Below are 55,070 nucleotides of genomic sequence, written 5' to 3'. Positions count from 1 at the left end.
GTATGTCGTGCACAACGGCGGGCCAGGCATCGGCTCTCCGGTCCCCGGCTTTCATCTGGGCAAGCGCTCGACCGACCTGCCCGGGTTCTCGACGCGGGTGTCCTTCCAGCACAAGGACATTCCCTCCCAGGGCTATGTGCAGCTGTTCAACACCAACGAACTGGAAGCCGGCCCGCAGCGGACGGTGTTGATGGACGTGTTCGAGGTGCATCTGATTCCGCCGGGCACCTATCTGCTGAACGGTGCGGAGAACTACCGCCTGAACACCCGCGTGGCCAAGCTGAAGCCGCTGGGGACTACGGACGAAGTATCGAAGGACATCGGCGCCACCCGCCTGGCCGACGTCGATTACCGTTTCTATTCCTGGAAGAAGGTCTGGGTACCACCCGGCGTCCTGACCGATCAGCACTCCCAGCAGGTCTGCATCTCGGTGCATGTGGCCTCCGGCAACTGCGTGGCATGGGGCACCCAGAACTACGAAACCTCGCGCCCGACCGAAGGCTACTGGGATGACAGGATCGTCCCTGAAGACATCCCTGCCGTACGCATCCAGGCGGTCATTGCCAAGGCCCACGCGCCACTGGCCTTCACTGCCCGCGAAGGGCAGATCCTGCTCAGCCCCTTCATTGTTGCCGCCGACGGCGATATCGATTTCAACGCGAACGACTGCGCACCGGTCGACAAGCTGACGGGATGCGCCCTGCGCCGCTTCACGGTGCACTACCAACCCGCGCCGCTGGACGCTGCACGCAAGCACATCGCAATCACCTCGCGCGGCCTCAACGGCAAGCAGCGCAAGGTACTGGAGCGGATGGAGGCGATGCAGCTGCAGGTGCTGGGCCCCAGTGCGCCGTCCGATGCAGCGCTGGGCAAGGGCGTCAGCGCCACGCCGTGAGCACGGATGATGCCGAGCAACGAAAAACGGCGCTCGATGAGCGCCGTTTCCGTTACACGACGGGGTAAGCCTTACCAGTTCATGTTCAACGAGACACCGACGGTGCGCGGTTCGTTGTAGACCGCGGCCATGTAGTTCTCGATCACACCCTTGAGGTTCTTCTCGTTGGTGATGTTGCGCGCGAACAGCGCCACTTCATAGGCACCGTAGTTGCCCGAGTAGCCGATCTTCAGGCCGCCCTCGAAATCACCCTTGGAGTTGAACTCCTTGCTGTCGTACAGCACGAAGCTGGTGTAGCCCTGCTTGTTCCAGTCGGTGGACACGAACATGGTGCCCGCGTCGCTGACCGGGAAGTCGTAGCGGGCGGCCAGGTTGACGTTGTACTTCGGCGCGTTCGGCAGCGGGTTGCCGTCGATCTGCGCGAAGGTGTTGGCACCGACCTTGATGGTCGGGTCATTCACCGTGCACACCACCTTGCCGTTGAGGCCGCAGACCTGCGCGTAGACGCGCTTGTCCTTGATCTCGCTGTGCAGCAGGCTGACGCCGGCGCTCAGGGTCAGGTTCGGGATCGGGCGCAGCTCCATGTCCGCTTCGAAACCGTAGGCCTTGGCCTTGTCGGCATTGAACAGCACGCCGTTGCCGTCCGAATCGTTGCCGTTGAGCTGGATGTCATTGACGGTGTAGGTGAACGCGGTGGCGTTCAGGCGCAGGCGGTTGTCCCACAGGCTGCTCTTCACGCCGGCTTCCCAGGACAGGATGGTCTCGGAATCGGCGGTGGTGAAGTCGGCATTGAACACCGCCGAACGGCCCTGGATGGTCGGGCCGCGGAAGCCGCGTGCGACCTTCGCATAGACGCTCACGTCCGGCGTGATCTGGTACATCGCGCTCAGATCCCAGCTCGGGGTGGTGTCGGACATCTTGACGTCGGTGCGGCCCTTGTAGGTCACCACGCCGGCGGCGGTGTCAGCGGTCTTCAGCAGGCGGGTGTGCTTCTCGTCCTTGGTCTGGCGCAGGCCGGCCGTGACGGTGAACTTGTCGGTGAAGGCGTAGCTCAGCTGGCCGAAACCGGCCCACGAGGTGTTCTTGTTGCGCAGGCGCACCCAGTTGTTCGGGTTGCGGGCCGCGCCCTGCAGGAACCATGCACGCTGGTAGAAGTCGGTGGTGTCGCTGCCGTTGAAATAGAACGCACCGGCCTGCCACTGCAGGGCGCTGTCGTCATGGCTGGCCAGGCGGAATTCCTGGGTCCACTGGTCCAGGTCGCGGATGCGGCCCATCGACTGGCCGTAGCCGTTCGGCACACCGTTCACCGGGAAGTTCACCGCCGCGCCGCCGTCGGTGTCGCCACGGCTGTAGCCGGAGGTGGTTTCGTAGGCGGTGATCGAGGTGAAGTCGATCGCGCCGAAGTCGTAACGCGCCTTCACCGAGCCACCGTAGGTCTTGTAGGCCTGCGGGTTGTTGTCGGCTTCGTCGTAGGCGACCTGGTCGCGCGGCACGTCGGTCTTGTTCGAGCCCTTGGTCAGCGCACCACGCAGGAACAGGGTCGAGGTGCCTTCGTAATCACGGGCGTGGGCCGAGGCCAGGATCGAGAACTGGTCGCTCGGGGTCAGCAGCAGCTGCGCGCGCACGTTGCGGTCATCGAAGCCGCCCATGGCGTTCTTCTTCGGGCTGACCGTGCCGTCAGCGCTCGGGCCCCTGTAGGTGTTGTCGACGTAGTCGTCGCGGTGCTGGTACAGCGCCGACACGCGGAACGAGGCGATGTCGTTGATCGGGCCGCCAAAGCCGCCGTCGATCGACACGCTGTTGTAGGTCGCATAGCTGGCGCTGACGCGGCCGGTGTAGTCCTGGGTCGGCTTCAGCGTGTCGAACTTGATGATGCCGGCGGTGGTGTTGCGGCCGAACAGCGAGCCCTGCGGGCCGCGCAGCACTTCCACCTGGTCCACGTCATAGACCGGGTTGGACTTCAGCACCACGTGCTCCAGCACCACATCGTCCTGGATGATCGACACCGGCTGCGAGGCACCCAGGTAGAAGTCGATGTTGCCCAGGCCGCGGATATAGAAGCGCGGGAAGATGCGGCCGGTGGTGGTTTCCGCATACAGGCTCGGCACGCGGCCGGACAGCGCCAGCAGGGTGTCGTCGCCGCCGGCGGTGAAGTCGCGCATGCGCTCGCCCTGCACCACGCCCACCGAGACCGGCACTTCCTGCAGGTTCTGCTCGCGGTGCTCGGCGGTCACGGTGATCGTGTCCAGGCCCGTCGGGGTCGGCGCGCTGTCCTGCGCGGCGGCACCAAAGCTGCCGACCAGGGCCAGGCCGGCACAGGCCAGGGCCAGCGGATGGCGGCGGAAGGAAACGAAGGAAGACGACATACCCGACAGGCGGCGGGAATCGGAATGGGAGGGCATGGAATGCTCTGAGGAGGCGTCCGTGCGGCCTGCGCGAGCCGGGCGGCAAAAAGGAGGAGAACTGCGCAAGCCGCCATTATCCCCCAAATTGTTACGATTTCGTTGCGCGGCATCCGGGCCCGACAAACCGGACGGTTTCGGCACAGTGCACGCCTTCATGCCACGCCGTCCGGCACATCCCGGATCGGCTTGGCAAGGCGCAGCCAGTTGGATACACTGAAGCCCTGCCGTGGGGCCATAGCTCAGCTGGGAGAGCGCGTCGTTCGCAATGACGAGGTCAGGAGTTCGATCCTCCTTGGCTCCACCACTCATTAAGAAGACCCGCCGATCGTCGCGATCTGCGGGTTTTTTCTTGCATCGATCACGAGTCAGGCAGGTTCCTGATCCCCGTCCTTGCGGCGTGGACCACGCGAATGCGTATCACGCACCTGCTGATCGCGCTGCCCCGGCCGCTGCTTTGCCACGTCCTCCTGCGCCCTGTCCTGACGGCTTTCCTGTACGCCCTGTTTCGGATCGCCAGGGTCTTTGTCGCGCTCGCTCATCGAAGTCTCCTGTGCCGGCGAAGGCCGATCAGGACTTCACGCTAGAGGCTGCGCAGTGATCCGCAGGTCAGGCCCGCGCGAACAGCGTGTGCAGTTCCGCTTGCCGCCGCAGCTCACGGCTCTGCAGAATCCGGACCAACATGCCCAGCCAGTCCGCGATGTCACCTCCCGCCCAGCACGCCGCGCGTACGCTGCCAATGCGCCTCGATCCAGCGGACGGCAGCATCCAGCTCGGCCACCTGACGACGTTGATCTGCCCCACCCTGTCACTGGAGGAGGCGCGCATCGCCTTCGCCACGCTGATGCATGGCGAGCGCGATGCCGGCACCGGCTATCACTGGCTCAGCCTGCACCGGGTCAGTCTGGGCGGTGCGCCCGCCGGCATCAGCCTGTGCTTCCACGGGCAACAGCTGGACATGGTGAAGATCAGCGTCGACCTGCCGGGTGCGACACTGGAAGACGGCTGGCCGACCCAGGTCGCGATCGATGCCGAAGTCGCTTTCATGCGTCGCACCTTGGCCACGGCTCTGGGGCGCAAACTGGCAGGTGGCCGCGCCCGGTTCGAGTGGGGCGAGGCATGGGCCCGGTTCGACCCGAAAGGCTTCATGGCCAGCAGCGGTATCCACTACACGCCGCGCTCATGACGCCGCTCAGGTACGGGTGATCGACACTCCACCTTCAACACGCATCGCGGTACCGGTAACGAAACTGCTTTCATCGCTGGCCAGGAACAGCGCCGCGTTGGCGATCTCCTCCGGCTCGGCCATGCGCTTGAGTGCGTGCAGCGAGCGCACGAAGTCGCGGGCATCGCCGGTGGGTGCGGCCTGCCGGCCCATCTCGGTATCGGTACCGCCAGGCAGCAGCACGTTGCTGCGTACGCCACGCGCGCCGTACTCGGCGGCGATCACCTGGCTCAGGCCGATCAGTCCGGCCTTGCTCGACGCGTAGGCGGCCATGCCCGGGAAGCCCACGGTATGGCCGACAAAGGTACCGACAAACACCAGCGAGCCACCCCCGCGTGCCAGCAATGCCGGCAACTGCGCGCGTGCGGCATGGAAGGCGGCGTCGAGATTGGTGGCCATCACCTCGCGCCACGCATCCGCCGGGAACTCTGCTGCCGGCACGCCGGGGCCGAGCATGCCGGCATTGTTGAGCGCGATGTCCAGGCCTCCGAATGACTGTTGGGCCAGATCCACCAGCGCCTGCGCCGTGCCCGGATCAGCCACATCGGCGGCATGCATCACCACCTCGCCGCCGGCGCCACGGATCTGCTCGGCCAGTGCGTGCAGCGGTTGCGGCCGCCGCGCATTGAGCACCAGTTTTGCCCCTTCGGCAGCAAAGCGCAGGGCGCTGGCACGACCAATGCCAGCGCTGGCACCGGTGATGAGGGCGATCTTGTTGTTCAGGCGCATGAGGGTGGTACCGGTTGTGGAGTGGCCGCCACGATGCCGCGCCTCCGGCCCACCAACACTCCGTTTCCGGGCCTCGCGGCCAGGTGCAGGAAACGGAGTTTCCGCAGAACCGGCACGTGCCAGAATCCGCCCATGGACAGCACCGCCACCACCGCCCTCGACGCCCGCGTCGAACGGGTCTGCCGCCATCTGCAGGCCAGCCTCGACGAGCCCTCGCTGCAGGAGCTGGCCGACATCGCCGGCTGCAGCCCGACGCGCCTGCATCGCCTGTTCAAACAGGCCACCGGGCTGACCCCCAAGCAGTACGCTGCCGCGCTGCGCGCCGACCGCCTGCGCACCGGGCTCGAACAGCAGGAGCGCATCACCGATGCCTTCCACGATGCCGGCTTCGGCTCCAGCGGGCGCTTCTACGAGAACGCACCGAAGTTGCTGGGCATGACTCCCAAGCAATGGCGCGCAGGTGGTCGCGGCGAAGTCATCCACTTCGCGCTTGCCGAAAGCTCACTGGGCAGCGTGCTGGTGGCCAGCAGCGCCACCGGCGTGGTCGCGATCCTGCTCGGCGACGATCCGGAGGCGCTGCTGCAGTCACTGCAGCAACGCTTCCGCCAGGCCGAACTGGTCGGTGCCGACCACGGCTATGAGCAACTGGTGGCACAGGTGGTGGGCCTGGTCGAGGATCCCTCGCGAGGCGCCACACTGCCGCTGGATATCCGCGGCACCGCCTTCCAGCAGCGGGTATGGCAGGCACTGCAGCAGATTCCGCGCGGCCAGACCGCGTCGTATGCGGATATTGCCGCGCATATCGGTGCACCACGCTCGAGTCGTGCGGTGGCACGTGCCTGCGCGAGCAATCCATTGGCGGTAGCCGTGCCCTGCCACCGCGTGGTGCGCCGCGACGGTGACCTGTCCGGCTATGCCTGGGGCGTTGCGCGCAAGCGCGAACTGCTGCGCCGGGAAAAGGTCGCCAACGGCTGACGCCACCCGATAGCCGCCGACCTTGGTCGGCACGCCCAGCTTCCCGTAGGTGCCGACCTTGGTCGGCACGCCCAGCTTCCCGTAGGTGCCGACCTTGGTCGGCACACCCACCAAGCACTCAATCCAGCTTCACCACCAGCTTGCCGAAGTTGCGCCCCTGCAACAGCCCGAAGAACGCCTCCGGCGCCTTCTCCAGACCTTCCACCACATCCTCGCGGTACTGGATGCGGCCCTCGCGCAGCCACTGCAGCATCTCGCGTTCGAAGTCCGGCCACAGGTGGTTGAAGTCGTGCACGATGAAACCACGCACGGTCAGGCGCTGGCGCAGGATCTGGCTGAACAGTGACGGCAGCCGATCCGGGCCAGGCTGCTCGACGCCCCGCTCGTTGTAGGTAGCGATGGTGCCGCAGACCGGAATGCGGGCGAAGTCGTTGAGCAGCGGCAGCACCGCATCCAGCACATGGCCGCCGACATTCTCGAAGTACACGTCGATGCCCGCAGGCACTGCCGCGCGCAGCTGGTCCGCAAAATCAGCCACGCGATGATCCAGCGCCACGTCCACGCCCAGCGTCTGCAGATAGGCACGCTTGGCCTCGCCACCGGCGATGGCGACCACGCGCGCGCCCTGCAGCTTGGCCAGCTGCGCCACGGTCGCGCCCACCGGCCCGGTCGCGGCGGCTACCACCAACGTCTCGCCCGGCTTCAGACGGGCGATTTCATGCAGGCTGGAATAGGCGGTGAAGCCGGGCATGCCATATACCCCCAGCGCCGTACTGAGCGGCAGCCCGGCCGGATCCAGACGACGCCCCAGCGCCTTGGCCGGCAGCACCGCGTGGGTCTGCCAGCCACCCGGCGCCAGCACCAGCTCGCCTGCGGTTACGCCCTCGGCCTTGGATTGCAGCACCTCGGCCACGGTCTGGCCTTCCATCACCGCCCCTACCGCCACCGGCGCGGCATACGACGGGCCCTCGTCCATGCGTCCTCGCATGTACGGGTCCAACGAGAGGTAGCGGTTGCGCAGCAGCACTTCGCCATCGGCCAGTGCCGGCAGCGCAACCTGTTCCAGGCGGAAATTGGCTGCACTTGGCGCCCCCTGCGGACGCGAGGCAAGCACGATGCGGGACGCGGTGGAGGAATCGGACATGGCCAGGTCTCTGCTGTTGCCAGCATCGGGAAAGGACTGCCGACACTACGCTGCGGCGATCCCCGATGGCGGCCACGAAAACAGCGTTCCACTGCCCGGACCCGCGCGGGTCCGGCGCACCCCTTGCCCTTGCAGCTTTGGCGAACGCGGCGACCTGCAGATTTCCACCGCAGACGACAATCGATGGGCCACGCCCCGCTCCACAACGGAGGATCAAGCACTTGCGAGCGCGCAGAGGGCAATGTGAAGAAATCTTGGCAAAACGCTTGCCGAAGGCAGCCGACCTCCGTAATATACGCGTCCTTGGCAGCGACCTCGCTGCAACGAAACATGTGGCCGAGTAGCTCAGTTGGTAGAGCAGGGGATTGAAAATCCCCGTGTCGGCGGTTCGATTCCGTCTTCGGCCACCACTTTCGAAGGCCTGCAGAAATGCGGGTCTTTTTTTTCCGGAAACCGCACTCACCGGGGTAGCCACACAATTTGGCCGAGTAGCTCAGTTGGTAGAGCAGGGGATTGAAAATCCCCGTGTCGGCGGTTCGATTCCGTCTTCGGCCACCATCTTCAGAGACCTGCAGAAATGCAGGTCTCTTTTTATTCGCGCTTCGCGCAAGCGGCGACCACCGTGGCTCGGTTGACGAAACATTTACACCGGCACGGGCCGCGGCACCTACGCTCCAGACTCCTGCCTGGAGCCTGCCGATGCATCTGCGCCCCGCCCTGCTCGCCTGCCTGCTGCTGGCCGCCTTCCCGGTGATCGCCACTGAACCGGTGCGCGCTGTCGAGCACCTGGACATTGATCGCTACGCGGGCCAATGGCACGAGATCGCGCATCTTCCAGTCTCGTTCCAGAAGCAGTGCGTGGGCGACATCACCGCCAACTATGGCCTGCGCCGCGACGGCCGCATCAGCGTCACCAATGCCTGCCGCAAGGGTGACGGCGAGCGCGTGGTCGCCGAAGGCGTGGCACGCCCGGTGGCCGGCCATCCCGGGCAACTGCAGGTGCGCTTCGTCCCCGACTGGCTGAGCTGGGCGCCCCTGGTCTGGGCCGACTACTGGGTGCTGGCGCTGGACCCGGACTATCAATGGGCCCTGGTCGGCGAACCCGGCCGCAAGTATCTGTGGATCCTCTCGCGCCTGCCGGAGATGGAGCGCGATCGGTTCGAACAGTTGAAAGCCAAGGCCGAGTCGATGGGGTACGACCTCGGGCCACTGCGCCTGATGGCCCCGCTGCGCGATCCCGCGGCCGACTGAACCGCTTCGCATCCGGCGCATCGTGCGCGCGCCATCCGGCGTTGTGCATGCCCGACCGCCATCTTCACGCGCTACCCTCTGCGGACGGGTCGCCCCGGGCGATCCATAAAACCATACGCCGTAGTATGCTTACCCCAACGCACCCCCTCCAGAGGACTTGCGCCCATGCTCCACCGCTTCCGTACCGCCTTGATCGTCCTGTGCACCCTCGCCCTTGTTGCCTGCAGCAACGGCATCGTCAAGCGTGTTTCGGAACCGGCGGCCAGCCTGCAGCAGCTGACCGTGCGTGCCGACGGCAACTGGACCGTGGCCCTGCGCCTGCAGAACTTCAGCTCGATGCCGATGACCTTCGATGATGTCTCACTGGCGCTGACCGTCGGCGACAGCGATGCCGGCACCCTGCAGGTCAAGCCCGGCATCTCCATCGGCGGCACCTCCGCCGACGTCATCAATGTCGACCTCGTGCCCAGCTCGACCGCGCGCCTGGTGGTGGCCGACGCGCTGGCCAGCAACCGCACCCTGGCCTACGCCCTGAAGGGAACGGTGGCGGCCACGCCGCAGGAAAAGAAGCAGCGCAGCTTCGACATCAGCAGCCGCAGCACCCTCAACCAGGCCCCCGGCCTGCCCGGCGTGCTGCGCTGAACCCGCCTTTCGTCGCGGCGCCCGGCGCCGCTCCCCTCTGCCCTGATCAAATCGAGACGTACCGATGAGCAGCTACACCGCCCCGCTTTCCGACCTCCGTTTCGCCCTGCACGACGTGCTCAAGGTCGAACCCCTGTTCGCCCGCCTGGGCTTCACCGACGCCACCGCCGACGTGGTCGATGCCGTGCTGGAGGAAGCCGGCCGCTTCAGCGCCACCGTGCTGGCCCCGCTCAACAGCGTCGGCGACGAGATCGGCTGCGTACTCGACCAGGCCACCGGTGAAGTGACCACCCCGCCCGGCTTCAAGCAGGCCTACGACCAGTTCGTCGATGGCGGCTGGACCGGCCTGACCGCCTCGCCGGAGCTGGGCGGCCAGGGCCTGCCGCACACCCTGGGGGTGCCGCTCAACGAAATGATCAACGCCGCCAACCTGGCGTGGGGCAACTTCCCGCTGCTCTCGCACGGCGCCATTGAAGCGCTGAAGCAGCACGGCGAGGCGTGGCAGCACGACGCCTTCCTCAAGCCGCTGATCGAAGGCCGCTGGACCGGCACGATGTGCCTGACCGAGCCGCACTGCGGCACCGACCTGGGCCTGCTCAAGACCAAGGCCGAGCCGAACGCCGACGGCAGCTACTCGATCACCGGCACCAAGATCTTCATCACCGCCGGCGAGCACGACCTGACCGGGAACATCGTGCACCTGGTGCTGGCCAAGCTGCCCGACGCCCCTCCGGGCGCCAAGGGCATCTCGCTGTTCGTCACCCCGAAGTTCAAGGTCGACCGCGATGGCAACGTCGGCGAGCGCAATGCACTGCGCTGTGGCTCGATCGAACACAAGATGGGCATCAAGGGGTCGGTCACCTGCGTGATGAACTTCAATGGTGCGCAGGGTTACCTGGTCGGCCAGCCGCACAAGGGCCTGCAGGCCATGTTCACCATGATGAACACCGCGCGCCTAGGCGTCGGCCTGCAGGGCATCGGCCTGTCCGAGCGCGCCTACCAGAACGCACTGAAGTACAGCCGTGAGCGCCTGCAATCGCGCGCCCTGAGCGGCGCCAGGTTCCCGGACAAGCCGGCCGACCCGATCCTGGTCCACCCGGACGTGCGTCGCATGCTGCTGACCGTGAAGTCGCTGGTCGAAGGCAGCCGCCTGCTGGCACTGCACGCCGCCACCCTGATCGACATCGCCCACCACGCCGAGGATGCCGCCGAGCGCGAGCGCGCCGACACCCTGGTGAGCTTCCTGACCCCGATCTCCAAGGCCTGCCAGACCGAATGGGGCATCGAGAACACCTACAACGCCCTGCAGTGCTTCGGTGGCCACGGCTACATCCGCGAGCACGGCATGGAGCAGCTGGCCCGCGATGCACGCATCACCACGCTGTATGAAGGCACTACCGGCATCCAGGCGCTGGACCTGATCGGCCGCAAGACCGCATCCAGCCAGGGCGCCGGCCTGAAGCTGATGCTGGCCGAGATCGAAGCCTTCGCCAAGGAACACGAGGGCAACGAAGCGCTGGCCGAGTTCATCGGCCCGCTGCGCGCCAAGGCCGCCGAATGGGGCAAGCTGACGATGGACGTGCTGCAGCGCGCGGCCGCCAATCCCGACGAACTGGGCGCGGCCAGCTACGACTACCTGTTCTATTCGGGTTACGTGGTGCTGGCCTACTGGTGGGCCCGCAGCGTGGCCGCCGCCGATGCCAGCGCGCACGGCGCCGCCTTCGCCCAGGGCAAGCGCGAGACCGCACGGTTCTACTTCGCCCGCGTGCTGCCGCGCACCCTCAGCCACGCCGCCGCGATCCAGGCCGGCGCCGCGCCGCTGATGGCCATGGACGACGAGCGCTTCGGCGCCTGAGCCGGGCTTCGCCCGGCACCCGCGGTAGTGCCGGCCGCTGGCCGGCAACCGCAATAGCAACAGCTGGATCCCGGTGGATGGCGGGGCGGTGTGGGCTGGCAGGACACGCCGTAAACCCCGCTCCGCGGTCCGGCCCAGCCGCTGGCGACTGTGCGTTCGGGCGCTTGCGAAGCAGTGCTTCGCAAGCAAAGCGCCCTCACCCCTGGGGGCTCGATGGCGCCCTCCATGGCGCCAACGGTCCTGCCAACCCACACCGCCCCGCCTCTGACAGTTCCCCGCGATCTGCGTAGATCCACGCCACGCGTGGATGGAAACTACCGAAATCCATCTGGGGAAAAGCCCCCCTTTGTTAAGGGGGGCGCACCGACAGGTGCGGGGGATAGGAGGAATGCGCGGACCTGAATCATTGCGATTTGGGTTTCGCCCTCCGGGCGATACCCAAATCGCAATGATTCAGGTATAAGCTGTTCTCCCGATGGAGACAGACACTACACGCTTGGGTCTGATCGAAGCCGGAGCTCCGTTTTCTGCTCCGGGCGCCGAAGCATCGCCCAACGCCACGACGCTGCATCGCCCCGGTTCGGTCCGGCTGCTCTCGCTTGATGCCCACGGACGCGTACTGGACTGGATCACCTGGCAGGATGCGGCTTGCCTCTACGCCCGCGAGGCGGTGGCCTGGACGCTCGGCGACCCCTGCCTGCACATCCACGGCGGCACCAACCGTTTCAGCGGCCTGCAGAGCGGCATGGACCTGCACCCGATCATCGCCGCCCGCGGCCACGCCCGCTCCCGTGCGATCGACCCGACGCCGAACCTGACCAACCAGGCCCTTTTCGCCCGCGACGCCCAGCTGTGCATGTACTGCGGCCAGCAGTTCAGCCGCCCCACGCTCACCCGCGACCACGTCATGCCGCTGTCCAAGGGCGGCCTGGACTGCTGGGAAAACGTGGTCACCGCCTGCTTCCACTGCAATTCGCGCAAGAGCGACCGCACCCCGCAGCAGGCCGGCATGCCCCTGCTGGCAGTGCCCTACCGGCCCAGCTGGATCGAGCACCTGATCCTGTCCAACCGCAACATCCTGGCCGACCAGATGGCCTTCCTGAAGGCGCAATTGCCCAAGCGCTCGAAACTGAGCACCTGAACGCCTGAAAATGCAACCCTCACCGTCCTGTCACGGACGGCGGCGTTTGCTTGCCCCACCCCCGTTTGAGGGCGAAAATGGGCGTTCAGAAAAAGTGCGAACATGATGATCGACTCTGCCCGCTATCCCCGCCTCGCGCGCATCCAGACGCCGGATGACCTGCGCACGTTCGACGAATCCGAATTGAGGGCGGTTGCCGACGAACTGCGCGCCTACCTCATTGAATCGGTGGGCAAGAGTGGCGGCCACTTCGCCGCCGGCCTGGGCGTGATCGAGCTCACCGTGGCCCTGCACTACCTGTACCAGACACCGCACGACCAGCTGGTCTGGGACGTCGGCCATCAGACTTACCCGCACAAGATCCTGACCGGCCGCCGCGACGAGATCCACACCGTCAAGCAGAAGGACGGCATCGCGCCGTTCCCGAAGCGCGAGGAAAGCGAGTACGACACTTTTGGTGTCGGCCACTCCTCGACCTCGATCTCGGCCGCACTGGGCATGGCCATCGCCCGCCAGTCCGAAGGCGACGACCGCAAGATCGTGGCGGTGATCGGTGACGGCGCGATGACCGCCGGCATGGCGTTCGAAGCGCTGATGCACGCTGGCGGCATGGAGCCGGAGCCGAACCTGCTGGTGATCCTCAACGACAACAACATGTCGATCTCCGAGGCCGTGGGCGGCCTGACCAAGATGCTGGGCCGCGCCACCGGCAGCCGCACGCTCAACGCGCTGCGCGAAGGCGGCAAGAAGATTCTCGGTGACAAGAAGAACAATCCGGCACGCTTCGTGAAACGCTGGGAAGAGCACTGGAAGGGCATGTTCGTGCCTTCCACGATGTTCGAGGAAATGGGCTTCCACTACACCGGCCCGATCGACGGCCACGACATGCCCGCCCTGCTGTCCACGCTGAAGACGCTGCGCGCCTCCAAGGGCCCGAAGCTGCTGCATGTGATGACCACCAAGGGCAAGGGTTACGAGCCGGCCGAGGGCGACCAGATCGGTTACCACGCCGTGGGCCCGTTCGATCCGGACAAGGGCCTGGTGGCCAAGGCCGGGGCCAAGAAGCCGACCTACACCGATGTATTCAGCGACTGGCTGTGCGATGCCGCCGCCGCCGAGCCGCGCCTGTACGGCATCACCCCGGCGATGCGCGAAGGCTCCGGCCTGGTGCGTTTCAGCAAGGAATACCCGCAGCGCTATTTCGACGTGGCGATTGCCGAACAGCATGCGGTCACCCTCGCCGCCGGCATGGCCACACAGGGTGGCAAGCCGGTGGTGGCGATCTACTCGACCTTCCTGCAGCGCGCGTACGACCAGCTGGTACATGACGTGGCCATCCAGGACCTGGACGTGCTGTTCGCGATCGACCGCGCCGGCGTGGTCGGCCCGGACGGTGCGACCCACGCCGGCAACCTCGACCTGAGCTTCCTGCGCTGCGTGCCGAACCTGGTGGTGATGGCACCGTCCAACGAAGCCGAGTGCCGGCAGATGCTAAGCACCGGCCTGCAGCACCCGGGCCCGGCCGCCGTGCGCTACCCGCGCGGCACCGGCACCGGCGTTGCAGCCGGCACCGACCTGTCGACCCTGCCGATCGGCAAGGGCGAACTGCGCCTGCAGGGCAGCCGCATTGCCCTGCTCGCCTTCGGCAGCACCGTGGCCGCCGCCGAGCAGGTCGGCCGCGAACTGGGCCTGAGCGTGGTCAACATGCGTTTCATCAAGCCGCTGGACCGCGAGCTGGTGCTGGCTGTCGCCGCCCAGCATGAGGGCCTGGTGACGATCGAAGACAACGTGGTGGCCGGTGGCGCCGGCTCCGGTGTTGGTGAACTGCTCAATGCCGAAGGCGTGCTGCGTCCGATCCTGCACCTGGGGCTGCCCGACAGCTACCAGCACCATGCCAGCCGCGAAGACCTGCTGGCCGAAGCCGGCATCGACGCCGCCGGCATCCGCGCCGCTGTGCTCAAGCGCTGGCCGCAGCTCGCCGCAGGTACCCCGCCGCTCAGCGCGGCAGGCTGAGGCCGATCACCACCCGGTAGATCCACACAGGGCGCAATGGGCGCGGACAGCGTCCGCACCCTCCAGGCTCGAAACGCGTAGATCCACGCCATGCGTGGATGATGGAATTCCGGGTGCCTGCCTTGGCAGGCACCCGCGCTCAGCCGTAACTGACCGCTTCGACGAACGCGCCGCTGGCTTCCACGCGCACGGCCGCACGCTGACCGGTGTCGACAAAGTGCAGGCGGGCCAGAGTCTCGGCGAAGTCGTAGGCGCGGGCGCCATCGCGGAACTCGATCGGCTCCGGCCGGTCCGGATGCAGCACGCGCCACTGGCGCTGTTCGCATTGCAGGCGGATCAACATGCAGCTCACTCCTTGAGGCAGCGTATCGATGGCGGCGGGATGCCCATGCCGGCTATGGCACACGGCACCGCTGAGATTCAGGGCACACAACGTGCCCTGATCGCAGACAATACGGCGTTCAAAATGTGAGCTGTATCAGATTATTCTGATTTTCATGGGCTGAACCCGTAAAGCTCAGTTCACCTGGAACTGCGCCCGGCAGCCATCACTCACCCAGATGCCGCGGCGATCCCAGCCCCAGCTCTGGCCTTCGATGCAGGCGCTGCGTGAGTCCTGGCGGATCAGGCGCACACCCCGGCGGATGCGCGCATCGCAGTACTCCTGCCGATGTCCATTGGAATGGCAGGTGACCACATCGCCGCCGCCCCATCCGTTGCCATTGCCATTGCCCCAGCCGCCACCATTGCCACCCCAGCCGCCACCGCGGCGGTATTCACCGACGAATTCGGCACGGCACCCCTGTGTGACCCAGACGCCGTTGCGCGACTGGCCCCAGGTCTCACCTTCCACACAGGGCGAACCGGACAACTGGCGGATCAACCGCGCGCGGCCGTCCAGGCGGCACTCATTGCTGCGATTCTTGACCGACTCGCAGCGCACGATGCCACTGCCATCGCGGCCACCATAGCGGTCGTCGTCATAGCCGTAGCCATAGCTCTGCGCCTGGGCGCCGCCGGCCGCCGCCAGCATCGGCAACAGGGTGCAGGCCAGGGTGCGCCAAGTGAGTGCCTTGCCCATCGAGATCTCCAGATGAATACGATGGCGCAAGCATCCGGGATTCACGGCCCGGCGCACAGAGGGGAGCGCAACGGCAGTTTTTCCCCATTCAAACAACGCAACCGGACCTGACTGCGTCACAGTTGCTGGCGTCACTCTCCGACGTGAAGCGCGTCTACCGTGTTGCCAAGCGCCTCGACCCGCACCGTGCTGCGCTGGCCGGTGCGGCGGTGATGCTCCAGGGCCAGCGCGGCGGCGGCGTCAAAGGCGTCGGCGCCACGTGCGTAGCGGGTGGCCTCGCGTGCCTGCGGGTGCAGTACGGACCAGCGCTGGGCAGTGCATTGGACGGTGATGACCATGGGGAGGCTCCTGCGGATAAAGGGTGCGGTGGCAGGCAGACGTGCCGCTCGCCGTTACACCATCAGGCTAGCGACCGCCTCCGGGATGGCCTATCAGATTTGTACGAAAATGCCGCGCCTTTGGGTCGGAACTTCGCCTCATCACATCCCTGAGTCCGTTTAGCTCGTTCATTCCGTGATCCTTGTCACGGAGTCAGCTGGGCTTCACACTACCATCATCAACAGGGGCCCCTTCCACATGCGCACCTTCTTCTCGCACCAGCGTTCGACGTTGCTGAAGTTCTATTTCGTGGCCAGCTATCTGATTCTGATCGAAGAGTTGGTCCGCGCCGCCGTGCATTGAGCGCTTGCTAACGGGCTATTTGCGACAGAATATGTTGCTTTACGCACGGAGCTCGCGCATGAAGGTGCTTCTTCTGATTCCAGCGCTGCTGGTTCTGGCCGCATGCGCGAGCCCGGACAATGCAGCCCCGCGTGCCGACGGCAAGCCTTCGACAACCATGCCCAAGGTAGGCGGCGATCGCGACGCGCACGGCTGCATCGGCTCGGCCGGCTACCAGTGGTGCGAACACAGCCAGCGCTGCGAGCGGCCCTGGGAGCTGGCACAGGCACACGGCCTGGCCAACAGCGCCGAGGCCATCGACGCGTACTGCGCCACGCCCGCCAGCCCGGCGCGCAAGTGAGCACGACCCGTCATGGCTGAGCTGAGTCCCCTGCCCGACCTCGCCCGTGGCCGGTATCGCCACTTCAAGGGCGGCGAATACGAAGTGATCGACATCGTCCGCAGCAGCGAGACGCTGGAACCATTGGTGCTGTACCGCGCACTCTACGGCGAAGGCGGCCTGTGGGTACGCCCCTACCCGATGTTCGTCGAGCAGGTCCCAGGCAAACACGGCCCGCAGGCGCGTTTCGCACGCATCGACGATTGATCCGGCTCCCACCGGGCGGTGGCCGATGGTCGCGCCGGTGACGCGATCCGGCTGCGCTACAATCATACCGTCCAGTCGGTTTCTTCCCATCATGTCCCCGCCCCCTCCCCGCTCGCGGCGCAAAGCGCCCGACAGCGTGCGCCAGTCATTGCTGCACGCCACCATCGCCGTGATTGGCCAGAACGGGCTGGCGGCACTGACCGTGCAGGATGTCGCGCGCGTGGCCGGGGTCAGCAAGGGCGCGTTGTTCCACCATTTCAGCAGCAAGCAGGCGCTGGTCGATGAAGCCATCGGCGCACTCATCGGCGAATTCGAGGCGCGTGTGCGCACGCTCCTGCAGGACGGCACGCCCGGCCACGGCTGCTTCAGCCGCGCCTATGTGCGGGCCAACTTCGAGCACCTGCTGCAGCAGGAACAGGACAACAACGTCGGCCTGACCCTGGGCAACCTGATGGAGCCGGCCCTGCTGGCGCACTGGCGCGACTGGAAGCGCGCGATGCTGGCCGAGTTCCCCGGCGAGGCGGGCGATCCGCGCCTGTACGCGGCACGCTGCGCGGCCGATGGCTATTGGGCCACCGCCTATGGTCGGCCGCTGGACGAAGCAGAGCGCCTCAATGCGCTGGCGATGGCCGAGCAGGCCCTCAAGCTGTGCGACCCGCAGTGACCCGGAGCCCGCGATGAACCCCTATATCTACCTGGCCGCCGCCATCGTGCTGGAAGTGATTGCCACGTCGCTGCTGAAGGCCTCGGACGGCATGAGCCGGCTGTGGCCGACACTGGGCGCGCTGGTCGGCTACGGGCTGTGCTTCTACCTGCTGTCGGTCACCATGAAGTCGGTGCCGACCGGCATCGCCTATGCGATCTGGTCCGGCGTCGGCATCGTGCTGATCTCGCTGATCGGCCTGGTGGTGTTCAAGCAGCGGCTGGATGCAGCTGCGCTGGCCGGCATCGCGCTGATCTGCGCCGGCGTGCTGGTGATCAACCTGTTCTCGCGCAGCAGCGCGCACTGAACACGCTGCTGCGCGACAGGTGCTAGCTGACCTTCTTCGCCACGCTCATGCCGATCAGGAACAGCACCACGGCAATGATGATGCCGGCCCAGAACAGGAACTTGGCGATGCCCACAGCGGCACCGGCGATGCCGCCGAAGCCCAGCACGCCGGCGATGATGCCGATGATGGCGAAAATGATGGCCCACTTGATCATGTCAGTCCTTACCCCGCGGGGAACGCAAACGGTGTGATCAGGCTAGGCCGCAGCCGATGCGGCAGTCGTGAAAAGGCCGCGTGTGCGGCGTGAATCAGCGCGGCCGGAAGCGCAGCAGCGCCACCGCGAAGGCCAGGAACACGCTTCCCACCAGCCGGTCGAACCAGCGCCGTGCGAATGGCTTTGCAAGCCAACGACGCAGGCCGTGGCCACCGGCGGCGTACATCACGTACCAGAACAGTTCGCAGGCCGCGAAGGTCGCCACCAGCACGCTGTACTGCACGGCCTGGCTACGCGACGGATCAACGAACTGCGGCAGGAACGCCGCGGCGAACAACAACAGCTTGGGGTTGCTCAGGCCAACCCACAGGCCGCCACGGAATACCGTCGCTGCGCCATGTACCGGCGCCAGTGTGACCTCTGCAGCATCGGCCACCGCGGGTGCCGGGCGGCAGCTGTCACGCCACGCCTTGATGCCAAGCCAGGCCAGGTAGGCCACACCGAGATAGCGCAGCACTTCGAACAGCATCGGCGAGGAGTGCAGCAACGCGCTCAGGCCCGCAGCGGATGCGGCCAGCACCAGCAGCATCGCCAGCAGGCAGCCGGCCATGGCCGGCACGCTGCCACGGAACCCCAGCCCGACGCTGCGCCCGAGGATGTGCAGCATGTTCGGCCCGGGCGTCCCGCACAGCACGAAGACCGTGGCCAGGAACCACCACCAGGTATGCAGGGCCATTGCCGGTTTCCACTTCAGAAGACGGCACCAGCATAGGGCACCCATGCAGGACGCGGCACATACAGCGGGCGGTGGATGCGACGGTTACAGATGCCGGCGCCCGTGCACGGCAGCGCCACTGCCATCTGTGCTGCAATGGCCGTCTCTGGCTTGGAGCAGTGCATGAAGACCCTTGGCCTGATCGGCGGCATGAGCTGGGAAAGCTCGGCGCAGTACTACCGCCTCATCAACGAGGCGGTGCGGCATCGCCTCGGTGGCGCGCATTCGGCGCAACTGCTGCTGTGGTCGGTGGATTTCGCCGGCATCAAGCAGCTGCAGCACGACGGCCAATGGGATCTGCTGGGCAACCACATGCTCGATGCTGCACGGCGGCTGCAGGCCGGTGGCGCCGAGCTGCTGGTGATCTGCACCAACACCATGCACACGCTGGCCGGCCGGATCGAAGCCGGATGCCCGCTGCCCCTGCTGCATATCGCGGACCCGACCGCCGCGGCGATCCTGCAGGCCGGCATCCGCAAGGTGGGACTGCTCGGCACCGCCTTCACCATGGAGCAGGCGTTCTACCGCGACCGGCTGCAGGACCGCTTCGGGCTGGAGGTACTGGTTCCGGAGGCCGATGATCGCCGCAGCGTGCACGACATCATCTACCAGGAGCTGATCTGCGGCGTGGTCAGCGAGCATTCGCGGCAGGCATACGCCGGCGTGATCGCGCGCTTGGTTGCACGCGGCGCCGAAGCGATCATCCTCGGCTGTACCGAAATCATGTTGCTGGTCCGCGCCGAGGACAGCCCGGTGCCGCTGTTCGACACCACCACCCTGCACGCCCTGGCGGCGGTGGATGCGGCACTGGCCTGACCCTGCGCGCTGTCAGTCTTCGCCCTGCACTTCCAGTGCGGTGATCAACCAGTCGACCACGGCCTGCGAATCACACAGGAAGAAGATGGCATCGCCCGAACGCGCCTCGGTCAGCAGCCGATAGACGGTAATCGCCACTGCCGACTGGTTGGCGATGAACACCTCCGGGCTGCGCGGTCCCTCGCTGTGGCCGGCCACGGCATGCAGCGCCTTGCGCGCAGCCACGGTGGCGGGCGGGTCCGCGCTGCGGGCCAGTTCCGGCCCGCGCAGGCCCCACGCAATGAACACATGCTTGCCCTTGAACGTGGTGTCCAGGACACGCACCTGCCCGGCCTCTGCGCCAGCCGAGCGATGAATGACGGTACTGCTGATCAACGCAACCCCCTGTGGTCGTCGTGGTCCGCGCATCCTCCTCCACACGCCGGCTGCACGCCAGTGACGGCAGCCACAGGCTGGGCCGGCAAGCGTGGGAGAGATGTAAGAAGGTGTAAGCCGATGCGATCGGATGTGCCGCGATGATAAGGGATGTAAGGCTCTGCATGGGCCGGTGCACACTACTAAATCCCCACTGAGCCAACGCCGGAACGCCCCGTTCCGATGGCCCCGGGCTGGTCCATTCTTGCGGCCCGTTCCCCTGCCGAGGCCCCCCATGACCCATCGCCTGCTGCTGCCGATTGCCCTCCCCACCCTGGCCCTGCTGCTGGCCGCCACCACGGTGGCCGCCCAGGATTACGGCAGCGATCCCATTGCGCCGCTGCGCTGCGAATCGCAGTTCAACAAGACCCAGCAGTGCCCGATCGAAGGCCGCATGCGCCTGGCCAGGCAGCTGTCGGTCACCCGCTGCGTAGAGGACCAGAACTGGGGCCAGAGCCGCCGCATGCTCTGGGTCACCGACGGCTGTCGCGCCGAGTTCGTGGCCGACGGACAGGGACGCGGCCGCTGGCCGGGGCGCGGCCGGGACCGTGACCGCGATGACGATGGCGAGCGCCTGGTCTGCGAGTCCTACGAGCAGAAGGACAAGGAATGCCGCATCCGTGTGCGCCACGAGGTACGCCTGGTCAAGCAGAAGTCGGTGACACCGTGCGTCGAGGATCGCAACTGGGGCTGGGACCGCCGCGGCGTGTGGGTCAGCGACGGCTGCCGTGCCGAGTTCCGTGTGTATTGACTGCCGACCACACGCTGGCTGTGGCGCATGCGCAGACGCGGCCGAGGTGATCGATAGACTGGGCGCACCCAGCCCAGGAGCCTTCGATGGTGCCGCCCGATCCCTCCTCGACGATGTTGCACATCCGCGAGGCAATGCCCGCCGACGTTTCCGCGTTGATCGCGCTCGACAGCGTTGCGGTCCACGATCCGCAACGCGCACGGCAGATCAGCGACTGGCAGGCCCGTGGTGGCATGCACGTGGCCGAATGGGCCGGTCAGCTGGCCGGTTACCTGGTCATCCACCATCACTTCTTCGGCGAAGCCTTCGTCGAGATGCTGATGGTGGCGCGCGAACAACGCAGCCAGGGCGTCGGCGCCGCCCTGCTGCGCCATGCCATCGCGCTGCACGGCCACGGCAGGCTGTTCACTTCGACCAATGCTTCCAATACCGGCATGCAACGCCTGCTCGCCGCTTCGGGTTTCATCGACAGCGGCATCGTGCACGGATTGGACGAAGGCGATCCGGAGCTGCTCTACCGCTTTGCCGGCAGCTGATCGAGATACGTGGTCACCTTTGCATCCAGCAGGTCCATCAACAGCGGATCCATGCAGCGATAGTCGTCGGGGATATCCAGGCAATGCAGGCGCTTGTATTCCAGCAGGCGCGCATAGGCGGCCTGCAGGCGATGCTGGTGCTTGGCCTCCATCACGAAGATGACATCGGCCCAGCGGATATCCGCCGGGCCGATGGGGCGTCGTGCATGCGGGCTGGTGCCGGCCGACAGCGCAGCGAAGCCGGGTCGCCGTCGCCACATGGCTTCGGCGGTCGGGCTGCGCAGCTGGTTGCGGCTGCAGACGAACAGCAGGTTGATCATTCCTGTTCCTGCAGTTGGCGGGCGCTGAGGACCGGATAGGTGAAGCCCAGCTGGCGTGCGCGCGCGAGCTTGGCGTCGCGCGTATACAGCAGCTTCCAGTTCTTCTCGGGCTTGTAGCTGTAGGCGGTCGTGGCGCGGTCGCCACCACGGTTGCGAGCCTGGCTGCGACGCCAGGCACGGCTTCTTGCAGAATCCATGATGTGTTCTCGTGAGTACCGGGTTCAGCAGCCGCGGTAGTACGAGTGGCGCGCAGCATACACCGCACGCACAAAAAAGCCCACGCATCGCTGCGCGGGCTTCTTGATTCATCACAGTGGTCGGGACGGCCGGATTCGAACCGACGACCCTCTGCCCCCCAGGCAGATGCGCTACCAGGCTGCGCTACGCCCCGACTGATGCTGCGATGTGCCCGCCACTGCGGCGGGCCGTGAAGTATAGCGGATTACGATGGAAATGGGATCAGCGGCGCAGCAACTGCAGCACTTCTTCCAGCTCCATGCGCACCTGCTTGATGATCTGGTTGCTCAGCGCCGATTCCTCGCGGGCATCGGGGCCGTCCAGACGCAGGCGTGCACCACCGATCGTGTAGCCCTGTTCGTACAGCAGGCTGCGGATCTGCCGCACCATCAGCACGTCGTGGCGCTGGTAGTAGCGGCGGTTGCCTCGGCGCTTGGCCGGCTCAAGGCTGGGAAACTCGGTTTCCCAGTAGCGCAGGACATGCGGCTTGACGTCGCACAGCTCGCTGACTTCACCGATGGTGAAGTAGCGCTTGGCCGGGATCGGCGGTAGTTCGCGGTTACTGCCCGGATCCAGCATAAGCTTCCACCCTCTCCTTGAGCTTCTGGCCCGGACGGAAGGTGACCACCGTACGGGCGGAAATCGGAATTTCCTCGCCGGTCTTGGGGTTGCGACCCGGGCGCTGGTTCTTGCGCCGCAGATCGAAATTACCGAAGCCCGACAGCTTCACCTGACGTCCCTGTTCCAATGCTTCACGCAGCACATCGAAAAACGCGTCGACGAATTCCTTGGCTTCCCGCTTGTTCAGACCGACTTCGTCGAACAGCTTTTCCGCCATCTCCGCCTTGGTCAATGCCATTGCCTGCTACCCCCGAGTGCTGCCCGCTCAGCCGCGGATCCGGGCGTGGTGTTCACGCTCGATGGCAGTGACCGCCTCGGCCACCACCGCATCCACGTCGCGGTCCGTCAGAGTGCGCGACTTGTCCTGCAAAATCAAGCCCATAGCGAGACTCTTGAATCCCGGCTCGACGCCCTGGCCGACGTAACGGTCGAACAGGTTCAGGTCGCGCAGCAGCGGGCCGGCGGCCTGGCGGACGGTGGCCGCCAGATCGGCCCAGGCCACCTGTTCAGGCACCAGGAACGCCAGGTCGCGACGCACCGCCGGGAAGCGCGACAGCTCGCCGGCGCGCGGCAGTCGGCGGGCCGTCAGCGGCTCCAGGTCCAGCTCGAAGGCGTAGACGTCGGCTTCGATATCCATCGCCCGGGTCAGTCGCGGGTGGATCTGGCCGATCCAGCCGATCGCCACGCCATCGCGGTACACCTCGGCCGAACGCGCCGGGTGACCGTAGGCGCGGACGGACGGGCGGAACTCCAGCTGCGCGCCACTGGCGGCCGCCAGCGACTCCAGGTCGCCCTTCAGGTCATGGAAGTCGACCTTGCGGGTCGGCAGGCCCCACTGCACCGCCTGCGCCTCACCGCAGACCGCAGCGGCCACGCGCGGGGTTTCCAGCGGTGCCGGCTGGCCGTCTCCGGCCTGCTGGGCGAACACGCGGCCGAGCTCGAACAGGCGCACACGGCCCAACTGGCGGGCGGCGTTGCGGCCCAACGTGGCGACCAGGCCCGGCAGCAGCGACGGGCGCATCACCGCCAGTTCGGCCGACAGCGGGTTGGCCAGCGGCACCAGGCCGTCGCGCAGCTGCCACTGGGTCAGCAGCGCGTCGTCGACGAAGGCGAAATTGACGGTTTCCTGCTGGTCACGGGCGATCAGCTGGCGGCGCACGCTCAGCGCGTCCAGCTGGGTCTCGCTCGGCATCGCCACGCGCGAGGCACCGCCCGGCAGCGTGGTCGGGATCTGCTCGTAACCGTGGATGCGGGCCAGCTCTTCGATCAGGTCTTCTTCGATGGCGATGTCGAAGCGGCGGCTCGGCGCGACCACCTGCCAGCCGTCGGCGGCGGCGACCACGTCCATGCCCAGCGCGCGCAGGATGCGCTCGACTTCCGCATCGTCGATGGTGATGCCGAGCACGCGGGTGATGCGGGCGCGGCGCAGCACGATGGTCGCTGGCTGCGGCAGATCGGCTTCACGCACGGCCTCGGTGACCGGTGCCGGGGTACCGCCGGCCAGGTCCAGCACCAGGCGGGTGGCGTACTCGATCGCGGTGCGCGGCAGCGCCGGATCGACGCCGCGCTCGAAGCGATGGCCGGCATCGGTGTGCAGGCCAAGCTTGCGGCCACGACCCATGATCGCGGCCGGCGCGAAGTGCGCGGCTTCCAGGAACACGGCGGTGGTCGCGTCGGTGACGCGGGTGTCGAAGCCGCCCATCAGGCCGGCCAGGCCGACCGCGCGGTCAGCGTCGGTGACCACCAGGAAGCTGTCGTCCAGCGCAGCATCGCGGCCGTCCAGCAGCTTCAGCGTCTCGCCCGCGCGCGAACGCCGCACGGCGATGCTGCCCTGCAGGGTGCCCAGGTCGTAGGCGTGCATCGGCTGGCCCAGCTCCAGCATCACATACTGGGTGATGTCGACCAGCAGCGAGACCGGACGCACGCCACTGCGGCGCAGGCGCTCGGCCATCCACAACGGGGTCTTGGCGGCAGCATTGACGCCTTCGATGACACGGCCCAGGTAACGCGGCGCTTCGGCGCCGGCGTCGAGCTGGATGCTCAGCTCACGGCTGCCGACTGCCGGAATGGCGTCGGCAGCGAAGTCCAGCACTTCACTGCGGGTGGCGGCGGCGACGTCGTAGGCGATGCCGCGCAGGCTGAAGCAGTCGGCGCGGTTCGGGGTCAGCTTGATCTCGATGCTGGCATCCGGCAGGCCCAGGTACTCGACCAGGGTCTGGCCGACCGGTGCGTCGTCGGGCAGTTCCAGCAGGCCGGAAGCATCGTTGTCCAGGCCCAGTTCCTTGGCCGAGCACAGCATGCCGTTGGACTCGACGCCACGCAGCTTGGCCGGCTTGATCTTCAGCTCGCCGATCTGCGCACCGACCATCGCCAGCGGCGCGACCAGGCCCGGGCGCGCGTTCGGGGCGCCGCACACGATCTGCAGCAGTTCGCCCTGCCCGGCATCAACCCTGCACACCTGCAGGCGATCCGCTTCCGGATGGCGCACCGCGTCGACGATGCGTGCCACGACCACGTGGTCGAGGCCTTCGCCCAGCGCGGTCACGTCTTCCACTTCCAGGCCGATGGCGGTCAGCACTGCACTCAGTTCATCGCGCGAAGCGCCGGTCGGGACGTGGCTGCGCAGCCAGTTTTCGGAGAATTTCATGGTGTCATCCTGGTGGGCCCGGCGCATGCGCCTGGGCCTGCGAATTTGGGAGCAGCCGAGCATGGCTCGGCCCTACACGGTTGCGGCTTACGCGAACTGTTTCAGGAACCGCACGTCGTTCTCGAAGAACGCACGCAGGTCGTTGACGCCGTAGCGCAGCATTGCAAAGCGCTCCACGCCCATGCCGAAGGCGAAGCCGGTGTAGCGCTCCGGATCGATGCCGACGTTGCGCAGCACGTTCGGATGGACCATGCCGCAGCCCAGCACTTCCAGCCAGCGGGTGCTGCCATCGGGCTGCTGCCAGGCGATGTCCACTTCCGCGCCCGGCTCAACGAACGGGAAATAGCTGGGGCGGAAGCGCATTTCGAAATCGCGCTCGAAGAAGGCGCGCACGAACTCGGCCAGCGTGCCCTTCAGGTCGGCGAAGGTCGAATGCTCGTCCACCAGCAGGCCTTCCACCTGATGGAACATCGGCGAATGGGTCTGGTCGCTGTCGCTGCGGTACACCTTGCCGGCGGCGATCATGCGCAGCGGCGGCGCGTGGTCACCCATGTAGCGCACCTGCACGCCGGAGGTGTGCGTGCGCAGCAGGCGGCCGTCGCCGAAGTAGAAGGTGTCGTGCATGGCGCGCGCCGGATGGTGCGGCGGGAAGTTCAGCGCCTCGAAGTTGTGCCAGTCGTCCTCGATCTCCGGCCCTTCCGACAGCTCGTAGCCCAGCCGGCCGAAGATGCCAGTGATGCGCTCCAGGGTGCGGGTGATCGGATGCAGGCCGGCGCGGTCGCCGTTGCGACCCGGCAGGGTGATGTCGATGGCTTCGGCGGCCAGGCGTGCATCCAGTGCCGCATCTTCCAGCAGCGCCTTGCGCTCGCCGAGCGCGCGGGTCAGCGCGTCGCGGGCCTGGTTGATCGCTTCACCGGCGGCCTTGCGCTCGTCGGCCGGCAGGGCGCCGAGCTGCTTGAGCTGCGAGGTGATGCTGCCACTCTTGCCAAGCAGGGCCACGCGCAGCTGTTCCAGCACGTCGGGGCTCTGTGCGGCGGCCACATCGGCCAGCGCCTGGGTGGTGAGGGATTGGATGTCGCTCATGGGGGGCCGGAACTCCAGTCGATCTGCCATCGCGATGCGCGAAGGGCCGACCCCTGTCGCCACCGCCGTCCCCGCGCTGCCGCCATGGCCTCGCCGGGACCCAAAAAAGAATGGGGAAGGACTTGCGCCCTTCCCCATGCATTGCCTTGACCTGACACCGTTCCGGATGAACGGTTACGGCATCGGGAAGGACTTATGCCGCCAGCGCGCCCTTGGCCTTTTCGGCCAGCGCAGCAAAACCGGCTGCGTCGTGCACGGCGATGTCAGCCAGGACCTTGCGGTCCAGGGTGATGCCGGCCTTCAGCAGACCGTTCATGAAGCGGCTGTAGCTCAGGCCGTTGATGCGGGCAGCCGCATTGATACGGGTGATCCACAGCGAACGGAAGTTGCGCTTCTTCTGCTTACGGCCGATGTAGGCGTACTGCTGTGCCTTGATGACCGCCTGCTTGGCGACGCGGAAGACCTTGCGGCGGGCGTTGTAATAGCCCTTGGCGAGATCCAGAATCTTCTTGTGGCGGCGACGCGCCTGTACGCCACGCTTAACTCGTGCCATTTTTCAGTTCCTCAGAGGTAAGGGAGCATGCGGTCCAGACGGCCTGCGTCTTCTGCACGGACATGGCCCGTCTGACGCAGATTACGCTTACGCTTGGTCGCTTTCTTCGTGAGGATGTGGCTACGGTTGGCGTGGCCGCACTTGTACTTGCCCGAGGCGGTCTTGCGGAAACGCTTGGCCGCTGCCCGGTTGGTCTTGATCTTGGGCATTGCAATGTCCTTGATGGGATTTGACCCTGGTTTCTGACTGATCTGGCGGCGGCCTGGGCCGCTCTTTCCGTCCTGCCATGATCGGCGTACGACCCGTCCTGGGTGGGTCGAGCCGGGCATGATACAGGCAAAACCGCCCTGCCACCAGCCCCAGCACCCCTTGCGCCGGCATTTCACCGGCATCCTGCAAAAGCAAAGGGACGCCAGTGGCGTCCCCTTACCCTGAACCATTCAGCCAGGCGCCCCGGAAGGCGGCCCGTCAGGCCTCAGGTCTTCTTCTTCGGCGCGATCATCATGACCATCTGACGCCCTTCCAGGCGCGGACGGGATTCAATGACGATGTCCTCGCCCAGATCGGTCTCGATCCGGTTGGCCATTTCGCGACCCAGTTCCTGGTGGCTCATTTCACGGCCACGGAAACGGATGTTGACCTTGATCTTGTCGCCTTCTTCAAGGAACCCGCGCATCTTGCGCAGCTTGATCTGGTAGTCGCCCTCGTCCGTGACCGGACGGAACTTCACTTCCTTGATCTCGACCTGCTTGGTCTTCTTCTTGGCCTCGCTGGCCTTCTTCTGCGCTTCGAACTTGAACTTGCCGAAGTCCATGATCTTGCAGACCGGCGGATCGGCCTGCGGCTGGATTTCGACCAGGTCCAGGCCTTCATCTTCGGCCATGGACAGCGCTTCGTCGCGCGACAACACGCCGATCATTTCTCCGTCACTGCCGATCACGCGGACGCGCGGCACACGGATTTCCTGATTCTTGCGGTTCTGTTTGTTGTCAGGGGTGCTGATATTACGTTCTCCCAAGGGTATCGAACCGGTCCGGGTGCCTGTGCCCCCGGACCGGACCTTTGCTTACGCGCCCTCGGCTTGGAGCCGCTCGATGAAGGCCTGCAGGCTCATGCTGCCCAGGTCTTCGCCAGAACGCGTACGCACCGCCACAGCCCCATTTTCCTTCTCGCGGTCACCAATGACCAGCAGGTAGGGCACGCGCTGCAACGTATGCTCGCGGATTTTATAGCCGATCTTCTCGTTACGCAAATCCGAGCTGACGCGGAAGCCTTGCTCCGCAAGGGTTTTGGTCACGCCCGAGACGTAGTCGGCCTGGGCGTCGGTGATGTTGGCCACCACCACCTGGGTCGGCGCCAGCCAGGCCGGGAACTGGCCGGCGTGGTGCTCGATCAGGATGCCCAGGAAGCGCTCCATCGAGCCGACGATGGCGCGGTGCAGCATGACCGGATGCTTCTTCTGGCTGTTCTCATCCACGTACTCGGCGCCCAGGCGGCCCGGCATCATGAAGTCGACCTGCATGGTGCCCAGCTGCCAGGTACGGCCGATGGCATCCTTCAGGTGGTACTCGATCTTCGGGCCGTAGAAGGCGCCCTCGCCCGGCAGCTCCTGCCATTCCACGCCACAGGCGGACAGCGCCGAACGCAGTGCGCCCTCGGCCTTGTCCCAGGTGGCGTCGTCGCCCAGGCGCGATTCCGGACGCAGCGCGATCTTGATCTGGATCTCGTCGAAGCCGAAGTGCTGGTAGACCGCCAGCGCCTGCTGGTGGAACGCGGTCACTTCCGATTCGATCTGGCTCTCGGTGCAGAACACATGGCCGTCGTCCTGGGTGAAACCACGCACGCGCAGGATGCCGTGCAGCGCGCCGGACGGCTCGTTGCGGTGGCAGGAACCGAACTCACCGTAGCGGATCGGCAGGTCGCGGTAGCTGTGCAGGCCCTGGTTGAACACCTGGATATGGCCCGGGCAGTTCATCGGCTTGACCGCGTAGGTGCGCTTCTCCGACTCGGTGAAGAACATGTTGTCCTGGTAGTTGTCCCAGTGGCCGGACTTCTTCCACAGGCTCACGTCCAGGATCTGCGGGCAGCGCACTTCGCCGTAGCCGCTGCTGCGGTAGACCTTGCGCATGTACTGCTCGACCACCTGCCACAACGCCCAGCCCTTCGGGTGCCAGAACACCAGGCCCGGCGCCTCTTCCTGCAGGTGGAACAGGTCCTGCTGCTTGCCGATGCGGCGGTGGTCGCGCATCTCGGCTTCCTCGATGCGCTTGATGTACGCCTCGAGCTGCTTCTTGTCGGCCCAGGCGGTGCCGTAGATGCGCTGCAGCTGTTCGTTCTGCGCATCGCCGCGCCAGTAGGCGCCGGAGATGCGGGTCAGCTTGAAGGCCTTCAGGAAGCGCGTGTTCGGCACGTGCGGGCCGCGGCACATGTCCACGTATTCCTGGTGGTAGTACATGCCCATCGCCTGGATGTCGTCGGACATGTCCTCGATCAGGCGCAGCTTGTAGTCCTCGCCACGGGCCTTGAAGATCTCGATCACTTCGGCGCGCGGCGTCATCTTCTTGATGACGTCGTAATCCTGGGCGATCAGCTCACCCATGCGCTTCTCGATCGCGGCCATGTCGTCCGGGGTGAACGGGCGCTCGGAATAGATGTCGTAATAGAAGCCCTCGGCGATCACCGGGCCGATCACCATCTTCACGTCCGGGTACAGCTGCTTGACGGCGTGGCCGACCAGATGGGCGCAGGAGTGGCGGATGATCTCCACGCCCTCCTCGTCCTTGGCGGTGATGATGCGCAGGCTGGCATCGTGGTCGATGACGTCACTGGCATCGACCAGCACACCATCGACCGAACCGGCGATGGTGGCCTTGGCCAGGCCGGCACCGATCGACTGGGCGACGTCCATGACGCTGACGGGGTTTTCGAACTCGCGGCGGCTGCCGTCGGGAAGGGTAATGTTGATCATCGCATTGGCTTCGTGCGGGGCCCGCTGGGCGGGCTGGAAAGCGTTCCCGGGCCATTGCCCGGGCAATAAAAAAGCGCCGCGAGGGCGCCTGGAACACAGGGCCTTCGGGGGCAGGTCAACAGTGGGCGGTGGTAGTGCTCATGTCGCACGCTCGGCCGGCGCTGGGCGCGGGCCACCTTGTTCCAGTCAGGGTTCTGCGACGATCTTAAACCAGCACACCGGAAAGCCCAAGGCCTACCGTACGGTCCGCTGAATGGTCCTCGCTGGCGGCGTGAAAACGCAATGATTACCATGTCCGCGCAGCCCGCCCCGTGCCAGCCTGCCCGCTTCCCCCCAGGATCTCGTGATGCGCCACCCGCTCCGACCGGCTCACGCCGGCCCCGCCCGTGCCCCGCGTTCGCTGGCCCGCTGCCATGGCGGCCGCCCGCAATGATCACCGTCGGCCTTTCCACGCTGGGCTTCTGCAGCCTGGGCATGCTGGCAGCGATGTTCTCGGCACTGGCCTTCTATGCCGCCTCGCCGCACTGCCGCTGGCCCCGCCTGCGCCGCGCCGGCCGCCTCGGCCGCCAGATCGGCCTGGTCGCCGCGGCTGCCGCATTGTGGCTGTGGATGGCCGAACTCGGCTTTGCCGCTGGCCTGGTGGCGATGCTGTGCACCTGGATGCTGGCCGCGATGCTGCTGCCGGCACTGGCCGCCTGGCATCGCCCGGGCACGGAGTCGCCCTGATGTGGCCGCGCGCCTTCGCCGGCATCGTGGCCGGCTTCTTGCTGGCCGCCGCCGCGACCGGGCTGGTGACGTGGTTGCCGCCGGGCCCCTGGCAGAACGCGCTGGTGCCCAGCCTGATCACGTTCATCCCGCTGTGGATGCTGGCTGCCCTGTGGGCGTTCAGCTTCCGCAGCGCGCTGCGCGCCTGGGTGACACTGGCCGGCAGCGCTGCGGCCGGCTTCGCCGTGCTGACGCTGCTACGCCTGACCGGCGCGGTGCAATGAGACTCCCCCCATGAAGTTCAGCTCGCAGACCCTGCGTACGTTCACCACCCTGCACACCTGGGTCGGCCTGGTTGCCGGCTTCGGCCTGTTCGTGGCCTTCTACGCGGGTGCGCTGACCCTGTTCCACCACGACCTGCCGCTGTGGCAGACGCCCGGTGCAGCCACCGCGTTGCCGGCGGGCCTGGACGATGCGCAGTACCTGCTGGAAGACGTGCTGGCGGCACACCCGGAAGCCCGCCGCCACGTCGGCATGACGTTCCCCGGCGCCGAACATCCGCAACCCCTGGCCTACTGGCAGGCCGACGACGGCAGCTGGCGCTATGCCTGGCCGGGCCAGATCGCCGGCAGCCCGACGCCGCCACAGACCGGGCTGGCCGAACTGGTCAACGAACTGCATTACAGCCTCGGACTACCGGTGGCCGGCATCTACGTGATGGGCATCGTCAGCCTGCTGTATGGCATGGCGCTGCTGAGCGGCCTGGTGATCCACCTGCCGAAGCTGTTCGGCGACCTGTTCGCGCTGCGTCCGGGCCGCAACCTGAAGCAGCTGTGGCAGGACGCGCACAACGTGATCGGCGTGCTCAGCCTGCCCTTCCACCTGATGTTCGCGGTCACTGGCGCCCTGCTCTGCCTGGTGTTCGTGCAGATGGCCCTGCTCAATCCACTGATCTACGACGGCAAGGCCCTGCAGGCGGTACCGACTGCAATGGACACCGCGCCGGTGCGCGACGCCAGTGGCATCCCGGCACCGCCGGGCAGCCTGCGCCTGCTGCATGCGCGCGCGCTTGAAGTAGCACGCGCACAGGGCGTGGCCAACTTCGAGCCGGCCTACCTGAAGCTGGCCAACGCCGGCGATGCCAGCGCCACGATCGAGATCACGGGCGAATCCACCGGCACACTCGGGCCGCTCGGTTCGGTGGCCCTGGACGTGGCCACTGGCAACGTCCTGGCCTCCCAGCTGCCGGGCCAGCGCGATGCCAACCATGCCACGCTCAGCGCCGCCTATGCCCTGCACTTCGGCGAGTTCGGCAACGGCGTGGTGGTCTGGCTGTACTTCCTGCTCGGCCTCGGCGGTGCGTTCCTGTTCTACTCCGGCAACCTGTTGTGGATCGAGTCGCGGCGCAAGCGTCGCCAGCCGCAACAGCCGCGTGCTGGGGTGAACATGGCACGGGCCACGGTTGGCGTGTGCATCGGCCTGTGCGTGGCGATCTCGGTCGCTTTCATCACCGCGCTGGTGCTGGAGCGGTTGGCACCGTCGGCGGTCGACCATGGCATCCGCTGGGCCTGCTTCGGCAGCTGGGCAGCCTGTGCGCTGTGGGCTGCACTGCGCCGCCCCGCGCAGGCGGCGCGCGAGCTGCTGTGGACCGCAGCGCTCAGCACTGCACTGGTGCCGGTCCTGCACGGCGCACTCAATGGTGACTGGCTGTGGCGCGCCGCCGCGCGTGGCCATTGGCCGCTGTTCTGGGTCGATGCCATCGCGCTGGCCATGGCCTTCGGCTTCGCTCGCCTGGCCGTCGCCAGCCAGCGCCGCGCCCGCAACGGCGACCCCAACAGCGTCTGGGCCAACTAAGCCTTCACCGGGCATGGCCCGGCGCTACCGCTGCGGGTGTTCTTCGCCCGGGTAACGACTCACTTCGATCAGGTTGCCATCCGGGTCGCGGAAGTACACCGATTCGATCGGTCCCAGCGCACCGGTACGTGTGGCCGGCCCCTCCTCCACCACGATGGCCTGCGCCTGCAGGTGCGCCAGCACATCGACCATTGCCGTATGCGTGACCAGGCACAGATCGGCACTGCCCGGCGTGGGTCGCAGCGCATGCGGCTGCAGTGGCGCGCTGGCCGGATGCAGGTTGATCTTCTGCTGGCCGAACTGCAGCGCGGTACGGCCGGCGCCGAAGCGCACGACCTGCATGCCGAGCACGCGCTGGTAGAAGTTACAGCTGCGTTCGATGTCGGCGACGGTGAGGACCAGGTGGTCCAGGCGTTCGAGATGGATCATGCCCAAAGCGTAGCGCCGCCGGCGTCGTCGCAATGTGCGGTGTCGGGTCGATGGCGTTGCCGCCTGGCGCCGGGCATGGCCCGGCGCCACCAGTGACTCAATCGCCGATGCGCGCCTTCTGCCACGGGCCGAGCATCGCGTTGAGCAGGCTGGCCTGCTCGTCGTCGCCGGTCAGCTCCCACATGAACACCCCGGCCAGGCCCTGCTCACGGGCGAACCGGGCACGCAGGCCGATCGAGCGCGGGTCTTCATAGCTGATGAAGATCTTCTGCACGGCGTTGTACAGCCACGGGCTCTGCGCCTGCGGCTGCCAGTGCTTCACCCAACCCGGCTGGTCGAGATAGCGCGCCTTGATCACCCGCCAGTCGCCGGCGTCGGCCGGTGCGCTGTAGGGCTGATACAGGCCATCCGGCGCATCGCCGGTGACCTTGAAGCCGCGCCCATAGAACGGCACGCCCAGCACCAGCTTGTCGGCCGGCACACCGTGCTCGCGGTAGTACTGCACCGCGCCGGCCACGTTGTTCCAGCGCCGCAGCTCCGGCGCCAGCGGATCGGCCGGCACTTCATGCAGGGGCGCATTGAAGGTCGACACCGATGAGAAGCCGGTGCCCATGTCATAGCTCATCAGGTTGATGAAATCGAACACCTTGGCCAGCGCCGGCAGGTCGTAGCTCGCCGCCGGATCATAGGGGCCATCGGTCTGCAGGCGACCGGCGGCCAGCGCGGCGCTCAGCAGCATTGGCTGCCCCACCTTGCGCCCGTGCGCGTCGAGTGCCACGCGGAACGCCTGCGCGAGCCTGGTCAGGTTGGCGCGATCCTGCGGGCGATGCGCCAGCTCCTTCGGCCCGCCACTGACCGGGAACTCCCAGTCGATATCCACGCCATCGAAGCTGCCGGCATGGTGATCGAAGAACAGTGCCATGCATGAGTTCACCAGGCGCTTGCGGCTGGCCTCGGTCAACGCTGCATCGGAGAACCCACCCGCACCCCAGCCACCGATCGAAATCAGCGTGCGCAGGTGCGGATGCGCCTTCTTGAGCTCGGCCAGCGCGGCGAAGTTCTTCGGCGCTTCCGCGCCGACCGCGCAGCGGCCGTCCTCGATGGTGGAGAACGCATAGAACAGATGGGTCAGGCGCTCGGCGGGAATGCTCGACACCGGATAGCGCTCGGCCGAGCCGCCGGGGTAGTAGGCACCGAAGATCGGCGGCGGCGCCGGCGCGGCGCGCGCAGCGATGGGCACGGCACCGGCAATCAGCACGGCAAGGACGGCCACGGTCTGGCGGAACATGGGATCTCCCGGTTCGAAGGCGCCGCCACGTTAGCAAACCGATGTGGCTGCGGGACGGTTGTCGCGGCATGTCGTCCCGTGGACAGGCGTGATCCGCGCAACCGTGACAGAACGATGGCCACGTGGCGGCGCTCACGCACTGCAGCAGGACATGCAGCGACCTGGATGAGCGGCACTGCATGACATCAAGGCAAAGAAAAAGCGGGCCGAAGCCCGCTTTTTCATTTGCGGAAGCGTGAGGACCGACGGTCCTCACCCACCGCACAATCAGCAGTACCGATTATTCGGCGCTGACGGCGTCGCCTTCTTCCACGGCCTTCATCGACAGGCGGATACGGCCCTGCTTGTCGACTTCCAGCACCTTGACCTTGACCACATCGCCTTCCTTCAGCACGTCGCCGACCTTCTCGACGCGATCGCTGGAGATCTGCGACACGTGGACCAGACCGTCCTTGCCCGGCAGGATCGTGACGAACGCACCGAAGTCCATGATCTTGGCGACCTTGCCTTCGTAGATGCGGCCCGGCTCGACGTCCGAGGTGATCTGCTCGATGCGGGCCTTGGCGGCCTGGGCAGCGATGGCATTGACCGAAGCGATGACGATGGTGCCGTCATCCTGGATGTCGATCTGGGTGCCGGTTTCCTTGGTGATGGCCTGGATGGTCGAGCCACCCTTGCCGATCACTTCGCGGATCTTGTCCGGGTGGATCTTGATGGTCAGCAGGCGCGGCGCGTAGTCGGACAGCTCTTCACGCGGAGCGGTCAGGCCGTGGGCCATTTCGCCCAGGATGTGCAGACGACCAGCCTTGGCCTGCTGCAGAGCCTGCTTCATGATCTCTTCGGTGATGCCTTCGATCTTGATGTCCATCTGCAGGGCGGAAATGCCCTCAGCGGTACCGGCCACCTTGAAGTCCATGTCGCCCAGGTGATCTTCGTCACCCAGGATGTCGGACAGGACGACGAAGCGCTCGCCTTCCTTGACCAAGCCCATGGCGATACCGGCCACCGGCGCCTTCACCGGCACGCCGGCGTCCATCAGGGCCAGCGACGAGCCGCAGACCGATGCCATCGACGAGGAACCGTTCGACTCGGTGATTTCCGAGACGACGCGGATGGTGTACGGGAAGGACTCCAGCGACGGCATGACAGCCAGCACGCCGCGCTTGGCCAGGCGACCGTGGCCGATTTCGCGGCGCTTCGGGCCCATCATGCGGCCGCACTCACCCACCGAGAACGGAGGGAAGTTGTAGTGGAACAGGAAGTTTTCCTTGTACTCACCGGCAACGGCGTCAATGACCTGGCCGTCACGGGCGGTGCCCAGGGTGATGGTCACGATGGCCTGGGTTTCGCCACGGGTGAACAGCGAGGAACCGTGGGTACGCGGCAGCACGCCGGTCTTCACGGTGATCGGGCGGACGGTGTCCAGCGCACGGCCGTCGATACGGACCTTGGTGTCCAGCACCGAGTCACGCATGGTGCGGTATTCCAGTTCGCCGAATTCCTTCGACAGCTCGGCCGGGTTCCAGCCTTCAGCGGCCACGCGACCAGCCAGGGCTTCGAACACGTCCTTCTTGATCGCCGAGATGGCGTCGCGGCGCTGCAGCTTGTCACGCACCTGGAAGGCTTCGCCCAGGCGCGGGCCGATGGCTTCCTTCAGGGCGGAGATCAGCGCTTCGTTCTTGGCCGGGGCTTCCCAGGTCGACGGCTTGGTGCCGGCTTCGACGGTCAGCTCGTTGATCGCGTTGATGACCTTCTGCATTTCGCGGTGACCGAAGGTCACGGCGCCCAGCATCACTTCTTCGGACAGCAGCGCGGCTTCGGATTCAACCATCAGCACAGCGTTGGAGGTACCGGCGACGACCAGCTCCAGTTGCGAGTCAGCCAGTTCGCTGACGGTCGGGTTCAGGATGTACTCGCCGTTCTTGTAACCGACCTTGGCCGCGCCGATCGGACCCATGAACGGGGTGCCAGCCAGGGCCAGGGCAGCCGAAGCACCGATCAGGGCCGGGATGTCACCGTCCACGTCCGGGTTCAGCGACATCACCGTGGCGATGATCTGCACTTCGTTCTTGTAGTCTTCCGGGAACAGCGGGCGGATCGGACGGTCGATCAGACGCGAGATCAGGGTTTCCTTCTCGGTCGCACGGCCTTCGCGCTTGAAGAAACCACCCGGGATACGGCCGCCGGCGTAGAACTTTTCCTGATAATCGACGGTCAGCGGGAAGAAGTCCTGGCCTTCGCGCGCGCTCTTGGCGGCGACGGCGGTGACCAGCAGTACGGTGTCGTCCATCTTGACGATGACGGCGCCGCTGGCCTGACGGGCGACTTCGCCGGTCTCAAGCGTGACGGTGTGCTTGCCGTACTGGAAGGTTTTGGTGATTTTTGCCACGGAGGGTGTCCTTGGGGATGCTGTCTGCGAATTTGGACCGTCGGCGACCCTTGCCGCCAGCGGGTGGCCGGATCGTTCCGGCCTGAATCGGGGATTGCGGTACTACAAAACAAAACCGCGGCGCATCGCTGCGCCGCGGGGGATTCGTTGCTTAGCGACGCAGGCCAAGCTTCTCGATCAGGGCCTTGTAGCGCTCGACGTCCTTCTTCTTCAGGTAGTCGAGCAGGCTGCGACGGCGGTTGACCATCTGCAGCAGGCCGCGGCGGCTGTGGTGGTCCTTCTTGTGGGTCTTGAAGTGGCCGGTCAGCAGTTCGATGCGGGCGGTCAGCAGTGCAACCTGGACTTCCGGGGAGCCGGTGTCAGCCGCGCTGCGCTTGTTGTCTTCAATGACCTTCTGGGTGTCGATCGACATTTCTTTTTTCTCTGTGATGCGTGGCCGGCAGGAACGCGCTTCGCGCACCGCCAGGCTCGCCGTGGACTACGAGGATGAAACCTGCGCGAGGCAGGTTGCCGGAAAACGGCCGCGAAATTGTAACGGCCGGGGGCGTCCGGGACAAGGACCGGGGCTGAACCGGCAGGCCCCGGTCAGAGGTTGAAACGGCGCTGCGGGGCCAGCAGGCCACTCTCGTCGACCTGGCCCAGGCCCTGGACAGCATCGTCCGGACCGAACACGGCCACCAGGCCGCGCGGCCAGGACAGGTCGCGCTGGCGCTGGCCCACGCAGAACCGGTGGGCCTGGTCGGCGTCCAGGTCGACCCTCGGGTATTCAGCCAGGCCGGCCGCCAGCGGCAGCAGCAACGCGTCCATGCCAGCCTCGTCACCGGCCTCGACCATCGCCCGCAGCTGGTCCAGGGTGACCATGGCAGGCTCGCGGAACGGCTCGACCCAGAGCCGGCGCAGCGCGCTGATGTGGGCGCCACAGCCCAGGCGTTCGCCGAGGTCGCGGGCCAGACTGCGGATATAGGTGCCGGAACCACAGGTCACGCGCAGCCGCAGCCGTTCCGGCTGCTGCTCCAGCACCTCGATGGCGTGTACCTGCACCTCGCGTTCGGGCGCTTCGATGACGTCACCGCGGCGGGCCTTCACATACAGCGGTTCACCGCCCTGCTTCAGCGCCGAATAGATCGGGGCACGCTGGCGGATGGTGCCGGTCAGCGGCGCCAGCGCAGCCTGCAGGGCCTGGGCACTGATCGCCGGCACCGGGCGCTGCAGCAGTACCTGGCCTTCGGCATCGTCGGTATCGGTGGTCTGGCCGAGCACGATCTCGGCGTCGTAGGCCTTGGCCGAACCCAGCAGCAGGCCGGCGATCTTGGTCGCCTCGCCGAAACACAGCGGCAGCAGGCCGGTGGCCAGCGGGTCGAGGCTGCCGGTATGGCCGCCCTTTTCGGCGCGGAACAGGCGGCGCGCCACCTGCAGGGCGGCGTTGGAGCTCATGCCGGTCGACTTGTCGAGCAGCAGGATGCCATCCAGGCGACGGAACTGAATTCGGGTCATGACAGGAAAGTGTTGAGACGGGCCATGCTCGGCTGCCGCAGCGCGGCCTGCATCAGACATCGCGCAGCCGGAATGCAGCAACGCCGGGCATGCCCGGCGTCGCGCGGTTATTCTTCGTCGCTCTCGCGACGCTTCTCGGCGGCCAGCGTATCGGGCAGGTCGCGCAGGATGTTGTCGATGTGCTCACCACGGTCGACCGAGTCGTCGTAGTGGAAATGCAGCTCCGGCACGTGGCGCAGCTTCATCGCGCGGGCCAGGTCCATGCGCAGGCGGTAGCCCAGTTCCTTCAGGCCGGCCACGGCTTCAGCCGAACGTTCCGGCATCAGCGCGGTGACGAACACCTTGGCATGGGCCATGTCGCGGGTGATTTCCACGTCGGACACGCTCACCGAGGGCAACCCGTGCTCGCGCACGGCGTTGTGCACCAGGGTGCCGAGTTCACGGCGCAGCTGGGCGGAGACACGGTCGGTTCGATGGAAAGTCTTGGGCACGAGGAGCTCTTGGTTCAGTTGTCGCCCGACCAACGGTCGGGCACTACCTTTGATTCGATTGTCGCCCGACCAACGGTCGGGCGCTACAGGTACATGGTGGGGCCCGACCGTTGGTCGGGCCACCTTGCAGCATTACAGGGTGCGCGGCACTTCGATACGTTCGAAGCACTCGATCTGGTCACCCGGCTTGACGTCGTTGTAGGCCTTCACCGCGATACCGCATTCGGTACCGTTGCGGACTTCCTCGACGTTCTCCTTGAAGCGACGCAGCGATTCCAGCTCGCCCTCGAAGATCACCACGCTGTCGCGCAGGACGCGGATCGGCTTGTTGCGCTTGACCACACCCTCGATGACCATGCAGCCGGCGACGGCACCCAGCTTCGAGCTGCGGAAGACGTCGCGGACCTCGGCGATACCGATGATCTCTTCGCGGATCTCCACGCCCAGCAGACCGGAGGCCACCTGCTTCACCTGGTCGATCACGTCATAGATGATCGAGAAGTAACGCAGGTCGACACCATTGGATTCGATGATGCGACGGGCCGAAGCGTCCGCACGCACGTTGAAGCCGATGACGGTGGCCTTCGAAGCGGCGGCCGAGTTGGCGTCCGACTCGGTGATGCCACCCACGCCGGAGTGGATCACGTTGATGCGGATGTCTTCGTTGGACAGCGCGACCAGTGCCTGGCTCAGCGCCTGCACCGAACCCTGCACGTCGGCCTTGATGACCAGGTTGAGGACCTGCTGGCCCTCGCCCTTGCCCAGGGTCGCCATGATGTCTTCCATGCGGCTGCCAGCGGTGGCCACCAGGCGCGATTCACGGCGCTTGGTCTCGCGCTGCTGGGCAACGTCCTTGGCCAGGCGCTCGTCCTCGACGACCACGAAGTCGTCACCAGCTTCCGGCACGCCGGACAGGCCCAGGACCTGCACCGGGATGGACGGGCCGGCGAACTCCGGCTGCTTGCCGGTTTCGTCGAACAGCGCACGCACGCGGCCGTACTGGATGCCGCACACCAGGTAGTCGCCCTTCTTCAGGCGGCCCTGCTGCACCAGCACCGTCGCGACCGGGCCGCGGCCCTTGTCCAGCGACGATTCGATCACCACGCCCGAGGCGCGGCCTTCATCGACCGCCTTCAGTTCCAGCAGTTCGGCCTGGATCGAGATGGCGTCCAGCAGGTCGTCGATGCCCAGGCCGGTCTTGGCCGAGATCTCCACCATCTGGGTGTCACCACCGAAGTCTTCGGCCACGACCTGCTCGGACAGCAGTTCGTTCTTGACCCGCATCGGATCCGCGTCGGACTTGTCGATCTTGTTGATCGCCACGATCAGCGGCACACCCGCCGAACGGGCGTGCTGGATCGCTTCCTTGGTCTGCGGCATGACGCCGTCATCGGCGGCCACGACCAGCACCACGATGTCGGTCAGCTTGGCGCCGCGCGCACGCATCGAGGTGAAGGCGGCGTGGCCCGGGGTGTCCAGGAAGCTGATCACGCCCTTCGGCGTATCGACGTGGTAAGCGCCGATGTGCTGGGTGATGCCACCCGCTTCGCCGGTGGCGACCTTGGTGCGGCGGATGTAATCCAGCAGCGAGGTCTTGCCGTGGTCGACGTGGCCCATGATGGTGACCACCGGCGGACGCTGGGTGGCTTCGCCCTGGTTTTCACCGGTCGAGGCCAGCAGTGCGTCTTCGGCGTCGTTGTCGTTGGCGCGGATCGCCTTGTGGCCGAGTTCTTCGGTCACCAGCGCGGCGGTGTCGTGGTCGATGGACTGGGTGATGGTCGCCATCACGCCCATCTTGAACAGCGCCTTGACCACCTCGCCGCCCTTCAGCGCCAGCTTCTGCGCCAGGTCGGCCACGGTGATGGTGTCGCCGATCGCCACTTCACGCACCACCGGTGCAGTCGGACGCTCGAAGGCGTGCGGGCCGGCATTGTTGCCACCGCGCGACATGTCGCGACGGCCACCGGCCTGGTTGCGCCCGCCCGGACGACCCCGGGTGTTGCTGTTGTTGCTGTTGCCACGACGCGCACGGTCGGCGGCCGACAGGTGCATCTGGCCAGCGAAACGGTCACCCGTGCCACGCTCGTTGCGCGGCGCGCTGCGGTTGTTGCGGTCGTCGTTGCGCGGCGGCGGCGGTGCACCACGCGGCGCAGCCGGGGCTGCGGCCGGGGTGCGCGGCGGGCGCGGCGCGGTTTCGTCGATCGGAGCACGCTTGGGCTTGCTGGCAGCCAGCGTCTCGGCCGCCTTGGCGGCAGCCGCAGCTTCCTCGGCAGCCTTCTTCTCGGCCTCGGCGCGTTCCTTGGCGGCGGCCTCTTCCTCACGGGCACGGACGATGGCTTCGTCGCGCAGACGATCCTTCTCGGCCAGGGCCTGCTGTTCGGCAAGGTTGCGGGCACGCGACTCTTCCAGCTTGCGCAGGATGTCGGCGCGCTCTTCGTCCGGGGTCATGGCGCGAGCACCATCCTTGACGTAGGTACGCTTCTGGCGCACCTCGACATTCACGGTCGTCTTGCTGCGACCGGAATTGACCGTCACTTCCTGCTGCTTCCGGCGGTTGAGCGTGATCTTCTTCGCAGACTGATCGGTCTCTTCCGGGGCCTGCTCGGGCTTGCCGTGCGAACGACGAAGGAAGCCCAGGAGCTTCACCTTCTCGGAGCTGGTCACGACCTGGTCGGGACCGCTGAACTTCATGCCGGCACCGGCCAGCTGTTCCAGCAGTTTTTCGACCGGCGTGTTGACCAGTTCGGCAAGCTTGCGGATGGTGGTTTGCTGCGACATTCGGATCCTATGATCTTGTGGGCGCCCCCCCGCATGTGGAGGTGGCGCGGATTCTACGCCCTGAGCGGCTCAGGGCCCTGTTCATTGCCGGCTCATTCGCCGCGTTCCAGTCGGGCGATCTCCTCGGCACGGGCGGCCAGGATCAGCGCAGCGGCGCGCGCCTGATCCAGTCCTTCGATGCCGAAGTCCATGACCTCGTCGGCGGCCAGGTCGGACAGATCCTCGCTGGTACGCACGCCGTGGCCGGCCAGCGCGTACGCGGTGGCTTCGTCCATGCCCTTCAGGGACAGCAGGTCCTGCGCCGGCTGGCCGTCTTCAAGGCCTTCCTCGACTGCCAGGGCCTCATTGAGCAGCGCATCGCGGGCACGAGCGCGCAGCTCTTCGACGATGTCCTCGTCGAAACCTTCCACGGCCAGCAGTTCGCCGACCGGGACATATGCGATTTCCTCGACGGTGCCGAAGCCTTCGCTGACCAGGATGCCGGCGATTTCCTCGTCCACTTCCAGCTTGTCCATGAACAGCTGGCGGGCCGCAGCCTGCTCGGCTTCCGACTTGGCGGTGACCTGGTCCTGGGTCATCACGTTGAGCTGCCAGCCGGTCAGGCGGCTGGCCAGGCGCACGTTCTGGCCGCCCTTGCCGATCGCCTGGGCCAGGCGGTCTTCGGCAACGGCCAGGTCCATCGAGTGCCTGTCTTCATCGACGATGATCGACTGCACTTCGGCCGGCGCCATCGCGTTGATGACGAAGTTGGCCGGGTTGTCGTTCCACAGCACGATGTCCACGCGCTCGCCATTGAGCTCGTTGGACACGGCCTGCACGCGCGAACCGCGCATGCCGATGCAGGCGCCGATCGGATCGGTGCGCTGGTCGTGGGCCAGCACGGCGATCTTGGCGCGGTCGCCCGGGTCACGTGCACAGGCCTTGATTTCCACCAGGCCCTGGCCGACTTCCGGCACTTCCAGCTTGAACAGCTCGATCATGAATTCCGGGGCGGCACGGCTGATGAACAGCTGCGGGCCACGCGGCTCCGAGCGCACTTCGGCCAGGTAGCCGCGCACGCGGTCACCGGCGCGCAGCACGTCGCGCGGGATGCCCTTGTCCTTCGGGATGAAGCCTTCGGCGTTGCCGCCGAGGTCGACATAGATGTTGCCGCGCTCGGCGCGCTTGACCACGCCGGTGATCAGCTCACCCACGCGATCCTTCCACGCATCCACGACCTGCTGGCGCTCGGCTTCGCGCACGCGCTGGACGATGACCTGCTTGGCGGCCTGGGCAGCGATGCGGCCGAAATCCGGGTTCTCGATCTGCTCTTCGATGTAGTCACCGACCTCGACGCCTTCGGCTTCATCGACGGCGTCCATCAGGCGGATCTGGCGGTCCGGCGATTCCATGACCACGTCATCGGCCACCACTTCCCAGCGGCGGAAGGTTTCGTAGCTGCCGTCCTTGTGGTCGATGACCACGCGGGTCAGTACTTCCTCGTCGGGATAGCGCTTCTTCGCTGCCGAGGCCAGGGCGGCCTCGATGGCATCGAAGATCACTTCACGCGGCACGCCCTTCTCGTTGGCGACTGCGTCGACTACCAGCAACAGTTCCTTGCTCATTGGCTCACTCCGCGCGCGGCTTCTTTGCCGCCGGCTCGTTGGAAGAAGAATTCGTGTTCGGCTTCGGACGCTTCGGTGCCGGACCGGTCGGCTTGCTCGGGGCCAGCCCCAGCGCCACCCAGTCGGGCATGATCCGTGCCTTGTCGATGTTGTCGGCCGACACGACCACTTCGGCCTTGTCGACGATGAAAGTGATGGTCCCCGCCGCCTCGTCGGTCGCCTCGATACGACCCTGCAGGCGACGACGGTTGTCCTGCGGCAGCTTCAGCGTGACCTTGGCCGATTCGCCGAGGTGACGGCCGAACTGCTCCAGGCTGAACAGCGGACGGTCGACGCCCGGCGAGGACACTTCCAGCGTGTAATTGCCGCTGATCGGGTCCTCGACGTCCAGCTGCGCCGACACTTCGCGGCTGACCCGCTCGCAGTCGTCGACATTGATGATGCGCTCGGGCTGTTCAGCCAGCGGCACGTCGATGTAAAGGCGCAGGGTCGCACCGCCGGGGGCCGGCAGATACTCAACGCCCAGCAGCTCCAGGCCCAGCGACACAACGGTCGGGGCGAGCAGATTCGCGATGTCGGTTGCCTTGTCGCTCACAGCCTGCCTTGATCTCTATGGTTGGGTGCCGGCCTTGGCCGGCGTGGAAACGTGACGCCCCGGAAACGACAAAGGGCCCGTTGGGCCCCTTTTCCGGAAAGACTCCGGTGACTGGATTCCGGTTGCAACCTGCATTGCCTGCCGGTTGCGGCCCTCCTTCCGGGTCCGGACTCCCGCCGGGAGGCCGCCTTCAGGGGTACTGCTAGGCCGCTGATGATAGCGACTGCACCGCGCTGGTGCAAGGTGCGGACCCGGGTCAGATCCCTTTTCCCGTGGATAAGGGATCTGACCCCGATCACGCAGAAACAACGCAGACCCCAAAGAAAAACGCCCTCGAAGCAGGACTTCGAAGGCGATCTCTTTACTTGGTAGCGGGGGCAGGATTTGAACCTGCGACCTTCGGGTTATGAGCCCGACGAGCTGCCAGACTGCTCCACCCCGCATCAGAAGCGGAATCATGAGGCATTGCTGCGAAAAATGCAAGCTTTCCCTCATTCATCGAACCGGTTGGCGCCGATCCGACGTTGGTAGCGGGGGCAGGATTTGAACCTGCGACCTTCGGGTTATGAGCCCGACGAGCTGCCAGACTGCTCCACCCCGCACCGGAAGTGTTTGAACTGCTGCCCTGCTCTTTCGAGGAGGACTACCGCAACGATGTTCTGGCTGAACCGCTGCAGTGACAACTCAGGCTGCGCATATTACACGAATCGCGCAGCTTTGTGTCAACTTTTATGCAAGATGCGCAAATGCCTGCTGGCACCAGACCATGATCGGGTTCCAGGCCAGGCCCAGCGCGAGCAGCGCCAGGGCATTCACGCCCAGCACCACGCCCAGCACGCGGTCGTTGCTGCGCGGCATGGCCTCGCCCACCGGCTCATCGAAGTACATGACCTTGATGACGCGCAGGTAGTAGAAGCAGCCGACCACGGCGCACAGCACGCCGAGGATGGCCAGCCACAGCAGGCCGCCGTTGACGGCCGCGCCCAGCACCGCCAGCTTGGTCCAGAAGCCCAGGAACGGCGGGATGCCGGCCAGCGACGCCATGATGCACAGCACCAGGCCGGCCATCCACGGGTTGCGGGCGTTCAGGCCCTTGAAGTCCTCGATGTTCTCGGCTTCAAAGCCGGCACGCGACAGCGCGATGATCGCGCCGAAGGCGGCGGTGGACATGATCGCGTAGGCCAGTGCGTAGAACAGCGCGGCGGCGTAGCCCTGCGAACCGCCACCGGCGATGCCCATCAGCAGGAAGCCGATGTGCGAGACGGTGGAGAACGCCAGCATGCGCTTGAGGTTGCTCTGCGCGATGGCCATCAGGTTGCCGATGACCAGCGATACCGCGGCCAGGCCGGCGATCAGCAGCTGCAGTTCGGTCGACAGCGGACCCACGCCCATTTCCAGCAGGCGGTAGGCCATGCCGAACGCGGCCAGCTTCGGCGCCGAGCTGATGAACAGTGCGATCGGTGCCGGGGCACCCTGGTACACGTCCGGCAGCCACATGTGGAACGGCGCGGCACCCAGCTTGAAGGCGACGCCGGCGATCATGAACACCGCACCGGTGATCAGCAGCACGCGCTCTTCCGAGTGCGGGATGGCCTCGCGGATCACATCCAGGTGCAGGCTGCCGGTGGCGCCGTAGATCAGCGACATGCCGTAGAGCAGCAGGCCCGAGGCCAGCGAACCCAGCACGATGTACTTCATCGCCGCTTCCGACGCCAGGCCGCTTTCGCGGTTGCTGGCGACCAGGGCGTAGGAGCACAGCGCCAGCAGTTCCAGGCCCAGGTAGACCATCAGCAGGCTGCCGGCCGAGACCAGGATCATCATGCCGGCGGTGCCGAACAGGATCAGCACCGGGATCTCGCCCTGGAACAGGTCGCGATCACGCAGGTAGCGCCAGCCGTAGACCAGGGTCAGGCCGCTGAGCAGCACGATCCCGGTCTTCATCACGTCCGCGGCGGTATCGCGCACGAACATGCCATGGAAGACCTCGCCCTGCCCGCCCACGCCGGTGGCCAGCATGAACAGCACCACGGCCAGCGCAGCGAGCGAGAACAGGTGGGTGACGATCTTGTTCCGGTTGCTGACGAACAGGTCGAGGATCATCAGGGCGAAGGCGCTGCCGATCAGCACCAGCTCGGGAGCGAGCGGTGGCAGGTCAGCGGCGGTCAATGGCAGCAGCGGCGAGGTGGTCATCATCAAATCCTGGAATTACAGCAGCTTGCTGGATGCGATCTGCATCGCCAGCTTCGCGATCGAGGGCTCCATCAGGTCGGTCAGCGGCTTGGGGTAGATGCCCAGGGCCAGCACGCCGATGGCGAACACGCCCAGCACCAGCCATTCGCGGCCGTTGATGTCCTTCAGTTCGGCAACATGGCTGTTGGCCACTTCACCGAAGAAGATGCGCTTGTACAGCCACAGGGTGTAGGCGGCGCCGATGATCAGGGTGGTGGCCGCGCCCAGGGCGATCCACGGATTACGCTGGAAGGCCGAGAGGATGACCATGAACTCGCCAACGAAACCGCTGGTACCCGGCAGGCCCGCGTTGGCCATGAAGAACAGCATCGCGAAGGTGGCGAACCACGGCATCACGTTGACCACGCCGCCGTAATCGGCGATGCGGCGGCTGTGCATGCGGTCGTACAGCACGCCGACGCAGGAGAACATCGCGCCGGACACGAAGCCGTGCGAGATCATCTGCACCATGGCGCCCTGCAGGCCCAGGCGGGCGGCATCGGCGTTGCCGGCTTCGCGCACCAGCCACAGGGCGATGAAGGTGCCCAGGGTGACAAAGCCCATGTGCGCGATCGACGAATAGGCGATCAGCTTCTTCATGTCGTCCTGCACCAGGGCGACCAGGCCGACGTAGATCACCGCGATCAGCGACAGCGCGATCACCAGCCAGGCCCATTCCTGCGACGCGTCCGGGACGATCGGCAGGTTGAAGCGCAGGAAGCCGTAGCCACCGATCTTCAGGGCGATCGCGGCCAGGATCACCGAACCGGCGGTCGGCGCTTCCACGTGGGCGTCCGGCAGCCAGGTGTGGACCGGGAACATCGGCACCTTGACCGCGAAGGCGATCAGGAAGGCGAAGAAGATCCAGGTCTGCTCCTTGGCCGACAGCGGCAGCGCGTACAGGTCGGCCAGCTGGAAGCTGCCGCCCTTCATGTACAGGTAGATCAGCGCCACCAGCATCAGCACCGAGCCGAGGAAGGTGTACAGGAAGAACTTCAGCGCGGCGTAGATGCGGCGCGGACCGCCCCAGACACCGATGATCAGGAACATCGGGATCAGCATCGCCTCGAAGAACACGTAGAACAGCATCGCGTCCGTCGCGGCGAAGATGCCGACGGTGACACCTTCCAGGATCAGGAAGGCCGCCACGTACTGGTTCACGCGCTTGTCGATGGCGCTCCAGGCGCCGATCAGGGCAAGCACGCTGACCAGGGTGGTCAGCAGGATCAGCGCCACGGCAATGCCGTCCACGCCCAGGTTGTAGCCGATCTTGTACGCCGGGATCCAGGCATGGGTCTCGACGAACTGCAGACCATCGACGCCTGCGTTGTAGCCGCTCAGCAGCGAGAGGCTCGCCACGAAGGTCAGCACCGCTACGCCCAGCGACGCCCAGCGGGCGGTCTGCGCATCACGGATCGCAAGGATCAGGGCACCACCGATGATCGGCAGCCAGATGAGGACACTGAGTAGAGGCCAGTTCGACACGTCTTCTTATTCCGTACAGGTCATCAACGCAGGTAATGCATCAGCACGCCCAGCAGGGCAATCAGGCCGATGATCATCGCGAAGGCGTAGTGATAGAGGAAACCGGATTGGGTACGACGCAGCACGCCGGCTGCGACGTCCACAACACGTGCCGAGAGATTGACCACGCCGTCGACGATGTTGCTGTCGATCCAGCGCGAGACCTTGCCCAGCTTGACGCTGCCACCGGCAAAGCCATCGATCCACAGCTTGTCGAAGCCGTACTTGTTTTCAAGCACCGACACCAGCGGAGCAAAGGTCTTGCGGGCCTTGCCCGACAGGTCCGGCTTCCACAGGTAGAACAGTGCGGCCAGCAGGAAGCCCGCAACGGTCAGCATGAACGCCGGAGCCATCATGCCATGCAGCGCGAAGGCGACCGGGCCATGGAACTCCTCACCCAGGAAGCCGATGGTGTTCTTGGCCGGATCGTAGAAGTCGACGATGCCGGTGAAGAACGTGTGCGCCTGGCCCTTGATGGCATCGTGCGCGTGGTTGCCGGCCCAGTCGGTGCCGTACAGCATCGGGCCGATGCTGAAGAAACCGATGGCGATCGACGGGATGGCCAGCAGGATCAGCGGCAGGGTCACCACCCACGGGGTTTCGTGCGGCTCGTGCGGACCGTGGCCATGGCCGTGGTCGTCGTGGCCATCACCATGGTGTGCATCGCCGTGGTGGGCGTCGGCGGCGTGGTGATCGTCATGGCCGTGGCCGTGATCGTCATGCGCGTCGCGGAAACGCTCCTTGCCGTGGAAGGTCAGGAACAGCAGGCGGAAGCTGTAGAAGCTGGTGACGATCACGCCACCCAGCACCGCCCAGTAGCCATAGGTGGCCACCCAGCTGTTGGACAGGTGCGCGTGCAGCTCGGCCGCCTCGATGATGGTGTCCTTCGAGTAGAAGCCGGAGAAGAACGGCGTGCCGACCAGCGCCAGGGTACCGATCCACATGGTGATGAAGGTGATCGGCATGTACTTGCGCAGGCCGCCCATCTTGCGCATGTCCTGCTCGTGGTGCATCGCGATGATGACCGAGCCGGCGCCCAGGAACAGCAGGGCCTTGAAGAAGGCGTGGGTCATCAGGTGGAACACGGCAGCCGAATAGGCCGACACGCCCAGTGCAACCGTCATGTAGCCCAGCTGCGACAGGGTCGAGTACGCGACCACGCGCTTGATGTCGTTCTGCACGATGCCGATCAGGCCAGTGAAGAACGCGGTGGTGGCACCGATGAACAGCACGAAGTTCAGCGCGGTCTGCGACAGCTCGAACAGCGGCGACATGCGGGTGACCATGAAGATACCGGCGGTCACCATCGTCGCGGCGTGGATCAGTGCCGAGATCGGGGTCGGGCCTTCCATCGAGTCCGGCAGCCACACGTGCAGCGGGACCTGGGCCGACTTGCCCATGGCACCGATGAACAGGCAGATGCAGATGACGGTGGCGATCGACCAGATCACCGGTTCGTTCAGCAGCTGCATGCCCAGCAGCGTGCCGTCCCAGATCTGCAGCTGGGCGCGCGGGTCGGCCAGCATGCCGGCCTGCGAGAACACCTGCGAGTAGTCCAGGGTGCCGAACACCCACAGCACGCCGGCGATGCCCAGCAGGAAGCCGAAGTCACCGACGCGGTTGACCAGGAACGCCTTCATGTTGGCGAAGATCGCGGTCGGGCGCTTGAACCAGAAGCCGATCAGCAGGTACGACACCAGGCCCACCGCTTCCCAGCCGAAGAACAGCTGCAGGAAGTTGTTGCTCATCACCAGGGTGAGCATCGAGAAGGTGAACAGCGAGATGTAGCTGAAGAACCGCTGGTAGCCCGGATCGTCCTGCATGTAGCCGATCGTGTAGATGTGGACCAGCAGCGACACGAAGGTCACCACCACCATCATCATCGCGGTCAGCTTGTCGACCATGAAACCGACGTGGGCCGAGTACTGGCCGACTTCGAAGAACGTGTAGATGTTCTGGTTGAACGGCTGCGCCCCGCCCCACAGCAGCTGGTAGAGCGTATACATCGACAGGCCGCAGGCCACCGCGACGCCGAGGATGGTGATGGTCTGCGCGCCGAAGCGCTTGACCTGGCGACCGAACAGGCCGGCGATGATGCTGCCGAACAGCGGTGCGAGCACCACTGCGATCAACAGACTCTTGGAGAGAGTGATTTCCATCTGTGGATCAGCCCTTCAACGAATCGACTTCGCCGACATTGATCGTGCGGCGTGTACGGAACAGGGTCACCAGGATCGCCAGGCCGATGGCGGCTTCCGCGGCGGCGACGGTCAGGATGAAGAACACGAACAGCTGGCCGGACGGATCGCCCAGCTGACGCGAGAAGCCGACGAAATTGATGTTCACCGACAGCAGCATCAGCTCGATCGACATCAGCAGGACGATGACGTTCTTCCGGTTGAGGAAGATACCGGCCAGGCTGATGGCGAACAGCACCGCGCCCAGCGCGAGGATATGGCCAAGGGTGATCACGGCTGGGTCTCCTCGCCGGCGACCGGCTTGCTGTTGCTGTGCACGACCGGTGCTTCGGCACCCATCTTGACCATGCGCAGGCGCTGGCCGGCCTTGACCATGGTCTGCTGGCCCGGGTTCTGGCTCTTCACGCCGGTACGGCGACGCAGGGTCAGCATCACGGCGGCAACCACGGCCACGGTCAGGATGACGGCGGCGAACTCGAACGGCAGCAGGTACTCGGTGAACAGCGTGCGTGCCAGCCAGGTGATGTTGGAGCTGTCGGCGGCGACCGCAGCGGCGTTGTCGGCCGGGAACGGCGTGACCGAACGCGCCTTGACCCCGATCAGGATCAGCATCTGCGCCAGCATCGCGACCGCGACAATCAGGCCGACCGGCAGGTAGCGCACCCAGCCCTCACGCAGCTTGGTGGGGTCGATGTCCAGCATCATCACCACGAACAGGAACAGCACCATCACCGCACCGACGTAGACCAGCACCAGCGCCACACCGAGGAACTCGGCGCCCACCAGCAGCCACACGCAGGCGATGGAGAAGAAGGTCAGCACCAGGCAGAGCACGGCGTGAACCGGGTTGCGCACGCTGATCACCGCACCGGCCGAAACCGTTGCCGCGATGGCGAACACCCAGAAAGCGATATTTACCCAATCCATCTCTCGACCTCAGCGGTAAGCGGCATCGGCGGCGCGACGCTCGGCGATCTCGTTTTCGAGACGGTCGCCCAGGGCCAGCAGCTGCGGCTTGGTAACGATGTTTTCGCCACGATTCTCGAAGTGGTACTCGAGGATGTGGGTTTCGACGATCGAGTCCACCGGGCAGCTTTCCTCACAGAAGCCACAGAAGATGCACTTGAACAGGTCGATGTCATAACGCGTGGTGCGGCGGGTGCCGTCCTCGCGCTTGGCCGAGTCGATGGTGATGGCCAGCGCCGGGCACACCGCTTCGCACAGCTTGCAGGCGATGCAGCGCTCTTCGCCGTTGGGATAACGGCGCAGCGCATGCAGGCCACGGAAGCGCGGCGACTGCGGGAACTTCTCCATCGGGTACATCATCGTGTACTTCGGCTTGAAGCTGTACTTCAGCGTCAGCCAGAGGCCCGCCAGCAGTTCGAGCAGCAGCAGGCTCTTGAAGTAATGGGTAATCCTGTTCATCACTTTAGACGCCCTTTTGAATCACGCCGAAGAACACCATGACGGCGGTAACCGCGATCCACAGAATGGCCAGCGGGATGAAGACCTTCCAGCCCAGGCGCATGATCTGGTCGTAGCGGAAGCGCGGGAAGCTGGCACGGAACCAGATGTAGGCACTGGCGAAGAAGAACACCTTGACGAACAGCCACGGCGCGCCCCCCTTCCAGATCCAGTCGACCAGCGGCGAGACATCGCCGAAGTTGACCCAGCCCTGGACCGGGCTCAGCCAGCCGCCGAGGAAGAAGATCGAGATCAGGAAGCTGATCAGGATCATGTTCGCGTATTCGGCCAGGAAGAACAGGGCGAAGGCACCGCCGGAGTATTCGACCATGTGGCCGGCGACGATTTCCGATTCGCCTTCCACCACGTCGAACGGCGCGCGGTTGGTTTCAGCCACGCCCGAGACCCAGTAGATGACGAACAGCGGGAACAGCGGCAGCAGGAACCAGTCGAAGAAGCCGGAACTGCCGGCCTGCGCCATCACGATGTTGCTCAGGTTCAGGCTGCCCGAGGCGATCATCACGCCGACCAGGGCGAAGCCCATGGCGATTTCGTAGCTGATCATCTGCGCCGAGGCGCGCATCGCCCCCAGGAACGCATACTTCGAGTTGGACGCCCAACCGGCCAGGATGATGCCGTAGATGCCCAGCGAGGTCATCGCCAGCAGGTACAGCAGGCCGGCGTTGGCGTTGGACAGCACGATCTGCGAATCGAAGGGCACCACCGACCAGGCCGCGAAGGCCGGGGCCAGGGTGATCAGCGGGGCCAGCAGATAGATCGCCTTGTTGGCGCTGCTCGGCTGAACCACTTCCTTGAACAGCAGCTTGAAGACGTCGGCGAAGGCCTGGAAGATGCCCATGCCCACGTACATCGGGCCGTGGCGGACGTGCATCCAGCCGATCAGCTTGCGTTCCCAGACCACGTAGAAGGCCACCGAGATGATCACCGGAACGGCGATCACCAGGATCTTCAGGATGATCCAGATCAGCGCGCCGATGTCACCGAGGCCCAGCAGCCACTGGTGCAGCGGGTCGACCGCGTTCAACAGCAATTCGTTCATGCAGCCACCACCGATACGCGAGCGGCACCCAGCGGCGCGGTCGCGCCGTGGCCCGATTCAATCCAGACCGAACCCGCAGCGACGCGGGCGTCGACCACCACCGGCAGGGTGGCCTTGCCGGCATCGGTGCCGACCTTGGCCATCTGCCCTTCCTGCAGCTGCAGGCGAGCGGCATCTTCAGCGTTCAGCACGATGCGCGGGGCGTTGTTGAGCGGATGCGACTGCAGCGCCGGGGCGCGACGGACCACCGCATCGGTGCGGTAGATCGCGGCGGTCGAAGCCACTTCCAGGCCTTCGCCGGCAACCACCGGCTGCGCCGAAGCGGCAACGGTGACCGATACCGGGGCCAGGCTGGCGCGCAGGCCGGCCAGGTCGGTGAAGTCGAAACCGGCCACGGCCAGCTCGCCGCCCAGGGCGCGCAGCACGCGCCAGCCTTCACGGGCCTCGCCCGGCAGCTTGCCGCCGGCACGGGCCGACTGCTCGCGACCATCAAGGTTGGTCAGGGTGGCGTCGATTTCCGGCAGCGCACCGATCGGCAGGATCACGTCGGCGACGTCGCGGGTCGAGGCACAGGCGAACTGGCTGAAAGCCACCACCTGGGCACCGGCCAGCGCCTTGCGCGCGGCAGGTGCATCGGCGAAGTCCAGGCCCGGCTCAAGGCCGTACACCACATAGGCCTGGCGCGGCTGCGCCAGCATCGCGGCGACGTCCTTGCCAGCCGGCAGCACACCGGCGCGGGTCAGGCCAACGGCGTTGGCGCCCTGCGGGATGCGGCACAGCTTGGCACCGGTGGCGGCGGCGAACTCACGCGCAGCAGCGCGGATCGCGGCAGCCTGCGGGTGGTTTTCGGCGATGCCACCGACGATCAGCACGGTGTTGTTGCCGCCCTGCACTGCCGAACGCAGCTCGGCGTTGGCCAGCGCGTCGACGAACTTGGACGGTGCGACGATCTGCTTGCCGGCGATGCTGAAGGCGAAGTCGAAGTCCACCGGGTTGACGACATGGATCTTCGCGCCCTTGGTGGTCTGCGCCTTGCGCAGGCGGGCGTGCAGCAGCGGCAGTTCGTGGCGGATGTTGCTGCCCAGAACGACGATGCGGTCAGCGCCTTCGATTTCGGCCAGCGGCAGGCCGAACACTTCGGCGGTTGCGGCGTCGGAGAAATCGCGGTTGTTGATGCGGTGGTCGACGTTGCCCGTGCCCAGGCCCTTGGCCAAGCGGGCCAGCAACGCGCCTTCCTCGTTGGAGGTGGACGGGTGCACCAGCACGCCCAGGTTGTCGCCCTGGTTGGCCTTGAGGATCTCGGCGGCCGCGGCCAGGCCTTCGGCCCAGCTCACTTCCTTCCACTCGCCATTGACCTTGCGCAGCGGCTTGACCGCACGGTCTTCGCTGTACAGGCCCTGGTGCGAGTAGCGGTCACGGTCGGACAGCCAGCACTCGTTCACGGCTTCGTTGTCGCGCGGCACGGTGCGCAGCACTTCACCGCGACGCACGTGCAGGAACAGGTTCGAACCCATCGCGTCGTGGTAGCCCAGCGATTCGCGCGCGGTCAGTTCCCACGGACGGGCGCGGAACTGGAACACCTTGTTGGTCAGCGCGCCGACCGGGCAGACGTCGACGACGTTGCCGGACAGCTCGGTGGTCAGCGGCTTGCCGTCGAAGGTGCCGATCTGCAGGTTCTCACCGCGGTACATGCCACCCAGTTCGTAGGTACCGGCAACGTCGGCGGTAAAGCGGACGCAGCGGGTGCACTGGATGCAGCGGGTCATCTCGGTGGCGACCAGCGGGCCCATGTCCTCGTCCGGCACCACGCGCTTGCGCTCGTTGAAGCGGCTGACCGAACGGCCATAGCCCAACGACACGTCCTGCAGCTCGCACTCGCCGCCCTGATCGCAGATCGGGCAGTCCAGCGGGTGGTTGATGAGCAGGAACTCCATCACCGAGCGCTGGAACTTCAGTGCCTTCTCGCTACGGGTGGCGACCTTCATGCCGTCCATCACCGGGGTGGCGCAGGCCGGCGCCGGCTTCGGCGACTTCTCCACGTCCACCAGGCACATGCGGCAGTTGGCGGCGATCGGCAGCTTCTCGTGGTAGCAGAAGCGCGGAATCGGAATACCGGCCTTGTCGGCCGCCTGGATGATCATCGAACCCTTGGGCACGACCAGCGACTTGCCATCGATCTCGATGGTCACGTGATCCGGTGGCACGTTCGGGTTTACGGGTTGCGCGCTCATGCGGCGGCTGCCTCCACCTTCTTGCCGTCAACCATCGAATGACCGTTGACGATGTAGTACTCGAATTCGTCCCAGAACTGGCGCAGGAAGCCCTGGATGGGCCATGCAGCCGCTTCACCGAACGCACAGATGGTGTGGCCTTCGATCTGCCCCGCCACCGCCTTCAGCTGGTGCAGGTCTTCCATCGTGGCCTTGCCGGCGACGATGCGCTCCAGCACGCGGTGCATCCAGCCGGTACCTTCACGGCACGGGGTGCACTGGCCGCAGGATTCCTTGTGGAAGAACTGGCTGATGCGGCAGGCGAACTTGACGCAGCAGACGCTGTCGTCGAGCACCACGATCGCGCCCGAACCCAGGCCGGAGCCCAGTGCACGGATGGTGTCGTAGTCCATCGGCAGGTCCTCCAGCTCGGCCGCGGTCAGCACCGGCATCGACACGCCGCCCGGGATCGCGCCCTTCAGCGTGCGGCCCGGACGCAGGCCACCGGCCATTTCCAGCAGGTCGTGGAATTTGGTGCCGAGCGGCACTTCGAAGTTGCCGCCGTTCTGCACGCAGCCGGACACCGAGAAGCACTTCGGACCGCCGTTGGCGGTCAGGCTCAGGCCCTTGAACCACTCCGGACCGTTGCGGATGATCGCCGGCACCGAACCGTAGGTTTCGGTGTTGTTGATCGTCGACGGCTTGCCATACAGGCCGAAATTGGCCGGGAACGGCGGCTTGTAGCGCGGCTGGCCCTTCTTGCCTTCCAGCGATTCCATCAGCGCGGTTTCTTCGCCGCAGATGTAGGCGCCGGCGCCCAGCGCACCGTAGATGTCGATGTCCACGCCGCTGCCGAGGATGTTCTTGCCCAGCCAGCCGTTCGCATAGGCGTCGGCCAGGGCCTGCTCGAAGTGCTCGAACGGCTCGTGGTGGAACTCACCGCGCAGGTAGTTGTAACCCACGGTCGAACCGGTGGCGTAGCAGGCAATCGCCATGCCTTCCACCACCGAATGCGGGTTGTAACGCAGGATGTCGCGGTCCTTGCAGGTGCCCGGCTCGGATTCGTCCGAGTTGCAGAGGATGTACTTCTGCATGTTGCCCTTGGGCATGAAGGACCACTTCAGGCCGGTCGGGAAGCCTGCGCCACCGCGGCCGCGCAGGCCCGAGGCCTTGACCATCTCGATGACCTGCTCCGGCGGGATCTTCTCTTC

The 55,070-nt window shown here is 66.0% G+C and carries 56 protein-coding genes and 6 tRNA genes (2 of these 62 running past the window's edge); 21 read left to right on the top strand and 41 right to left on the bottom strand.

Annotation, left to right across the window (positions count from 1 at the left end; all coding sequences use genetic code 11):
- On the top strand, positions 1–895 hold the 3' portion of the coding sequence (locus tag E5790_RS16510; protein WP_111205475.1) for a hypothetical protein. 179 nt of this gene lie to the left of the window's left edge; only the last 895 of its 1,074 coding nucleotides appear in the window; its start codon lies beyond the left edge, outside the window; its stop codon occupies positions 893–895.
- Positions 896–966: 71 nt separating this feature from the next.
- Here the strand turns inward: E5790_RS16510 and E5790_RS16505 are convergent, their stop codons facing one another.
- Positions 967–3,297, bottom strand: a complete 2,331-nt coding sequence (locus E5790_RS16505) for a TonB-dependent receptor (RefSeq protein ID WP_049419229.1) — start codon at positions 3,295–3,297, stop codon at positions 967–969.
- Between the two features lie 231 nt (positions 3,298–3,528).
- Here E5790_RS16505 and E5790_RS16500 point away from each other — a divergent pair.
- Positions 3,529–3,604 (top strand) — tRNA-Ala (locus E5790_RS16500).
- A gap of 61 nt (positions 3,605–3,665) precedes the next feature.
- On the opposite strand, the gene E5790_RS21940 is transcribed toward E5790_RS16500, so the two are convergent.
- Entirely contained in the window at positions 3,666–3,839 is a 174-nt protein-coding gene (locus E5790_RS21940; RefSeq protein WP_006457496.1) for a hypothetical protein, read from the bottom strand.
- Between the two features lie 158 nt (positions 3,840–3,997).
- Here E5790_RS21940 and E5790_RS16495 point away from each other — a divergent pair, with 158 nt between their 5' ends.
- A complete protein-coding gene (locus E5790_RS16495) occupies positions 3,998–4,483 on the top strand; it encodes a hypothetical protein (RefSeq protein WP_136191805.1) in 486 nt (161 codons plus the stop codon).
- A gap of 6 nt (positions 4,484–4,489) precedes the next feature.
- Here the strand turns inward: E5790_RS16495 and E5790_RS16490 are convergent, their stop codons facing one another.
- Complete coding sequence (locus E5790_RS16490) at positions 4,490–5,251, bottom strand: SDR family oxidoreductase (RefSeq protein WP_014647822.1); 762 nt, start codon at positions 5,249–5,251, stop codon at positions 4,490–4,492.
- A 132-nt stretch (positions 5,252–5,383) separates the two neighbouring features.
- On the opposite strand from E5790_RS16490, the gene E5790_RS16485 reads away from it, so the two are divergent.
- Positions 5,384–6,226, top strand: coding sequence for a methylated-DNA--[protein]-cysteine S-methyltransferase (locus tag E5790_RS16485; protein WP_126411190.1), 843 nt, complete (start codon positions 5,384–5,386; stop codon positions 6,224–6,226).
- Between the two features lie 118 nt (positions 6,227–6,344).
- Here E5790_RS16485 and E5790_RS16480 read toward each other — a convergent pair whose 3' ends face one another.
- Positions 6,345–7,370 (bottom strand): NADP-dependent oxidoreductase, encoded by a 1,026-nt coding sequence (locus E5790_RS16480; protein WP_126411191.1) that lies wholly within the window; start codon positions 7,368–7,370, stop codon positions 6,345–6,347.
- Positions 7,371–7,704: 334 nt separating this feature from the next.
- Between E5790_RS16480 and E5790_RS16475 the strand changes: the two genes are divergently transcribed.
- The 7 genes from E5790_RS16475 to dxs all read left to right on the top strand — a co-directional run bounded on the left by E5790_RS16475 (position 7,705) and on the right by dxs (position 14,272).
- A tRNA-Phe gene (locus tag E5790_RS16475) sits at positions 7,705–7,780 on the top strand.
- A gap of 72 nt (positions 7,781–7,852) precedes the next feature.
- Positions 7,853–7,928: transfer RNA gene (locus tag E5790_RS16470), tRNA-Phe, on the top strand.
- A 141-nt stretch (positions 7,929–8,069) separates the two neighbouring features.
- Positions 8,070–8,621 (top strand): lipocalin family protein, encoded by a 552-nt coding sequence (locus E5790_RS16465; RefSeq protein ID WP_049405026.1) that lies wholly within the window; start codon positions 8,070–8,072, stop codon positions 8,619–8,621.
- Positions 8,622–8,786: 165 nt separating this feature from the next.
- On the top strand, positions 8,787–9,263 hold the full coding sequence (locus E5790_RS16460; protein ID WP_014647826.1) for an LEA type 2 family protein: 477 nt from the start codon (positions 8,787–8,789) through the stop codon (positions 9,261–9,263).
- A 64-nt stretch (positions 9,264–9,327) separates the two neighbouring features.
- Entirely contained in the window at positions 9,328–11,118 is a 1,791-nt protein-coding gene (locus E5790_RS16455) for an acyl-CoA dehydrogenase C-terminal domain-containing protein (RefSeq protein ID WP_136191776.1), read from the top strand.
- 475 nt (positions 11,119–11,593) lie between these two features.
- The gene (locus tag E5790_RS16450; RefSeq protein WP_111206890.1) at positions 11,594–12,259 is read left to right on the top strand and encodes an HNH endonuclease; all 666 of its coding nucleotides are present in this window, start codon (positions 11,594–11,596) and stop codon (positions 12,257–12,259) included.
- Positions 12,260–12,364: 105 nt separating this feature from the next.
- Positions 12,365–14,272 carry a 1-deoxy-D-xylulose-5-phosphate synthase gene (dxs, locus tag E5790_RS16445; protein ID WP_032956193.1) on the top strand — a complete coding sequence of 636 codons (1,908 nt, stop codon included), beginning with the start codon at positions 12,365–12,367 and terminating at the stop codon, positions 14,270–14,272.
- Between the two features lie 139 nt (positions 14,273–14,411).
- Here the strand turns inward: dxs and E5790_RS16440 are convergent, their stop codons facing one another.
- The 3 genes from E5790_RS16440 to E5790_RS16430 form a co-directional block, all read right to left on the bottom strand.
- Positions 14,412–14,615: a hypothetical protein gene (locus E5790_RS16440; RefSeq protein ID WP_005417823.1), complete on the bottom strand. Its 204-nt coding sequence runs from the start codon at positions 14,613–14,615 to the stop codon at positions 14,412–14,414.
- Between the two features lie 174 nt (positions 14,616–14,789).
- Positions 14,790–15,353 (bottom strand): DUF3011 domain-containing protein, encoded by a 564-nt coding sequence (locus tag E5790_RS16435; protein WP_032956176.1) that lies wholly within the window; start codon positions 15,351–15,353, stop codon positions 14,790–14,792.
- 131 nt (positions 15,354–15,484) lie between these two features.
- Positions 15,485–15,691, bottom strand: coding sequence for a hypothetical protein (locus tag E5790_RS16430; protein WP_046431774.1), 207 nt, complete (start codon positions 15,689–15,691; stop codon positions 15,485–15,487).
- A gap of 401 nt (positions 15,692–16,092) precedes the next feature.
- On the opposite strand from E5790_RS16430, the gene E5790_RS16425 reads away from it, so the two are divergent.
- The 4 genes from E5790_RS16425 to E5790_RS16410 all read left to right on the top strand — a co-directional run bounded on the left by E5790_RS16425 (position 16,093) and on the right by E5790_RS16410 (position 17,630).
- On the top strand, positions 16,093–16,374 hold the full coding sequence (locus E5790_RS16425) for a hypothetical protein (RefSeq protein WP_014647838.1): 282 nt from the start codon (positions 16,093–16,095) through the stop codon (positions 16,372–16,374).
- A 12-nt stretch (positions 16,375–16,386) separates the two neighbouring features.
- Entirely contained in the window at positions 16,387–16,620 is a 234-nt protein-coding gene (locus E5790_RS16420) for a DUF1653 domain-containing protein (protein WP_014647839.1), read from the top strand.
- A gap of 91 nt (positions 16,621–16,711) precedes the next feature.
- Entirely contained in the window at positions 16,712–17,284 is a 573-nt protein-coding gene (locus E5790_RS16415) for a TetR/AcrR family transcriptional regulator (RefSeq protein WP_111206888.1), read from the top strand.
- 13 nt (positions 17,285–17,297) lie between these two features.
- Positions 17,298–17,630 carry an SMR family transporter gene (locus E5790_RS16410; RefSeq protein WP_014647841.1) on the top strand — a complete coding sequence of 111 codons (333 nt, stop codon included), beginning with the start codon at positions 17,298–17,300 and terminating at the stop codon, positions 17,628–17,630.
- A gap of 22 nt (positions 17,631–17,652) precedes the next feature.
- Here the strand turns inward: E5790_RS16410 and E5790_RS16405 are convergent, their stop codons facing one another.
- A complete protein-coding gene (locus tag E5790_RS16405; protein WP_005417836.1) occupies positions 17,653–17,826 on the bottom strand; it encodes a DUF1328 domain-containing protein in 174 nt (57 codons plus the stop codon).
- Between the two features lie 94 nt (positions 17,827–17,920).
- Positions 17,921–18,562: a LysE family translocator gene (locus tag E5790_RS16400; RefSeq protein WP_032956184.1), complete on the bottom strand. Its 642-nt coding sequence runs from the start codon at positions 18,560–18,562 to the stop codon at positions 17,921–17,923.
- A gap of 162 nt (positions 18,563–18,724) precedes the next feature.
- Between E5790_RS16400 and E5790_RS16395 the strand changes: the two genes are divergently transcribed.
- Positions 18,725–19,417 carry an aspartate/glutamate racemase family protein gene (locus tag E5790_RS16395; RefSeq protein WP_032956186.1) on the top strand — a complete coding sequence of 231 codons (693 nt, stop codon included), beginning with the start codon at positions 18,725–18,727 and terminating at the stop codon, positions 19,415–19,417.
- A 12-nt stretch (positions 19,418–19,429) separates the two neighbouring features.
- Here E5790_RS16395 and E5790_RS16390 read toward each other — a convergent pair whose 3' ends face one another.
- Entirely contained in the window at positions 19,430–19,825 is a 396-nt protein-coding gene (locus tag E5790_RS16390) for a hypothetical protein (protein ID WP_032956187.1), read from the bottom strand.
- Positions 19,826–20,066: 241 nt separating this feature from the next.
- On the opposite strand from E5790_RS16390, the gene E5790_RS16385 reads away from it, so the two are divergent.
- Positions 20,067–20,582 carry a DUF3011 domain-containing protein gene (locus tag E5790_RS16385; RefSeq protein ID WP_111206887.1) on the top strand — a complete coding sequence of 172 codons (516 nt, stop codon included), beginning with the start codon at positions 20,067–20,069 and terminating at the stop codon, positions 20,580–20,582.
- A gap of 86 nt (positions 20,583–20,668) precedes the next feature.
- Positions 20,669–21,118, top strand: coding sequence for a GNAT family N-acetyltransferase (locus E5790_RS16380; protein ID WP_032957620.1), 450 nt, complete (start codon positions 20,669–20,671; stop codon positions 21,116–21,118).
- Here E5790_RS16380 and E5790_RS16375 read toward each other — a convergent pair.
- The 11 genes from E5790_RS16375 to thrS all read right to left on the bottom strand — a co-directional run bounded on the left by E5790_RS16375 (position 21,097) and on the right by thrS (position 29,547).
- On the bottom strand, positions 21,097–21,438 hold the full coding sequence (locus E5790_RS16375) for a hypothetical protein (RefSeq protein ID WP_014647846.1): 342 nt from the start codon (positions 21,436–21,438) through the stop codon (positions 21,097–21,099). The genes E5790_RS16380 and E5790_RS16375 overlap by 22 nt on opposite strands.
- Positions 21,435–21,635 (bottom strand): hypothetical protein, encoded by a 201-nt coding sequence (locus E5790_RS16370; RefSeq protein WP_049442386.1) that lies wholly within the window; start codon positions 21,633–21,635, stop codon positions 21,435–21,437. The genes E5790_RS16375 and E5790_RS16370 overlap by 4 nt, the downstream gene beginning before the upstream one ends.
- A 117-nt stretch (positions 21,636–21,752) precedes the next feature.
- A tRNA-Pro gene (locus tag E5790_RS16365) sits at positions 21,753–21,829 on the bottom strand.
- Positions 21,830–21,897: 68 nt separating this feature from the next.
- Positions 21,898–22,254, bottom strand: a complete 357-nt coding sequence (locus E5790_RS16360; protein ID WP_005410431.1) for a MerR family transcriptional regulator — start codon at positions 22,252–22,254, stop codon at positions 21,898–21,900.
- Positions 22,235–22,534 carry an integration host factor subunit alpha gene (locus E5790_RS16355; RefSeq protein WP_005410432.1) on the bottom strand — a complete coding sequence of 100 codons (300 nt, stop codon included), beginning with the start codon at positions 22,532–22,534 and terminating at the stop codon, positions 22,235–22,237. Before E5790_RS16355 ends, E5790_RS16360 begins: the two co-directional genes overlap by 20 nt.
- A 27-nt stretch (positions 22,535–22,561) precedes the next feature.
- The gene (gene pheT / locus E5790_RS16350) at positions 22,562–24,943 is read right to left on the bottom strand and encodes a phenylalanine--tRNA ligase subunit beta (protein ID WP_049442385.1); all 2,382 of its coding nucleotides are present in this window, start codon (positions 24,941–24,943) and stop codon (positions 22,562–22,564) included.
- Between the two features lie 87 nt (positions 24,944–25,030).
- The gene (locus E5790_RS16345) at positions 25,031–26,026 is read right to left on the bottom strand and encodes a phenylalanine--tRNA ligase subunit alpha (protein ID WP_005417865.1); all 996 of its coding nucleotides are present in this window, start codon (positions 26,024–26,026) and stop codon (positions 25,031–25,033) included.
- A 193-nt stretch (positions 26,027–26,219) separates the two neighbouring features.
- Positions 26,220–26,579: a 50S ribosomal protein L20 gene (rplT, locus tag E5790_RS16340; RefSeq protein ID WP_005410435.1), complete on the bottom strand. Its 360-nt coding sequence runs from the start codon at positions 26,577–26,579 to the stop codon at positions 26,220–26,222.
- A gap of 11 nt (positions 26,580–26,590) precedes the next feature.
- The gene (rpmI, locus tag E5790_RS16335) at positions 26,591–26,788 is read right to left on the bottom strand and encodes a 50S ribosomal protein L35 (protein WP_005410436.1); all 198 of its coding nucleotides are present in this window, start codon (positions 26,786–26,788) and stop codon (positions 26,591–26,593) included.
- A 266-nt stretch (positions 26,789–27,054) separates the two neighbouring features.
- The gene (gene infC / locus E5790_RS16330) at positions 27,055–27,582 is read right to left on the bottom strand and encodes a translation initiation factor IF-3 (RefSeq protein ID WP_075076340.1); all 528 of its coding nucleotides are present in this window, start codon (positions 27,580–27,582) and stop codon (positions 27,055–27,057) included.
- Between the two features lie 63 nt (positions 27,583–27,645).
- Positions 27,646–29,547, bottom strand: a complete 1,902-nt coding sequence (thrS, locus tag E5790_RS16325; protein WP_032957627.1) for a threonine--tRNA ligase — start codon at positions 29,545–29,547, stop codon at positions 27,646–27,648.
- Positions 29,548–29,976: 429 nt separating this feature from the next.
- On the opposite strand from thrS, the gene E5790_RS16320 reads away from it, so the two are divergent.
- From E5790_RS16320 to E5790_RS16310, 3 genes are read left to right on the top strand one after another with little or no spacing between them, the layout of a single operon-like run.
- A complete protein-coding gene (locus tag E5790_RS16320) occupies positions 29,977–30,273 on the top strand; it encodes a hypothetical protein (RefSeq protein WP_005410439.1) in 297 nt (98 codons plus the stop codon).
- Entirely contained in the window at positions 30,273–30,536 is a 264-nt protein-coding gene (locus E5790_RS16315) for a hypothetical protein (protein ID WP_032957460.1), read from the top strand. Before E5790_RS16320 ends, E5790_RS16315 begins: the two co-directional genes overlap by 1 nt.
- Before the next feature lie 10 nt (positions 30,537–30,546).
- Positions 30,547–32,106 carry a PepSY-associated TM helix domain-containing protein gene (locus tag E5790_RS16310; protein WP_049442384.1) on the top strand — a complete coding sequence of 520 codons (1,560 nt, stop codon included), beginning with the start codon at positions 30,547–30,549 and terminating at the stop codon, positions 32,104–32,106.
- Positions 32,107–32,130: 24 nt separating this feature from the next.
- Here the strand turns inward: E5790_RS16310 and E5790_RS16305 are convergent, their stop codons facing one another.
- The 20 genes from E5790_RS16305 to nuoF all read right to left on the bottom strand — a co-directional run.
- Positions 32,131–32,535 carry a VOC family protein gene (locus tag E5790_RS16305; protein ID WP_049442383.1) on the bottom strand — a complete coding sequence of 135 codons (405 nt, stop codon included), beginning with the start codon at positions 32,533–32,535 and terminating at the stop codon, positions 32,131–32,133.
- Between the two features lie 97 nt (positions 32,536–32,632).
- Positions 32,633–33,823 carry a glycoside hydrolase family 18 protein gene (locus E5790_RS16300; RefSeq protein WP_049442382.1) on the bottom strand — a complete coding sequence of 397 codons (1,191 nt, stop codon included), beginning with the start codon at positions 33,821–33,823 and terminating at the stop codon, positions 32,633–32,635.
- Between the two features lie 280 nt (positions 33,824–34,103).
- Positions 34,104–36,212 carry a polyribonucleotide nucleotidyltransferase gene (pnp, locus tag E5790_RS16295; protein ID WP_046431803.1) on the bottom strand — a complete coding sequence of 703 codons (2,109 nt, stop codon included), beginning with the start codon at positions 36,210–36,212 and terminating at the stop codon, positions 34,104–34,106.
- A gap of 151 nt (positions 36,213–36,363) precedes the next feature.
- Positions 36,364–36,624 carry a 30S ribosomal protein S15 gene (rpsO, locus tag E5790_RS16290; RefSeq protein ID WP_005417886.1) on the bottom strand — a complete coding sequence of 87 codons (261 nt, stop codon included), beginning with the start codon at positions 36,622–36,624 and terminating at the stop codon, positions 36,364–36,366.
- Positions 36,625–36,797: 173 nt separating this feature from the next.
- A complete protein-coding gene (gene truB, locus E5790_RS16285; protein ID WP_014647857.1) occupies positions 36,798–37,706 on the bottom strand; it encodes a tRNA pseudouridine(55) synthase TruB in 909 nt (302 codons plus the stop codon).
- A 107-nt stretch (positions 37,707–37,813) separates the two neighbouring features.
- On the bottom strand, positions 37,814–38,197 hold the full coding sequence (gene rbfA / locus E5790_RS16280; RefSeq protein ID WP_005410447.1) for a 30S ribosome-binding factor RbfA: 384 nt from the start codon (positions 38,195–38,197) through the stop codon (positions 37,814–37,816).
- A 132-nt stretch (positions 38,198–38,329) separates the two neighbouring features.
- Complete coding sequence (gene infB, locus E5790_RS16275; RefSeq protein ID WP_111206885.1) at positions 38,330–40,975, bottom strand: translation initiation factor IF-2; 2,646 nt, start codon at positions 40,973–40,975, stop codon at positions 38,330–38,332.
- A gap of 92 nt (positions 40,976–41,067) precedes the next feature.
- Positions 41,068–42,579, bottom strand: a complete 1,512-nt coding sequence (gene nusA, locus E5790_RS16270) for a transcription termination factor NusA (RefSeq protein WP_111206884.1) — start codon at positions 42,577–42,579, stop codon at positions 41,068–41,070.
- Between the two features lie 4 nt (positions 42,580–42,583).
- A complete protein-coding gene (gene rimP, locus E5790_RS16265; RefSeq protein WP_014647860.1) occupies positions 42,584–43,174 on the bottom strand; it encodes a ribosome maturation factor RimP in 591 nt (196 codons plus the stop codon).
- 366 nt (positions 43,175–43,540) lie between these two features.
- Positions 43,541–43,617: transfer RNA gene (locus tag E5790_RS16260), tRNA-Met, on the bottom strand.
- 82 nt (positions 43,618–43,699) lie between these two features.
- Positions 43,700–43,776: transfer RNA gene (locus tag E5790_RS16255), tRNA-Met, on the bottom strand.
- Between the two features lie 127 nt (positions 43,777–43,903).
- On the bottom strand, positions 43,904–45,364 hold the full coding sequence (nuoN, locus tag E5790_RS16250) for an NADH-quinone oxidoreductase subunit NuoN (protein ID WP_032957446.1): 1,461 nt from the start codon (positions 45,362–45,364) through the stop codon (positions 43,904–43,906).
- Positions 45,365–45,379: 15 nt separating this feature from the next.
- On the bottom strand, positions 45,380–46,888 hold the full coding sequence (locus E5790_RS16245; protein WP_019660580.1) for an NADH-quinone oxidoreductase subunit M: 1,509 nt from the start codon (positions 46,886–46,888) through the stop codon (positions 45,380–45,382).
- Positions 46,889–46,911: 23 nt separating this feature from the next.
- Positions 46,912–49,086, bottom strand: coding sequence for an NADH-quinone oxidoreductase subunit L (gene nuoL / locus E5790_RS16240; protein WP_046431809.1), 2,175 nt, complete (start codon positions 49,084–49,086; stop codon positions 46,912–46,914).
- A gap of 7 nt (positions 49,087–49,093) precedes the next feature.
- Complete coding sequence (gene nuoK / locus E5790_RS16235; protein ID WP_005417921.1) at positions 49,094–49,399, bottom strand: NADH-quinone oxidoreductase subunit NuoK; 306 nt, start codon at positions 49,397–49,399, stop codon at positions 49,094–49,096.
- The gene (locus E5790_RS16230; protein ID WP_014647864.1) at positions 49,396–50,052 is read right to left on the bottom strand and encodes an NADH-quinone oxidoreductase subunit J; all 657 of its coding nucleotides are present in this window, start codon (positions 50,050–50,052) and stop codon (positions 49,396–49,398) included. The genes nuoK and E5790_RS16230 overlap by 4 nt, the downstream gene beginning before the upstream one ends.
- Positions 50,053–50,061: 9 nt before the next feature.
- A complete protein-coding gene (gene nuoI / locus E5790_RS16225) occupies positions 50,062–50,550 on the bottom strand; it encodes an NADH-quinone oxidoreductase subunit NuoI (protein WP_005410456.1) in 489 nt (162 codons plus the stop codon).
- A gap of 4 nt (positions 50,551–50,554) precedes the next feature.
- Positions 50,555–51,649: an NADH-quinone oxidoreductase subunit NuoH gene (gene nuoH, locus E5790_RS16220; RefSeq protein ID WP_014037948.1), complete on the bottom strand. Its 1,095-nt coding sequence runs from the start codon at positions 51,647–51,649 to the stop codon at positions 50,555–50,557.
- Complete coding sequence (nuoG, locus tag E5790_RS16215) at positions 51,646–53,880, bottom strand: NADH-quinone oxidoreductase subunit NuoG (RefSeq protein WP_111206883.1); 2,235 nt, start codon at positions 53,878–53,880, stop codon at positions 51,646–51,648. The genes nuoH and nuoG overlap by 4 nt, the downstream gene beginning before the upstream one ends.
- A protein-coding gene (gene nuoF / locus E5790_RS16210) for an NADH-quinone oxidoreductase subunit NuoF (RefSeq protein ID WP_014647866.1) crosses the window boundary here: on the bottom strand, positions 53,877–55,070 show its 3' portion. It continues 147 nt past the right edge of the window; the window shows 1,194 of its 1,341 coding nt (coding positions 148–1,341); its start codon lies off the right edge, out of view; the stop codon is at positions 53,877–53,879. The genes nuoG and nuoF overlap by 4 nt, the downstream gene beginning before the upstream one ends.

Source organism: Stenotrophomonas sp. PAMC25021 (assembly GCF_004795795.1).
Lineage (GTDB): Bacteria > Pseudomonadota > Gammaproteobacteria > Xanthomonadales > Xanthomonadaceae > Stenotrophomonas > Stenotrophomonas muris.
The sequence above is the reverse complement of the archived record's forward strand: the minus strand, read 5'-3'. Positions and strand labels throughout refer to the sequence as shown.

What these genes read in the sequence shown, in the direction of transcription:
- E5790_RS16505 (WP_049419229.1), bottom strand. Translation starts at nt 3,297, where the DNA reads ATGCCCTCCCATTCCGATTCCCGCCGCCTGTCGGGTATGTCGTCTTCC.
- E5790_RS21940 (WP_006457496.1), bottom strand. Translation starts at nt 3,839, where the DNA reads ATGAGCGAGCGCGACAAAGACCCTGGCGATCCGAAACAGGGCGTACAG.
- E5790_RS16495 (WP_136191805.1), top strand. Translation starts at nt 3,998, where the DNA reads ATGTCACCTCCCGCCCAGCACGCCGCGCGTACGCTGCCAATGCGCCTC.
- E5790_RS16490 (WP_014647822.1), bottom strand. Translation starts at nt 5,251, where the DNA reads ATGCGCCTGAACAACAAGATCGCCCTCATCACCGGTGCCAGCGCTGGC.
- E5790_RS16485 (WP_126411190.1), top strand. Translation starts at nt 5,384, where the DNA reads ATGGACAGCACCGCCACCACCGCCCTCGACGCCCGCGTCGAACGGGTC.
- E5790_RS16480 (WP_126411191.1), bottom strand. Translation starts at nt 7,370, where the DNA reads ATGTCCGATTCCTCCACCGCGTCCCGCATCGTGCTTGCCTCGCGTCCG.
- E5790_RS16465 (WP_049405026.1), top strand. Translation starts at nt 8,070, where the DNA reads ATGCATCTGCGCCCCGCCCTGCTCGCCTGCCTGCTGCTGGCCGCCTTC.
- E5790_RS16460 (WP_014647826.1), top strand. Translation starts at nt 8,787, where the DNA reads ATGCTCCACCGCTTCCGTACCGCCTTGATCGTCCTGTGCACCCTCGCC.
- E5790_RS16455 (WP_136191776.1), top strand. Translation starts at nt 9,328, where the DNA reads ATGAGCAGCTACACCGCCCCGCTTTCCGACCTCCGTTTCGCCCTGCAC.
- E5790_RS16450 (WP_111206890.1), top strand. Translation starts at nt 11,594, where the DNA reads ATGGAGACAGACACTACACGCTTGGGTCTGATCGAAGCCGGAGCTCCG.
- dxs (WP_032956193.1), top strand. Translation starts at nt 12,365, where the DNA reads ATGATCGACTCTGCCCGCTATCCCCGCCTCGCGCGCATCCAGACGCCG.
- E5790_RS16440 (WP_005417823.1), bottom strand. Translation starts at nt 14,615, where the DNA reads ATGTTGATCCGCCTGCAATGCGAACAGCGCCAGTGGCGCGTGCTGCAT.
- E5790_RS16435 (WP_032956176.1), bottom strand. Translation starts at nt 15,353, where the DNA reads ATGGGCAAGGCACTCACTTGGCGCACCCTGGCCTGCACCCTGTTGCCG.
- E5790_RS16430 (WP_046431774.1), bottom strand. Translation starts at nt 15,691, where the DNA reads ATGGTCATCACCGTCCAATGCACTGCCCAGCGCTGGTCCGTACTGCAC.
- E5790_RS16425 (WP_014647838.1), top strand. Translation starts at nt 16,093, where the DNA reads ATGAAGGTGCTTCTTCTGATTCCAGCGCTGCTGGTTCTGGCCGCATGC.
- E5790_RS16420 (WP_014647839.1), top strand. Translation starts at nt 16,387, where the DNA reads ATGGCTGAGCTGAGTCCCCTGCCCGACCTCGCCCGTGGCCGGTATCGC.
- E5790_RS16415 (WP_111206888.1), top strand. Translation starts at nt 16,712, where the DNA reads ATGTCCCCGCCCCCTCCCCGCTCGCGGCGCAAAGCGCCCGACAGCGTG.
- E5790_RS16410 (WP_014647841.1), top strand. Translation starts at nt 17,298, where the DNA reads ATGAACCCCTATATCTACCTGGCCGCCGCCATCGTGCTGGAAGTGATT.
- E5790_RS16405 (WP_005417836.1), bottom strand. Translation starts at nt 17,826, where the DNA reads ATGATCAAGTGGGCCATCATTTTCGCCATCATCGGCATCATCGCCGGC.
- E5790_RS16400 (WP_032956184.1), bottom strand. Translation starts at nt 18,562, where the DNA reads ATGGCCCTGCATACCTGGTGGTGGTTCCTGGCCACGGTCTTCGTGCTG.
- E5790_RS16395 (WP_032956186.1), top strand. Translation starts at nt 18,725, where the DNA reads ATGAAGACCCTTGGCCTGATCGGCGGCATGAGCTGGGAAAGCTCGGCG.
- E5790_RS16390 (WP_032956187.1), bottom strand. Translation starts at nt 19,825, where the DNA reads ATGCGCGGACCACGACGACCACAGGGGGTTGCGTTGATCAGCAGTACC.
- E5790_RS16385 (WP_111206887.1), top strand. Translation starts at nt 20,067, where the DNA reads ATGACCCATCGCCTGCTGCTGCCGATTGCCCTCCCCACCCTGGCCCTG.
- E5790_RS16380 (WP_032957620.1), top strand. Translation starts at nt 20,669, where the DNA reads ATGGTGCCGCCCGATCCCTCCTCGACGATGTTGCACATCCGCGAGGCA.
- E5790_RS16375 (WP_014647846.1), bottom strand. Translation starts at nt 21,438, where the DNA reads ATGATCAACCTGCTGTTCGTCTGCAGCCGCAACCAGCTGCGCAGCCCG.
- E5790_RS16370 (WP_049442386.1), bottom strand. Translation starts at nt 21,635, where the DNA reads ATGGATTCTGCAAGAAGCCGTGCCTGGCGTCGCAGCCAGGCTCGCAAC.
- E5790_RS16360 (WP_005410431.1), bottom strand. Translation starts at nt 22,254, where the DNA reads ATGCTGGATCCGGGCAGTAACCGCGAACTACCGCCGATCCCGGCCAAG.
- E5790_RS16355 (WP_005410432.1), bottom strand. Translation starts at nt 22,534, where the DNA reads ATGGCATTGACCAAGGCGGAGATGGCGGAAAAGCTGTTCGACGAAGTC.
- pheT (WP_049442385.1), bottom strand. Translation starts at nt 24,943, where the DNA reads ATGAAATTCTCCGAAAACTGGCTGCGCAGCCACGTCCCGACCGGCGCT.
- E5790_RS16345 (WP_005417865.1), bottom strand. Translation starts at nt 26,026, where the DNA reads ATGAGCGACATCCAATCCCTCACCACCCAGGCGCTGGCCGATGTGGCC.
- rplT (WP_005410435.1), bottom strand. Translation starts at nt 26,579, where the DNA reads ATGGCACGAGTTAAGCGTGGCGTACAGGCGCGTCGCCGCCACAAGAAG.
- rpmI (WP_005410436.1), bottom strand. Translation starts at nt 26,788, where the DNA reads ATGCCCAAGATCAAGACCAACCGGGCAGCGGCCAAGCGTTTCCGCAAG.
- thrS (WP_032957627.1), bottom strand. Translation starts at nt 29,547, where the DNA reads ATGATCAACATTACCCTTCCCGACGGCAGCCGCCGCGAGTTCGAAAAC.
- E5790_RS16320 (WP_005410439.1), top strand. Translation starts at nt 29,977, where the DNA reads ATGATCACCGTCGGCCTTTCCACGCTGGGCTTCTGCAGCCTGGGCATG.
- E5790_RS16315 (WP_032957460.1), top strand. Translation starts at nt 30,273, where the DNA reads ATGTGGCCGCGCGCCTTCGCCGGCATCGTGGCCGGCTTCTTGCTGGCC.
- E5790_RS16310 (WP_049442384.1), top strand. Translation starts at nt 30,547, where the DNA reads ATGAAGTTCAGCTCGCAGACCCTGCGTACGTTCACCACCCTGCACACC.
- E5790_RS16305 (WP_049442383.1), bottom strand. Translation starts at nt 32,535, where the DNA reads ATGATCCATCTCGAACGCCTGGACCACCTGGTCCTCACCGTCGCCGAC.
- E5790_RS16300 (WP_049442382.1), bottom strand. Translation starts at nt 33,823, where the DNA reads ATGTTCCGCCAGACCGTGGCCGTCCTTGCCGTGCTGATTGCCGGTGCC.
- rpsO (WP_005417886.1), bottom strand. Translation starts at nt 36,624, where the DNA reads ATGTCGATCGACACCCAGAAGGTCATTGAAGACAACAAGCGCAGCGCG.
- truB (WP_014647857.1), bottom strand. Translation starts at nt 37,706, where the DNA reads ATGACCCGAATTCAGTTCCGTCGCCTGGATGGCATCCTGCTGCTCGAC.
- infB (WP_111206885.1), bottom strand. Translation starts at nt 40,975, where the DNA reads ATGTCGCAGCAAACCACCATCCGCAAGCTTGCCGAACTGGTCAACACG.
- nusA (WP_111206884.1), bottom strand. Translation starts at nt 42,579, where the DNA reads ATGAGCAAGGAACTGTTGCTGGTAGTCGACGCAGTCGCCAACGAGAAG.
- nuoN (WP_032957446.1), bottom strand. Translation starts at nt 45,364, where the DNA reads ATGACCACCTCGCCGCTGCTGCCATTGACCGCCGCTGACCTGCCACCG.
- nuoL (WP_046431809.1), bottom strand. Translation starts at nt 49,086, where the DNA reads ATGGAAATCACTCTCTCCAAGAGTCTGTTGATCGCAGTGGTGCTCGCA.
- E5790_RS16230 (WP_014647864.1), bottom strand. Translation starts at nt 50,052, where the DNA reads ATGGATTGGGTAAATATCGCTTTCTGGGTGTTCGCCATCGCGGCAACG.
- nuoI (WP_005410456.1), bottom strand. Translation starts at nt 50,550, where the DNA reads ATGAACAGGATTACCCATTACTTCAAGAGCCTGCTGCTGCTCGAACTG.
- nuoH (WP_014037948.1), bottom strand. Translation starts at nt 51,649, where the DNA reads ATGAACGAATTGCTGTTGAACGCGGTCGACCCGCTGCACCAGTGGCTG.
- nuoG (WP_111206883.1), bottom strand. Translation starts at nt 53,880, where the DNA reads ATGAGCGCGCAACCCGTAAACCCGAACGTGCCACCGGATCACGTGACC.